Here is a 40,405-nt window from a genome sequence, read left to right as displayed (position 1 = left end):
CGCAGTCCGGTCAATTGCTTCGCCAACATCCTGTGTGGGCTGATTGCCTATTGCCACCAGCCGAAGAAGCCTGCTCTGAGATTAGATTGGGCTTTGTCTCCTGCGGCTTAACCATAACTGAGGTTATGAAAAAGTTCTTTTACTTTGCTAAGTACACCAGCCTGTCCCTTCTAGTTCTAATGAGTTGCAGCAAAATAGTTTGTGATTGCACGGGCTCACTGTGTAATGCAGCTTGATGGGCTCAAGTGACAAAGGCGAGTCCAGGGTTACTCTTCTACGCTGAAGAAGTGGACGCAGCCACCGTAGTCGCCCGCGATCGCGGTTTTCCCATCGGCTGAGAGGGTGGCGCATAGGAAGGGGCGATCGCCCACAAAGGTGGTGATAAGGGTTCTGGTATGCAGATCCCACAGTTTGAGGGTGTTGTCATAGGAGGCTGAGAGGGCGCGAGAGAAATCAGCGTTTACGGACACCGAGAGCACATGATCTTGATGCCCCTCAAAGGTGTGAAGCAACTGCCCTCGTTCAAGGTCCCACAATTTCAGAGTACAGTCACTAGATGCTGAGATAGCTTGAGTAAAGTCAGCGGAGGTTGCGATAGACAACATGTATTTCGTATCCCATGTCTTCTCCCGCATAACTTCCATCCTCTGTACGACGGCTCCGGTCTGTAAATCCCAGACCTTGATCTCATCCTCAGCCGCTGAAAGCAAACGATGGCCATCTGTGGAGAGTACAAGTGCCGCATTAGAGGTCCGTGTTTGCCGTTCGAGGGTTTGGAGCCGTTGACCGGACCGCAAATTCCAGACTGAGATGGGTCCTTCAGTAGTTGCAACAACCGCAATGGCCTGAGCAAAATCGGCGGTCACCGCGATCGGACTACCGTCCTCTAAGCGGACAGAATACCGTTCGTTATAGGGCAAAGTGCTGTCACCCTGACTGTGAAGAACGGCTTCCTGGGAGGTTTGCACCACTGCTTCGGCCTGAATATCCCAGACATGGAGGAGGCGTCCATAATGGATTGAGACAGCTTGAGAGAAATCATCCGACACAGCCACCGACACAGCTGAGTCCAAAATTCTGCCTCTGAGAGTTTGGATGGCTTGTCGAGTTTGTACATCCCAGAGCTTGAGGGTACGATCCTGGGAGACAGAAATGGCTCGCGTGCCATCGGCAGAGAGGGCTAGCTGCGTCACCTGACTGCGATGCGGTCGCGGTGGCGGAACCACCTCCCCCCTTTGTAAGTCCCATACCTTAAGTTTTCCTGAACCAACAGCGATAGCTCGAGTGAAGTCAGCAGACACCGCCACAGACCACACGGCTTCCCTCATTGCCGACTTGGAGAAGTCGGAGAGATAGCGGACTTCCATCGTCTTCAACACCGTTCCAGTCTGCACATCCCACAGCCTGAGAGTATTGTCTTTCCCAGCAGAAAGGGCTCGGGTAAAATCAGCGGAGGCTACCACGGCGTTCACCCCCCCACTGTGCCCTTCTAGAGTTTGAATGACTGTGCCCGATTGCAGATCCCACACCTTAAGAAGCTTTTCATAAGCTGTAATGGCTTGAGTAAAGTCTGTTGATACTGCAACCGCTCGAATAATTCCCCTTCCGTTTCTCAGAGTCTGAATGGCCTGACCAGCCTCCAAGTCCCAAATGATGATCATGCCATTGCTCGAGGAAATGGCTCGCGTAAAATCAGCAGAGACAGCGACAGAATCGACCTTGGCATTTTGGCCGACCAGCGTGTGCAGCAATTCTCCGGTTTGCAAGTCCCATACCTTGAGCGTTTCGTCATGGGAACCAGAAATGGCTCGTTTGCCATCCGCAGAGAGGGCTATGGCAGAAACCCGCTCTTGATGCCCCTTGAGGGTGTGTAGGACTGCTCCCTGTTGCAGATCCCACACAGTGACATCGTAAAAGTTATTACCTCCAGTAACAGCTTGCGTAAAATCAGCCGAGACATCCAGGGCAAAAACGTCCACCCTAGTGGCTAGCGTCTGCACCAGTTGCCGAGCGCCCAAGTCCCACACCTTGAGGCTGTACTCGGATACCGTCTCGGAGCCGTAGGTACCGTCTTGGCGGCGGCGGTCGATTGCGTTGCAAATCGCCCAGCGCAAGTCAGGAGAAACTTTGACGACCCGGACACTCCCACACTCAAGGGTATCGAGCAAGGCTCCATCGGGAGCAATTAGGTTGGCTTGAAGTGGGCGCAACCAGGGACGGGGTGCATGCTGTTGGGCTTGCGCCAGGAGCGCCTGAACCTCCGGTTGGGGTTGTGCCAGCAGATGCCCCAGCAAACGGCTTGCCAGCAGATGCGGGTTATCAACCAGCACAGGTGCCGAGATCTCCAGGGCATGCTTCATCAGCTTGAGCGGCAGATCCAGCGGCAATAATTCATAGTCGCGAAGCAGACAATCAACGCTGGTTGCCTCAAGCTTGGCTTGCAGCCAGCGGAAGTCAAGTAGCAGACTCCTCAGCTCTGAATCAGAAGATGGCGGTTGCAAATTGTTGGACGGTTCGCTCATGGTTTCTCCATGCTTCCACCGTTATTCATAACAGAGAAACCGAGATAGCACTCGATCGCCAACCGTACTCATCAGCTGTACTAGTCCACGCAACGGTTGCGATCGCTTCACGCCAACATTCCAGCAAGCTTAACAGCCCAAACGACCAAATCGCCCAGTTTGCCGTGTAAAGCAGACCGGGCGATCGCAAAGACTTTCTTAAAGTTCCGCTCGAAACGGAATTTATGCAAAATGTTTGATTATTTTTTAGTACACTAGTACTATTAACAGTACTCTTGTATCTATCTTTTTATAGGTTTGTTGGTCTCTCGTCAATCCGTTCCCATCCCATCCTCCCCCAGGAGTTGTCTATGAAAGAAACCCCAACTCAGCTCGAACTCAAGGAAATTCAGGCACGGCTACAGGCGATCGCATCTCGCAACACTCCCGCTCGGCCCAGTGCCAACGCCAGCATGGTCGAAATGTTTCCCAACACGGCCACCGTTCCTGCATCTCGCGTCACGACTCCTCAAGCGTCGTCTCCTTCTCTCCAAATTCACCAATTTCAAAGTCATCGTGTTGCCGCAGGTGGCTACGGCACCGTTGCGCCATCTCCTCGAACGGCGATCGCCACATCTCCAACCACTTCGTCGCGCTATGCCGTCATCAATCCACCGAGTCCCAACTCATCCAGCCCTGCCCCGCAACCCCAGGCCGCACAAGCGATCGCCAACGAGTTGCTGCAACAGCTAGAGGCCAAAGCTCAGCACATTAACCACCTGTCTGCCGAGCAAGAAGCCACCATGCTAGAGCTTAAGGCGATCGCCCAACGGCTAGAGCGCGACTTGCAACATGCCGATCTGCGGGATAATCCGCTGGGCCAGCGAGATCTATCAACCATCTGCGAGTACGAAACCTCTCAAGTGCTGCATGTCGAGCCCGATGCAGCAGGCGGTTGGGTTGTGACCACGCGAGATGTCGATCTGTTCAAACTAGAGCGCGAAGCCGAAATGATGGCTTCGACCTTGCGCCGTCGAGCTTCGTCGCGCCACAGCTACGACTGGACTCATGCCGTGGTGAGCGTGCAACACTGGCTCAAGCAGTTGACCGCATTGATTCCTCAGCGGCGGCCTGCTTCCTTGCGGGGCAATCGCCCAACCGTGCGGGCCGCCGCAAAAGCCGTTACCGCCCAGCCGCCGATGTCGCTTCCGGTGGCAGCAGCCTGGGTTGTGGGTGCCACGATCGCCCGGGTGGTGATTGATGGATTGTTGGCCTCGTTTCCGGTGCTATGGGTTCCAGCGGTCATGTTGGTGGTGACTCCAGCGGCGATCGCAGCCTATCGCACCACCGTCGCGCCTGAAACCAGCATGATTTGGGGCTATCGCCTGTTCATGATCATGGTTGGCCTACTGTTGGGAGGTCGGTTCTAGCGTGTCTCGTGCTCATCGCAACACAGCCCGCCAAGAGGAGCGGTTTATGAAACAACGTACGGTTGAGCATCCGCCGCTCAATCCCTTCCTGATTGGCGGGTTGATGCTTGCATTTGTTGCACTCATGTTCGATTTTCGCAGTAGCGCACCTCTCCTCAGTGGCAGTGTCCACGAGGCTTGTCAGGGTGCCGTTAACGAAGAGGTTCGGCTTTCTCGCGAGCAGTTGGCGCAGTTTTTAACCGTGCCCGAGCGTGACAGCCGAGAGCGGGTTTCCCAAATTGTGGGTGAACCCTACTGTCAACTTCAAAGCCTACAGGTTCGGGCGGGGGTTGCTGCCGAGCGGCAGGTTTATCCGCTGGCTTTTGACCCGCAGACTCGACTAGTCATTCTCTACGAAGGAAACGAGTATGCGGGTTATCGGTTTAGCTATCAATAAGATGCGGTGCAGGTCGTTGCTAATGGCCGGAGTGCTGCTGCTCGTGGCCGGATGCAACTCTGGCAACTCTGCGCAGGTGCGCCAGGTTCCCATTCAGCAAAATTGGGAGCTACAACCTGGAGTAGCCGTTGGAGAGCACCGCATTGCTGGCGGATTGGGCGATATTTCGATTGAGATGTCGGGCGATCGCGTCTATGCTCCATTCGACGGACAGTTAGAAGCCAACGATGTGGATGGGTGCTATGTGTTTTCCAGCCCTGAGGTGCCTGCCTATCTTTTTCGGCTGTGTGGCCTGCGATCGCCCAAGCTGGGTCGAGTGAAACGGGGCACCCACATTGGCTCTGCCGACTTTTTGCAATTTGCGGCGCTGCGGCGTCAGCCCGATGGCAACTGGACCATGGTTGAACCAGCCAACGAAGTGTTGCAACGAGTGCTCAGTCCCCAAGATATTCGGGTGGGCGGCGGCGAGGGCTAAGTAACTTTTGATTCCCTTCAGGTTGCAAATTCGCTTTTTTCTTCATCTTTCATCCCTATCTCCTCATCCATGAAACACCCTTACTGGCTGCTCGTTGGCTCAGTGGCGATCGCGCTGGGCAGTGCATCTGCGGCACAGGCTGATGATATTTCTCTCGAATTTGACCTGATGGCGGCCTCCTCCTCGGCTTCTGTAGAAGAGGCGATCGCCGAGGAAGCCGTCGATTTAGAAACCGTGGTTCGCCCCTTAGCCATTCCCAGCAAAGCGGCCAATGCCCCCGTCCAGCCCGAGGCCCACCGCAAACTCAAAGACCTGCCCCCACCACCGCCACTGCCGCAAGGGGTTGTTTTTGCAGCCGTTTCCACTCCCGAACCCCCGCCCCAATTCGTCCCCGAACCCCTTGTGGATTTGGGCCTTGCTCCCACCGTCGAAGCCGCGGAGCAGCCCGCTGACAAGCCCGATCGCGCCGCCCGCCCCATCGAACTCTCGTTTGCCTTGGACGAGTTGGAAATCACAGCAGCCCCCATGCCGCCTAAGCCGGTTGTAGCCGCTCAGGGGGGAATGGCGATCGCCAGCCTCGACACCTTATTTGAAGGCGCATCGGATTCATTAGTCGCGCGGACAGTGGGCAGCGCCGAGGGCACCCGCACCCCCGAGGGCTTGCGCACCAAAGCCTACTACGGCCATACCGATCCGGGCAATGGCGTGTGGAATTTGGGCAGCTTTTCCTATCAGCATGGGGCCGCCACCCCCGAAGAAGCCGACAGCAAACAGCTAGCACGCCTCCAGCGACAGGCCGCTACCCTCCAGCAAAAGGCCAATGCCTACGGATTAACCCTCACGCTCGAAGAAACGCTGAACGGCATTGACTTGGCGAACCAAGCGCCTCTGGCCGCGCTCGACCGAGGCGGATATATCGACTGGCTAGTTCAGGCAAAAGAACTGGGCATGACGGGCGATGAGGCCATCTTGTGGTCTCGCACTCGCTCCTTTATTGACCCCGATAGCCAGCAGTGGAACGCCCCGGGCCTGGGAAACAACATCCACAGCATTTCACACGACCAGGAACGACGCATGGGCATGATTACCAAAGCGCTGCAATCCTACCAGGAAACCGCGATCGCCACGGCACCTCCCCAATCCACGGCGCCGGTCACAGCAGCGATCGTTCCTGGCCTCGATACGGATGGCTCTGCGTCTGCTTCCCCAAGCGCAGGAGACGTAGCCATGGCGCAATCCACCCCGACCAACGCTACGCAGTCTAATTCAGGAGCGATCGCCAACCTTCAGCAAACCGTTGAGGACATTGGCCTGGAGCGCTTGTTTGGTCTGGATTTGTAGGCCCAGATTCCCTACACATTCCTCTAACCGTTATCGCCAATAACGACGTGCCGTAAAAAAGACACCCAAGATCACGCCCATCAGCGAGGCGCTGTCCGTTAATGGCAGCGCCACTACGGGGAACAGTTGCCGAATCAGCAGCATCACCAAAATGCAGCCCACCAGTGCCCACAACACCCCAACAGTAATGTAGATATCGCGCCGCACCCGCTCCAGCAACAATACGGCGATCGCTCCCAGTCCCGCCCCAATAGCCACCACCATTAACATGCCCAACGGCGGCGCAAACAGCAGTTGTATCGCTTGGCGCACCACCGGAGACGCTGCGATCGCCACCCACAGCCCAATTTCCAAAATTCCAGTAGCCAGCACCGCCAATCCTGCAATTTGCAGCAAGGGCAACCAGGGTAAACGCTTGAGGCGATCGAGAGGATTCATGAGCCAAGTTGAGTAAGGGTTTGCAGCACCGCAAAACGGCTGAGCGAGTCGTTCAATTCTAGTAGCCCGTCCGGAATAGATTTGAATGGTCTCTCAAATCTACAACAATTACTTTTCAGGTATGTTAATGGGTTGCATCCTGCAAAACAGTAGAGCTCTTGCATGAATCATTGCGCGACGGTGCTGCGCAATGATTCATCCTTCCAAAAGCAATTCGTGCAGGAGGTCTAGTCTTGATAAACGACTGGTGGATGAGGACTAAACCGACCAAAAGCCCGTAAATTCCCATGGTTTTGGGGCTACAGCACAAGACTATAAAGCAGCGATCGCACCACTTCGGCGAGGGTCTCCCGCTCCGGTCAGGGTACCATCCGTCGCTTCAAACACCGCATGCACTCCGCCAAAAAACATATTCTGCTGTTCCCACTGCACCACCTGCTGATCAAACGGAAAGGCAGTGCGATCGCCCAACGATTCCAAAGCAAACCCTGGCTCCAAGTTCAGCACGTCATTCTCCCAATGAATGCGGGGACTGTGCACAGCATCGGCCACCGGCATGTGAAAATCCACCACATTAGAGATCACCTGCAAAATCGCGGTGCGAATGCGGTTTGAGCCACCGGATCCCAGCACAATCTCCGGTTGTCCATCTCTCAACACAATCGTTGGCGCCATCATCGAGGAAATGCGCACATTGGGTTGCCAGCAGTGAAAGCCCGCTGGGTGCAAATCTGCTTCGCCCAGCATATTGTTCAGCATCACCCCCGTATCGGGAATGGTATAGCCCGAGCCTTCACCGTTGGACGTAGTGACGCTGGCCGCGTTACCCTCGCCATCGATCACGCTCAGGTGAGTGGTGCTCCCCCACTTATTCACCGCGCCCAATAGCGGTTGGGCATAGTGGCGCTGGTGCTGCTCCGACAAAAATCGCTTTGCAACATCTGGCTCATATAATCGCGCATCGTAGCCATCGGCGCGGGCCAGGTTGGTTTGGCGCATCGCTTCGGCCAGCAGCGTGATGTGGGCTACCGAACCAAACCCAAATTTTGCCAACTCCACAGTAGACAGCAGCCCCAGCGCAAAGGCAATAAGCGCTCCTCCCGAACTAGGCGGCGGATTCGTCAGCAGCGTATTGCCCCGATAGTCCGTCATCAGGGGCGATCGCTCCACCACCTGGTACTGGCTCAAATCCGCCTGAGTCAAATAGCCACCGCGATCGCGACAGTCCCGCACCATCTGCTGCGCCAAATCTCCCTGGTAAAACGCATCGGCCCCTTCCTCTACCAGCAGCGTTAGCGTGTCGGCCATGGCTGGAGCATGCCACACCTCACCTGGCTGCAACAGTTGGCCCAGCGGCGCACAAACCGCTCGGGCTTCCGGGCAACTCGTCAAAATTGGTGCCAAAATTTTGAGGCAATAGGCGGGAAAGGAACCCATTTCCACCCCCGTTTTGGCATAGTGAATGGCAGGCTCGGCGATCGCCGCAAAGGGAAGCCGTCCCAAGCGATTGTGCACATGAAACAGCCCCTTCACCACGCCAGGAACCGCCACCGACCCCAGCCCAATGTGAAACTCCTGGGTCACAGTGCCAAAATTCACCTCAACGGGGTAAAACTCAACCTCATTGGGCGATCGCGTTTGGCGCGGCGTTTGGGTAAAAAAGTCAAATAAAACATTTTGGTTTTGCGCCGTATGAGCCAGCAAAAACCCACCCCCGCCCAGCGAGGTTAACGTTGGCTCGGCCACACAGGCTGCCAACACCGCCGCCACCGCCGCATCAAATGCATTGCCTCCCTGGCGCAGTATCTCGATTCCAGCTTCAGCGGTTTTGGGATGCCCTGCCGCGATCGCACCTTGAACCTTTGCAGCCATAACCCCAGCATTCACACAAAAGGACTAGCTCTCAACGTTAATATGCTTTGGCCCCTTGAGCGCAATCTCTTCCGGCTTTTTAAGCAGAAGGGAATTTCCGCTCTGCTGTTTCCGCCTAAACCGGCTCAAACCGGCCCAGTCGAAAGACATAACCTCTCTAGAAGCAGGGCGATCGCCTCTTTTCCCGGCAAATTCCCCCCTTAGCCATCGACTGATTAAGTAGGTTTATATACCTATCGCCAAACAGCCGTAAACTTTTATAACAAAATGTTTGTGTATGTTGATACACTATTCTTTGGAAAAGGGTTCATCTGTTGTGTTGAATACACCAGATAACCCTTGAAAGACCCTTGCGCCCTGGGAACGCGCAGAGCGGGTTTCTTCCAAACTTAGAGAGAACAACGTTTTCAGTATTTAACAAGCTGGCGTGGGAGCCAGCTTTTTTATTGCTCAGGTGTAGCTCATTTTTTGTAGAAGTAAACGTCAGGTATGGAGCCACCAAAGCCCTCTTGATTGGCCTCGCGCCACAGCCATAAAAAAGCCTTTGGCGCGAGGCCAAAGGCTTTCAGGGTGCATCTACTAAATTAGTTATGCAAATTTAGTAGATGCTATCCGGAAAATTTGTTCAAGTTTGTGGGCGCTCAGCCCATGTCCAGCCCACTGCCTACTGCCCAAACCCTTTTTTTGAAAACGTGCATCGCTGAGAAGCGAAACTGTCCGACGATTCATGCTTAAGGACTCATACCTGCACTATATGATGAGAAGAATTGAGCGGTGCCAGCCAAATTTTAGGCCCCTGTTTTAACGTGTGAAGAGTACGGGTTAATTTATGGCGAATGTTCCTCAATTTGTTTTAGCGTCGGCATCGCCTGCACGCCTTCGGCTTTTGAGATCGGCTGGTATCAACCCAGTGGTGTGCCCCAGCCAGTTTGATGAGTCCCAAATCAAAACAACAAATCCCGTTGATTTGGTACAAATGTTGGCTCAAGGTAAGGCAGAGGCCGTTGCGGGGCAATTTCCCCAGTCGTTAGTCTTGGGTTGTGATTCAGTATTGGCGCTGGCAGGCGAAATTCACGGCAAACCCAGCAGCCCCACAGAGGCGATCGCCCGTTGGCAGCAAATGCGGGGTCGAGTTGGCGCACTCTACACCGGCCATGCCCTCATCGATACCACCCACCCAAAAACCCTCGTTCGCAGCCGCATGACCGAAGTGTACTTTGCCGATGTGAGCGATCATGAAATTGAAGCCTACGTTGCGAGTGGCGAGCCGCTCAACTGCGCGGGCTGTTTTGCCCTAGAGGGTAAAGGCGGTTTGCTCATTGAACAGTTAGTTGGATGTCACAGCAACGTCATTGGGCTGAGCATGCCACTGCTGCGTCAAATGGTGGCCGAGCTAGGTTATGACATTACCCAGTATTGGCAATAGTAGCGTCCGGCACACCCGATAGCTGGTTTACGTCAATTCATAGGTCGAACCCAATCGATTCCCTTGCATCAGGCATGTCTAGTTCTCGCCCCTCCTCACACACTTTTGGAGGCATCTGGCAACACCCCCCAGAGTTCACGAAAAATACCGAGGTAAAACCCCTCTAAAGTTAAGGAAAATCATGACGTAACTCGGCGTAGATAAAGATTCTGCTAAACATGCATTACCTTAGTAAGTAGTGCTACCGTCCCATCCACCTGAACCTGGTTTAATTGATGTAATCCGTTTCAGGTTTCATTCAAATCCAATCGCCGAGGTTTCCGCTTAGGGTTGGGTGCTGCATCTCGCAAATTTGCCAACGTTTGGAGTGACACTCCTTGCTGTTTATGGAACTCTCCACTGAGCCGCTATTCGCATCCAAACAAGCGTCCCAAGCGTCGCCATCCCTCAACGAAATGTGTCGTTCGGGGAACTTGTTTCGCGATCGCTACAAAATTATGAAAGCCCTAGGCCGGGGTGGCTTTGGTGTCACTTTTTTGGCACGCGACGCCCAGCTTCCGGGCAATCCAGTCTGCGTCATCAAGCAACTCTGCCCCAAGGTCAGTAATCCCACCACGTTCGAGCGCGCTTGCGAACGTTTTGAGCGAGAAGCCAAAACTCTCAGCCAGTTGGGAAGCCACGCCCAAATTCCGCGCTTGCTTGACTACTTTCAGCAAGAGGGCGAGTTTTACCTTGTTCAGGAATATGTACACGGCTGTACTCTAGCGAAAGAAGTTCGGCAAAATGGCCCTGCTTCGGAATACAAAGTCAAGCAGTTTCTTGTCGAAATCTTGCCCGTACTGGAGTTCATTCACAGCCAGCAAGTCATTCACCGCGATATCAAGCCACCCAACATCATTCGCTGTCAGGATGATGGCCGCTTGGTGCTCATCGACTTTGGTGCAGTCAAAGAGCGCATCGCCGAATTGGAAAACACCACTCAAAAAGGTCATACGACTCAATTTGTAGGCACGATTGGCTTTGCACCGCCCGAGCAGTTGGCTCTACGCCCTACCTATGCCAGTGATTTGTATGCGATCGGGGTCACCTGCCTGTTTATGTTGACGGGTCGTCCTCCCATGGAGTTTGAATACGATCCCATTACTGGCGAGCTGTGCTGGGAAAATGATGTGGCCGTCTCCGATCACTTTGGCAAGATTTTAAGCAAGTTGCTCAAGGTTTCGGTTCGAGAGCGCTATCAATCGGTCGGCGAAGTCATGCGGGCACTTGAACTAGAGCCCTATTTAGACAATCTGGCCGATTGTATGAACAAGCCGCGTCGTCCGCTTGTCGTACCCGAACCAATTGCAACCTTAGAACCCCCTGTACCAATTGGGCGATCGCCCTTTAGCAAAACCGCTGATCAAATTCGCGGCTGGCGCAAGCGCTTACAACAACGCCAAGATCGACAGCAATGGAACGGTGAACTCATGAGTTCCGGGTACCTATAATTCCTCAACTCCAGCCCAACTCCAAAGCACGTCACATGCAACCTACCTGCTGCAGTTTTAGTAGGGCTCCTCATAAATGGCTTTTTGCTGCATGAATCGTTATGCGGCTCTGCAGCATAACGATTCATGCAGACAGTCTTCGTGAATTGGCACTCATGCCAATCTATCGCTGTCGCGCAGTTAGAAACAATTTTGAGGACGACAAGGTCGTCCTCAAAATTGTCCTAATCGAAAATGTGTCATCAAAAACAGGCTGCTCTAGGAGTTGCGCACCATGCAATTCCCAGAACAGCCCTTAACCAAAACTGACGTTAAGCCGAATAAGCAGTTGAATCAAACTGAGCTGGATAGGCTACACACCCATACGCTCAATCTTGGGGGCTTGCGATTCCGAAACCGTCGCATTCCAAAATCCTTTCGCGTAGATTTTGGGATTGGACAAGGCCACCTGGCGGTACGACTCACGAACCTCTGCATTTACAGCAACAGTCTTCACATCGTACATCTGCGTTGCCAGCTTAGGATAAAACCCAAACGCCACAATCAGCGCTAAGAAACAGACTGCAATAAACACCTCACGCGGATTGGCATCTTTAAATTCCGCATCGGCGGGCAGCACACAGTTCGTTCCAAAACAGGCAGCCTCTTCAGTTCCCAACTCTTTGAGAGCAGCATCCTCCAAATCGCAGGAGGGCACCACATCACACATCAGCTCAGAGCCACATCCGTAGAAGACCTGCCGCAGCATCGATAGCAAATAAATTGGCGTCAAGATCAGCCCTACAGCAGACAAAAAGATGGTTACTGTGCGGAATGTAGAGCTGTAAATGTCGCTTGTCGTCATCCCAACAAATACGGCAATCTCGCTGGCAAATCCACTCATACCAGGCAGAGCCAATGAAGCCATAGCTGCCACAGTAAACAGAGCAAACACCTTGGGCATTGCCTGACCAATGCCACCCATTTTGGTCATCATCATGGTATGGGTGCGATCGTAAGTCACCCCTGCCAAAAAGAAGAGAACCGACGCAATCAACCCGTGGGAAAGCATTTGTAGCATGGCCCCACTGATACCCAAGTCACTAAACGAGGCAATGCCCAACAGAACAAAGCCCATGTGCGAAATGGAGGAATAGGCAAGGCGCCGCTTCATATTGGTTTGGGCAAAGGAATTGAGCGCGCCATAAACAATGTTGACAACACCCAATATGGCTAACACAGGGGCAAAGTAAACATGAGCCTGGGGCAACAGTTCTAAGTTAAAGCGGATAAGCCCATAGCCACCCATCTTTAACAACACGCCCGCCAAAATCATTGATACCGGAGAGGATGCCTCACCGTGGGCATCGGGCAGCCACGTGTGCAGTGGAAAGACTGCCAGCTTGACCCCAAATGCGACCAGCAAACCAACGTAGAGCAACAATTCCAGCGTGAGAGGGAAATGCTTGAGCTGAAGTTCTGCAATATCGAAGGTGGTGAAGTCACCATAAAAGGCCATGGCTAGAGCCGCCACCAAAATAAAGATGGAAGCTGCTGCTGTGTACAGCAAAAACTTCGTCGCTGCATAGCTGCGGTTTTGCCCACCCCAAATGCAAACGAGCAAATAAACCGGAACAAGCTCAATCTCCCACATGATGAAGAACAGCAGCAGATCTTGCGCGACAAACACGCCAACCTGAGCCGCATACAGCACCAAGAGTAACGCGTAAAAAAGGCGGGGCCTGCGATCAACCTGCCATGCCGAAAAGATAGATAACGTTGTCACCAACCCAGCTAGTAACACGAGCGGTGCTGATATTCCATCGACCGATACTGCCCAACTCAAACCAAGTTGGGGCATCCAGGCGAACTTTTCCACGATTTGAAAGGTTGCACTGCTGGGATCGTAATGTTGCCAAAAGGTGTAGCACATCAAAACAAAATCCGCGATCCCTACACCTAGGGCATACCAGCGCACGACCTTGCCATCCTTTCCAGGCAGCAAGGGAATGAGCATGGAAGCGATGAGCGGCAGCAGGATGATCGTGGTGAGCCAAGGAAATCGATCCATCATGTGAGTGAGAATAAATACTTATTCGTTGATACAGACATTTTACTAAAGTCTGTAAAGCAGAGTTAACATTTTTTCTGGCTCATCCATAGACAAAAATAAATGCGATCGCACTTTCACATAGATCAATAACGGGATTTTGCTCAGCGTTGAGCGACCTCATCGGCCTACAACCGTTGTGGCAGAAAAGGCGTATGACTTAACGGGCTGGCGCTCTATCCAGATCGAGCAAACTATCAATATCCGCATGGTCTCATTTGCACACCATCATTTGGGTGCTGTTCCAGACCTGTAGCGATACAAGAGGCTGACAAGGACAGGACTTACGCATTGTGTTGTGTGGGGGGTACGACGCACCCCACACACAACATCAACACACTACATTTGGTGGGCTTGCTAAGCCCTGAAGGAGTGTGAAAAGCGAGGACTGATGCAAGCAATGGTCTACGCTTTATCGTGCGCTACTGATCTAAGACCATGAGAATTTTGTCCACAATTCGTACATCATGAAGAGGCGAAATGACGTTCGTCACTGTGGTTGAGCAGTTTTAAGTTCGCTTGTAGATTTTGAATCCTCAGTAGGCAGCCCACGCTAAGCAGGCATCAACCGTACTGGTTTGCCGTTACACCACGTTTGCGATCGCCAGCACGTGATAAGGTTCGTCTTGATCCAACAAACAGAGGTTGATGTCAGGTTTGAGCTTCATCTTTTTAGATTAGATGATAGAACGAGGAAAGATTGAAGCATTTTCCCAACAGCAGGTCTACTTCGAATCAGATTCGGACTTGAGGGCTTGATCCAACACAGTTCGTGCTTGTTCTGCCTGCGATCGCGCCTCCCGATACCGCAAATTTGCCTGAGCAAACGACTTCAACACCTTAAACCCTTCCTTAAGATTTGTGATTTCCTCCTCACTTACCTCATCATCAGTAAATAACAAATCCATCTGCTCCCGAATCTTCATTGCATCCGCGCGCGAAGCCTGCACCTTGAGCTTGAGATTTGCTAAATTGCTCAACACTTGCACCGCTTGCGTAATCACATCTTCATCGTCGTGATTCATCGGAGCTGGCTCCTTCACTTCAATAAACTGCTGAGGACTAAACCCTTCAGAAAGGTCAGTTGGCAATTCACCAGACTCCATCAGCTCAATGAGCTGATCCATTGCCTTATCGCGGGCCTTGGCAGAGTCTTTTCCGGGCACCGTGAGAATCACTTCAGGGCTTTGAGCTAGCGTGTATTGAACCATAAGTTTATAAATAGTAATCTTGTACTAATTTTACTGCATTTGAAAGCCACGGATCGGCTAGCTGTTGAAACTCACTTATATCAAATCCCGATCAAATTCTGATCGCCAGTCAAATATTCAATCTGCGTTACCTTTAAACCGATACCCCCTGTAACCCGATCAACCGATGGCTGCTGATACCCCCAGCACTTCACCTTCATCCAACCGCTCTCACTTTGCTCACTTGCAAACACCCCATAGTGGATACCACTGGACGGGCTCTTCAGATCGCTTTTTTGAAGGCTGGTACACTCGTCTCACCCTACCCGCCTGCAAAGACTCATTTGCCTTCATGTACTCCATTGAAGACCCCATTGGCGGCCAGCCCCACAGTGGTGGATGCGCCCAAGTCCTCGGCCCAAACGATGCTTATTTTTGCCGCACTCTGCCAAATGTGCAGCAATTTTGGGCATGGCCCAATGCATTGGGTGTGGGACACTGGCGCAAGCACCGCTCCCCAGCACCAAAGCCTCAGTTTTTGCAGGGCGATCGCTTCTTTACCCATGTTCACGAGGGCTATCAGCTCACAGCCACCCACCATCAGGGGCAGTTGTACAACCCTAGGGCCAATGAGTGGATCCGCTGGCAATACACCATTCAACCCATTTATGGATGGGGATCTACCAACCAAGCTCAGCAATCCACTGCAGGCTGGCTTTCGCAATTTCCAATTTTTGAACCGGGCTGGCAAATTTTGATGGCGCACGGGTACGCCACAGGCTGGATCGACTGGTTGGGCAAGTGTTACGAATTTGTAGATGCACCAGTCTATTCCGAAAAAAATTGGGGAAGTTCATTTCCCGGCAAATGGTTTTGGATTCAGTGCAACAGCTTTGAGTCACAGCCTGATCTAACACTCACAGCTGTTGGCAGCCTGCGCCATCTCCTCGGCTTGCAAGAAACTGTTGGCATGGTTGGAGTTCATCACCAGCAACAGTTCTACGAATTTGTGCCATGGAATGCCCAAATTCGCTGGACAGTCCACCCCTGGGGTATTTGGAAGATGACCGCAGACAATGGACAGTACGTAGTAACCCTGAACGGTATCGCTCCACCACATTCCGCCACAACCGTGCGGGTTCCAAGCGAAAACGGCATGGTGTTCAACTGTCGGGATACCACCCATGGCGAACTCACGCTACAGCTTTACCAAAAACAAGCCAACCAACTGCATCTTATCTGCGAAGCCCATAGCCAAGCGGCAGGGCTAGAAACAGGAGGTGAACCATGGCACGAGATTTGGGAGCGCGCGTGATGCAACAGCTCGCCGAAATGAGAGTGTTATGATGGATGTCATTTGGGGCTGTAGCTCAGCAGGATAGAGCAACCGCCTCCTAAGCGGTAGGTCGCGCGTTCGAATCGCGCCAGTCCCGTATAGCCCAAAAGCATTGATACCAAAGGTTTTGAGCAATTCAGAGTAATTGCTGTCAAGTTCTGGAATAGCGTAGATTCGTCAGGTTTTGTCGGCAATGTAGGCATAAATTTAGGCATAATTTGCCCAATACCCAGAGTGAAGATCGTTCTGGGTATTGGTAATAGATAGTAACTGGCAAAACTGGCTAATGTGGCTAACTTTGAAAAGTAAAAGCTTTGTCCCATAAGGGTTTCGACTCTTTAGCCAGTGCCTAAAGCTGCCTAAGCAATCCTCTGATCTGCCTAACAAACTGGCTAACCTATGCCTTCTTCTCGAACAGAATGGACGCTCGAAGCGGTTAACCAACGGCTGAAAGATGGCCGTGTGCGTGTGCAGCTGCAACAGGTGGGCAACAGGCTGCTCATGCGGGCTACCCTGCCACCCAAACCTGGCAGCGATCGCCCAAAACCTTATCAACAAAGAATCTTTCTTGGACTGCCAGCCAACCCCGATGGATTCCGTCGAGCCGAAGCTGAGGCACGGTTGCTAGGCTCCCGACTGGTTATGGGGCAATTTGATTGGGCCGCATACCTGCCTGCTGGGAAAACCCTTGACGGCAAGCCAACCGCTCAATGGATAAGAGAATTCAAAGCACACTACCTCGAAACCCATACACTGAGGCCTGCAACGTGGCAAAACCAATGGGCAAAGGTATACAACCGTCTGCCACAGGAACAGCCACTCAACAAAGATGAGGTGCTGCGGCAGGTTCATGCTACGGAACGCAATACGCGGAACCGCCAAGCAACCTGCCAGAAGCTACAGAAGCTCGCTCAATTTGCCGGAATAGAAGTTGATTTACTTCAGTACCAGGGCAACTATGGGGCATCCAAAGTAAAAGCTCGGAACGTGCCGTCGGATGAAATGATCGCGGCCACGTGGCAACAAATCCCAAACTCAGCATGGCGTTGGGTCTATGGAGTGATGGCGGCTTTTGGGTTGCGTGATCACGAAGTCTTTTTTTGTCACTGGACTGATGAAGGGTTACAGGTAACGCAAGGCAAAACAGGCCCAAGGCTTGTGTTTCAGCCGCTTTATCCTGAATGGGTGGAAGCATGGGAATTGCGATCGCCAGTTTTGCCCAAAGTCCAGAACCTTCATGAACTATACGAAGCTGGCAAGCTTGGCGATAAAGTTGCGCGTCAGTTTCGGCGTTATCAGGTGCCGTTCACCCCATACGATCTACGGCATGCCTATGGAATTCGGGCCTCTGTCACGTTTGAGTTACCCGTCACGACTGCTGCCGCGTTGATGGGGCACACGCCGCAGATTCATCTGCAACGATACCATCGGCACATTGGCCTAAAGACAAATCAGGATGCGGCCAAAAGGGTGATGGAGCGAAGCGATCGCCCAAGGCCACCAGCCTAAATCCCGCGTCGATTCTCTGGATTTTCTGCCAGTCTTCGTTTGGCCGCCGCGACATCAACAGTCCAACGGGCTTTTCTGGCACCTGGCTTGCGCCGATCAAACACTTCCTTGCCCTGCCGTAGCAACCCAGCCTGAATATCTTTGTAAAGCGCGTCGTAGCTGGGGTAACCCAAAACCTCCCATGCGGTGGTGGCGTCCTGCCAGCCGTCGTCACTCGGCTGAAGACCTGGGGCGATCATTTCGATCAAAACTTCCCGTACAATTTCACGGACGCGCTCTTCGTTCATCGTTTGCGGGTTTTCCTAGAGGTTTCAGGTTGGTTGAGCAGGCTGGTCAATATCCAAACCTTTGCTCCGTTATCGATTTGAATTAGGGTGTGCTTTGGCATCTCCCATGCGGGCGGGAGTACCGTTGCAGCGTTATCTGCTGGCGTAACGACGCGATCGCCCGGTGCGAACGTCACGGGCTTGCCCTGCCGTTAAGCGAAAGTTCCGGCGCTAATGGCTTTAGCTCCGATAGGGCAAACCAGCCGAAAATTGTATCGCCGTCTACTTGAGCGCGATCGCCATCGATTAGCCGAATTTGTCCCGTTCGGCCTTTTGAGTCGGATACCAACTCGCCAACTTGCAAAAGTTCGGCGGTGGCTTGGGGCGGTGGTTCTGGCTCGGGTACTGGTTCCGGCTCAGACGCCTTTGGTTTGCCGATTGGCTCAAACTTCAGCCCTTTGATTCCCTTGCGGTTACCGCCCAGGTTGACCAGCTCGATCTGCGGGAAAAGTATTGAAAAACGGCTAAATACCTGGTTTGCGCCCTTTACCCAGTCGTCACCCCTGCGGATCGGCTCTGCCCAAGCGTTGCGATCGTTCTGCCAAGTCAAAACCTCGGTTGATCGGTACCAACTTTCGAGACGCGCCCAAAGCTCGCCAATCGGGATAATTGAGTCGCGATCGAGCTTCAGGCCAGTCTCTAGCGCAAACTCAAACAGGTGGCTATTGCGGAGTTGTATTTCTTCGAGGGCGCGATCGCAGGGGCTGTAGTCGATGCCGTCAACCATGAGCGCTTGGAGCGCTTCAACCAATTTATTTAACAACGCAGGTAATACGTTTGTCCTTAAGAAATCAGGATCGTATTTGAACCTGGAATCGGCTTCGATTTCACCTTTGCTAGGATCGGCACCGATTTTATAAAGCTTTCGATAGCTCAGAACCGCGTAGCGGCTTTTGATCGCTTCCAAGCCAGCCTTCAGGTTAGGCAAATCGTTGACGTTGAAGATTAGGACCGCCTTCGGTATAAATTCTTCCTGATCCTTCCTTTTAAATTCGCAGTAGAGCGGATCGCCCGTAATCGCCCGTTTCAAGCTTGGCGATTTGTCCAGATTGATTCTCGCTTGATTTTCAGAAGACCAACTTACTCGGGCGGTTCTTAACGCAGTAAGTGGAAATTTCCGACCAGAATCGTACTGGTCAAAATCTTCGAAGGCCAAAGAAGCAAAACCAGCACCGCCAAAAATCTGACTAAAGGCTTCGCGGTGGGCGTCTTTGCCGTTGCTGCCGACCCCCTTAGCCACGATCGCCCGAACCAAGCGACCGTGCCGACGCCTGACAAGTTTGGGAAGGATTGACGCCGCTATTGTCTTGAGTAAAATTTGTTGTTCGGGTGGATCGAGCGCTGCCAGCAAGCGATCGCAATCTTCCGTTGGAGCGTTTGGATCGTAGGCTGTTCCAGGAGGGCTAAGGAAAAAATGCTGTTTTGGATCGTGCGGCTCCAGCGTACGGATTATGCGATCGCCTTCCTCTTGCAGGACTAGAATCCCGTTCGTGCAGTTGACTTGACCTGACGGATTTACTAAGTCGGGCGAAATAGCAAACCGCTGCTTGACCCAGTCAAGTGCGTTCCTGACCTCTTTGGCAGTCGCGTAGCTTGTCTTAACTGTTTTTTTGCCTTGCCGATCGACCGTTTCGACTGTTTTTTCGTTTGCCAATTCGGCAATTCGTCGAAGCTCGACTTCGTCAGGGCTGGCGACGAAGTGCGTTTCGGCCCAGCTATAAAGTTTTCCCGAAACGCAGATCCAAGCAGTTTCCTGGTAAAGCTCGCGCTCGGCAATTTGAGCGAAAGTCGGAATAGCGTCGTCAGAAGTTTGATTGGCAATTGGGGCAGTGGTTGGCTCAGCGAGGGCGATCGCGTCTCCAGTTTGCCAAATTGCAAAATTCTCGATTGCTTGGCCAGATCGCGACCAGCCTTTGGTTTTTGCCTTTTTCCTGGCCGATTGCCCACCCTGTGCCGAGCAGTAGGCAACCGCACGGTCGAAACGGCAGCGCTGGCCAGCTCCGCAAATCGGGCAAGGGCTAGCTGGGTTGGCAAGCGGCGTTAGATTTAATCTTTGCTCGGAGGCGATCGCCATCACACCACCTCCTGAGCTGCTTGAGCGATCGCATCAGCGTAAGCTTCTAAAGCTGCCTGGGCTGCGTCGATCGCAACTTCTAGAACCGGAACTGCTCCGACGATCACAATTGAAATTTTGTGGTGAGTGCGATCGCCCTCGACCTCGACCCGAGCGGCTAGGGGATCTTCTAGATCCAAGATAGGGTAACTAATCCAGTGATCAGCAGAGCGGCTTGTTGCCGCAGTTGGCTCGGCCAACCTTGCAATTTTTGAGTTTCGCACGTTACTATTGACCTTAGGTTTTTTGATTCGGGGCAGAGCTTTCGGGCTTTGCCCCGTTTGATTTTCAGGTTACGGCTATCTAAAATTAAAAGATCGCCAGCCGTACTAAACCCTAAAACGCCTTCTAGCGAAGGGTTTCGGCGATCGACTTTTTCCAGGGTTCGGGCAACGCCACAACTTGGGTGCTACGGTTTTGGCCAGACTGAACCCGAAGCTGGCCTTGACCGTCGAAACTGCAAACGCCGTACCCTTCTCCGGTGGTGGCCTTTGCCCAGGCTTTGCCTGCATCGCAATAGGGCCAAAAGTTTTTCTTACGCCAGATATCAGAACGCTCCGCTAGCGCGATCGCCACCTGGTGCAGCAGCCAGGTTGCAGGCATCCACTGCGGGTCGAAGGGGTTTTCGTAACGAGCTAGCGATACCCAAGGCTGAAGTCGAAAACGACGAATTCCTTCCTTTTTGCGGCGATCGCCTTGCAGTTCTTCGACTGGCGTGAGGGCTGCGATCGTATCGGCTGTCGCCAGTTCCCGGACGATCTCGCGATACCAATCGGCAGCGTTAGGGAAGGCGATCAACGCACCTGCTGCCGATTGGTCAGCGTGGCACTGAATCGTCAGTTCCCGAACTGCTGCAAGAAATTCCCCGTACGGTCGGTAGGCCCGCATTAACTTAGGTCGCAGCGGAAAGCGGTGCTTCGAGTCCCAGGTCAATCGAACCAACCAATGCAGCCCCAGCTGCCAAGCCCGAGCCGTCAGCAGGACTAAAGCGAACTCACCTTCCGATAAGCCACCCCCCGGCTGTGGTGCAAGCGTTTCGATAATTTCGATCAAGGAAGAGTCCCAGGGAATCGGAACCCTCTCGACTGGATAAACTGTTAGTTTCGAAGGCATTTTTGGCTGTTCCAGAAAAGGTTTTTTTGTGAAGATAATCCAGATATAAAATTGCAGTTTCGAATCTGTCAAGATCAAAGCAATAAAATCATTGTCTTTTCAGAAAAGTCCTTAAAACCTTTTTCCACAAAGGCTTTGACGTTTTATATCAAAATATAAATATCAGGATATAAGGTGTTTTTGGAAGTTGCTGACTTTTCGAATAATTCCAGAACTCATCAAGCGGAAACATCCTGTTTTTTGGCAATGTTCCAGAACCTTTTCAACCTCTTGGCAATAAGGCTTTTGCGAGTTCTGGAAACAATAAAAAAGCGAAGCAAAACATTACCAAATGCGATCGCACTTGGTTTTGAGGCTTTAGCTAAAGGCAAACTTTATGCCCTGGCGGATAACAGTTGGCTCACCAGGTTCGTGAGGGTCGCGACCGTTTGGGCCTGCTGCTCGGCTAAGCGCATGTGACCTTCGAGTGAGCGATTCTGTTGTTCCAACGTAGTGGCGATGCGATCTAGCTTGGCATCCAACGCAGCAGAGCGTTGCTCAGCCTGACGGATGTGCATCGTGATCTGCTCGCTCAACGCTGCGAGCTGTTGCGCAGTAGCTTCCAATAGTTCGGCAATGCGTTCCAAGCGTTCATCAGTGCTGGGTTGATTCGTCATGGCGATCGCTTCCTCCCTTTTCTGCGGCCTTCTGAACCATGTACTCAAGATCGAAAATGCTGAACTCAGGATCTATTTCCCGGATCGATGCCAACGTTTGGGCAATAAACTGCTGTACCGCCTCACGCTTTCGCCGTTGCAGTTCTGCCTCTAATTTCTCAAACTGCTGCCGCAGTTCGGTGTTGCTCACGTTTTGAAATCCCATAGTGGTGATCGCCTTTAGTTACTTGGATTGTCTGGCGGTAGCTCCCCACTAGCTTCTGCCCTGGCAATTTCCTCGGCCAAGACAGCCTCAATCAAATTACTGACACTGCGAAAGCGCAAATCAGCAAGCTTCTCTAGCTTGCGTTTCATTTCATTACTGCAATAAGCCACAATACGGGCCTTTTCGGTTGCCACGCTTTCAATCGAATCCATGTGTCCACCTCTCAGGTTATACGATGGGGCCATTTTTACCCCTTAGTGGTTTTACCGTGACACAACTAAAACAATACAGTAGCAAAATAGTGTTGCAAAAGTGTGCACACTGTGGCTAGTATAAGGCACAAAAGCAGAAACAGATCGGAAACATTGCAGGAACTCATTTTTTGTTTGAGCGTTTCATTCGATCGCCCAAAACCCTTGTTTCTTCGTGTTTCGCTGAAACGGAATTTGTTTCAATCCAGTACTGATGAGGTTTCCATGATTTCGCTCACCAAGTTTTCGAAGGACAACAATCTTGCAAAGGCTACGGTTTATCGACGCTGCCAGGAATTGGGCATTGATACCAGCGCTGGCCTTAGTGATGAGGCGATCGCCACACTTACCCACGAATTCGATCTAATGCCTGTATCGCCCACATCGCCTGTAACCGTCGAGGTGGGTAACCATGCTCTCACCCTGGCAGCTCCACAGCTTCCCCAGCAGTACAGCCTTGAAACGTTACGCGCTGGCGAGGTGGTGAGCTTTGATGATCCGTTGGCAATTGCTCAGCAGTTCTTGACCGCTGCTGATGGGCTGCAAACTGCTATGCAACAGGACATTGAAGCGCGGCAAGCACGGTTACAGCAGACCCAGCAGGCCAAAGATGCGATCGCCAACAAACGACGGGAATTAGAACTAGAAGCCCGTTTGTATCAGATGCAAACCCAACAAATCGATGCATCCACTACGGCTGAAACCCAAAAGCTACAGGAAGAGTTGGCAGCGTTGCAGCGGTTGGGAAAGCCCTCGGAGCCCTCGCCCTCACAGCCGCAATCCTGATCGCCCTATCCCTTACCTTTTGGAGCTCCCTGAATGATTTACCTGAAAGCCCGTATCGAGACCACGCACCCAGCCAAGCGAGACCCCAAAGCGCCCCACGGTTGGGCAACTGATACGGGCATGTTCTATCGCCCTGATTGGGGCGATCGCCTATTTGAAATCGACGGCGAATGGTTCATCAGTGTCGGCCAGCTTTTCCCAGTGGAACCCACCCAATAAGCCTCAGATCCCCTTTTGTAAACCCTTCAAAACCCTTAACCCATGCTGATTCCTAACGATATTCAAAATGCTTTGGCCACCCACGGACTGTCGCTCTCGTTTGATGGTGAATTCTTCGATTTGTGGAACGAAACCACAGACGAGCACGTTTCCACCCACTTCACCCTCGAAGCAGCTTTACGCAAGGCCGAAAAGCTTACCCAGCAACCCTTGCTGTCCCAGGTTTGATTCTGTGAAGAGGCGATCGCCTCTTCATCCACCACTCACCACAGCTGAGGAATCCTCATGAGAAAACGACCCACACGCGCTAAGCACAAGAAATACACCCGCTATGACGCGCTTTACGATGCTCACCTCGTGTCCATGTTTGGCTTTGCAGCGATGCCCCTGTTGTTTGGTGAAAACCTCTCAGAAGCTGCATTTCTGGCCATTGTGCTTATTAACCTGCCGATCATCTGGTGGGCGGTGCGCGACAGCTTTATCAAGGCTCAATCCCGTCGAATTGCCCACCGATAAGACAGAGCGATCGCCCGATCCGCGAAAACTTGGCGATCGCCCCTGTTCCCCTGATCTGACAAAACAGGAGACCTCTAAATGTTCCCAAATCCTCGATTGATTAGCTCATTACTGGGCACCGTTCTAACTTTCGGCTCTGTTGGCGTGACCGCTGTGCAACTCCAACAGCAGCAGGCTAAGGACGCCGAACCCATCGCCGTAAGCGATCGCACCACACAGCAAGCCAACCTCACCATAAGCACCATTCCCGGCAACGTGTGGGTGAAAGTTAATGATTACACCTATACCGAGCGCATTCCTCCTCAAATCGACCTCTCAGGCTGGGCTGAAGGCTTCCCAGTGCAAGCCGTCGTGCGCGATGCACAAGGCCGTTGTATTGGCCGTATTACTAACGAATCAGGGCAGTTGGCCTTTATCTTTGTCGAGGCTGATCCGCCCATGTGCGGCGGTGCTGTGCCTGGTCCACGTCAGCAAGTCGCATCGGAGGCATTGGGCTAATGTCTGAATCACTGAAACTGTATCGACGTAAGGCCAAAGCCCGTGCTGCCAAAGGTTCAGCCGCATCCAGCGACAGCACTACACCCACAGCTGCAGCCCAATCGCGCGGTGATAGCTATCTCGATCGCCAGGAAAAGCTGCACGGCTCTGTAGCCAAAGGTGCTAGCGCTGTACACCTCGCCTTGGGTACTGCCCTAAGTTGGCTGAAAACGTTCTTTCAGCGCTCCATGCTCAGCATCATTGCCATGCTGGTGTTGCTTATCGGCATGGCCTTAGCTGCAGAGGTCTACTGCGTTGCCGCTGGTGTATTGCCAGCGCCCATCATCCCCAAACCCGGTGTGGGCTTCAGTGCATCTAAAGAAGTAGCTCAAGTGCTGCTCACCAGTTCCACTGCCTGGGATTGGGCCTTCATGGTGGGAGTTTCCATCTTTGCCGTGTTCGTTCAAATCCTGCAATGGGGCAGCGTTCGGTACATCGTTGCCCACGCTCGAATTGCCAAGAATGGCGGATTATCCCCACTCAACGGCTTCGAGCTGGTTGTTTTTGGGCTGTTCATGATTCCGCTCTGGTACATGGATTTATCCATCGTCAGCAGTGCCTATCTCGTCGAGGGCTTCAGCATTTCGGGCTTGTTCATCTTTTTGTGGGCAGCAGTCCCGGCTGAAATTGCCAACGCGATCGCCAACCTACAACGCTCACTACCTGAAGAGGAATAACACCATGGCATACGCAACTTGGAAAGACGAAATCGAAGCATTTGAGGCTGATTGCCAGCGCTTGCGGAAATCGCGCCGCGAATCATTCCCGGTAAAGGTTCTAGGCGTTGCGCCTACCTTGGGGCTGCTGTTTATTGGCACCATGCCCCCGCTGATGGTGGCGATCGCCCTGGCAGGGATGGCCATCTCTGGAATTAGCCTGCTGCTGGAAATGGACGCGCAACGCGAGGCATACGGCGGCAACCTCGCCTTAGACCTCAACCCAAACTCAGACTATGACAACTTAGCTGGAGCATTCAGAACGCGATCGCCTCGATGGGAAGCCCTCGCCTATCTGTACAGCCAGCTTGACCCAATCCACTTGAAAGACCGCTTAGGGCACCTCGACGACAGCACGGCAAAGCGCACCCTCGATCGCATGATTCGGCGCGTTAGAGAAGGATTAAACGAGATTCGAGAAATCCCAAGCCACCGCGCCAACTATGCCGAGTTGATCTTTGCCATCACTGCCGAATTCCGAGCGGAAGTCACCCACATTTTGGATAAGGCCATGTTTAAAGCGGGTGTGGTGAGTGCCGAAGATGTAGAGCTAGACGAAGACGAAAGCAACGTTTTTGAGGAGGGTGTTGAAGCGTTGGAACCCTTATTCCAACAAGATTCCAACAGTCCAACAGCTTCCCCAGAATTGCCCCTATTTGATTGGGCAGAACTGCGCGATCGCCCCAACATGTTCCCTCACTTGCTGCTGTTGGGTAAGACCGGAGCGGGCAAGTCTACCCTAGCCGAGATGCTGTTGCCGTTGGTCGGTGGCGAGCTGCTGCTGATTACTCCACATCATCGCCCCGGCGAGTTCCCTGGTGTGCGCGTGGTGGGTGCTGGCCGCAACTATGGCGCGATCGCTCAAGCCCTCGACGGGTTGCACCAGCAAATGCAACAGCGCTACCAGCGCTATGCCGCAGGCGACGAAAGCTACCCCATGCTGAATGTGGTGATTGATGAGTACCCGGCGATCGCTGCCAACTGTGACGATGCCAGCACCAACGTTAAGGCATTGGCGCGTGAGGCCCGTAAGGTCAAAATGCGGCTCATCATTTTGAGTCAGGGTGGCGAGGTCAAAGCGCTGGGCATTGCGGGTGAGGGCAGCTTGCGTGAGTGCTTCACCTATCTGAGAGGCCGAGGCTTTGTCGAAGACCATGCGCGACGCCTCAAGAATGATGCTCTAGTGCGCTGGGTTGGTCAGCAACCTTACCCCTGGATGGTGGAAGATATGGCCGCAGATACCAGCGTCCTGAAAGTGTTGGAACCCTTGTTGGACAACGCGCCCAACTTCGAAGCCGCAGCACCAGCGCCAGCGTCAGGGCTGCCACCCGCATGGGAGATTGCGACAGAGCCAAACTACTCACCGGATGCCCTGCGGTTGCTGCAATGGCTACAGCGGCAACCAGGTGTGGTTGAGATGCGAGCACTCCAGCAGGCTAAGCCGTTGGGTAAGGTCGTTTCCCACAGCCAAGACGTATTGCAGCCCATCCTTGCCGAGCTGCTCACCCATGAGGCGATCGCGGTCAACATGGAAGCCAAAACGATTTGGGCTGCATAGTGTTGGACTGTTGGGCATGTTGGACTGAGATCAGATGAGAGAGAAAACGGGGCGATTTACCCCGTTTTTTTGTGCCCAACGTTCAACAGTCCAACAAGCGCGATCGCTGTGATGTAATGGTGAACGGTGAATGAATGCTGTTAAACACAGCTAAGCCAGGGCAAAATACCCCGGCTTTTTCTTGCCCAATAGTTCAACAAATGAAAGCGATTGATTATTCTTCCATGCAAGTCATTAGACGTTGCGTTGCTCCAGTCGCAGCAGTTGGAGTACATCTCAAACCATCACAGCACCGATAGGTAACAATCTGGATTGGCTCCCACTCGATACAGGGAGGGTGTAGTCGCGGCCCCATTCTCCTCCCAGATTCATCCCAACGTCTACAAGTGCCTCCCTCTAGTGTAAAGCTGCCACATGTTTCACCTTTTGTTAAGCATTTTTCTTTGACGAGATTTACTTGTTCTGTCGAAAGATTGTTAATGCCAGCAAGCATTGATTGGCAGGAAGCCTCGGTCAATGAAGCTGCGGAAGAACTGAGCAAAACCCCTGAGAGTATGGAAGACGTAACAACAAACACTGATGTTAAGTTCTTCATTTCTGGCTCCAAGTTAGAGAGTAGTGCGTCCTAGATTCAGCTCAGATACTATGTGATAACTCTCTGGCAACTCAAAATAATCAACATTGTCTTTAATTTCCTAGCTGCAAGGCCCTCAAACATGGCTTGCTAATTGTCCCGAAGTGCGATCGCGAAGTTACATTTCGCTGAGGAGATACGGTATTGTGGTGCAGCACCTCAGGGGCTGTGGGGGCAAAAAGCCCCTGAGGTGCTTTTTCCATGTGAAAAGCATCAAAATGCGCAGAACCAACCTTCTATCGGTAAAGGGCGGCCCTGCGCAAATATTGTGATTGAGATTTATAGCAAGGGTCTTTATGAGCGTGACCCCATTGAACAAAATCTAAATTCCCACCAACCGTTAAGATTTGCTTCAGATTTAATTTTTTCTTTAGATTTTCTCGAGCCTTGCCCTGCACCAAAGTTATGCACTTTTCTGCATAGAGATAGGCGATCGACTCCAGCTTACTCGCATGCAATTGTGCCACTAATGAGAGTAACGACCTCATCTACTGCAAAGATTGACAACAATCTACGGATTAAATCCCATGTGACAGAAAAGTTGATTTCACAATGTAGTCACACCTCTAAATTAGGTTTTGCGCTATGCCCTCCCGCCAAACCTCCAATCATCAGCCTAAATCTCAGCAGTCTACTCATCAGTTTTATACGGCTCTAGCTTCTCGTCCGTTCGCTCAATCAGCACCACAAGAACCTCTTCTACAACCCCAAACAGCTTTGCAGGGAAGCAATCCGTTAACTCACATTTCAATTGTCGATCCTGACCCAAGCCCTCAGCTACCGATTCAGCCAAAGCTGACTATCGGTGCCGTAGGAGACAAGTATGAGCAGGAGGCCGATCGCGTAGCTCACCAAGTAGTGCAACGAATTAACGCACCTCAAACCCCAAACGAACAACCGATTCAACGACAGGAGAAGATTGAGGAAGACAATCTTCAGATGAAACCTTTGCTTCAATGTAGAGGGAACCTGGGAGGCATTGCAGCACCTTTAGAATTGGAATCTTCAATTCAGCGTTTAAGAGGCCAAGGTCAACCACTCTCAGATCAAATTCGAGAGCCTATGGAGCAGGCATTTGGTGGTGTTGATTTTAGGGGTGACCCACAGCGACAGCTCCGGCAACTCCGCAGGGCACAATTCCAGATGAGAAAAAGCCCGCGATCGCTGAGTATGTCGCCACTATGGCCAAGCTCCTGAGCTTTTGCCGACAGCAGGCACAGCAGTCCATGCCGGATGCCGATTCGGCAGCAATTCAAGCTGCAACCGCTGCATTGTTTATCGCAGCGCAACGCAAATTCAATCTTTAGTTTTGCTGCTGGTGGGCCTTTCCCATCAGCAAATATTTTCTGTTGTGGCACCAGATGGGAAACATAAGGATTGGTACCACAACAACACGATCCAACTGGAGCGGAAATGAAAAGCTACGGGGAAATTCAAGGTGAGGTAGAACGGCTCAAAGTTGAGGTGGCGACGATTCAGGCAGAACTGAAAACATGCAACGGGGAAAAGTATCGAGGATGCTGGCTAGACCAAACGAGCGATCGCACTGGCCAGCGCATATACACGCGGTTGCGTTGGTTCAAAAACAGTTCCACCAAACTCAAAGGTTGCCGCACCCTTAAGCCTTCTGAAGTTGGCGAGGCAAAGAGGGCGATCGCTCTGTGGACAAAGCTGGAGCAGATCCAACAACAGCAACGCCAAGCCGAAACCGACCTGGCGCATGCTGTGGAACTTATTCAGAAGTTGGGCCTGGAGGTGCAGAGGTGACTACCCACGGGCGCAGGGCGATGTGCAAAGATAGTGTTGCTGTTCGGCTCCCTTGCCCCGCTGAATTGCAACGCGCATGGATTTGGCCTTGTCGAGGGCTGACAGTTTTTCGGGCATCGAAGCACCGCCCATTTCAAGCGCTTCAGCGCGGAATTGGAGATAGTCCGCGAACCTTTCGGGTGAAAGGTTGCCCGGTGTGGCGGCAACGGTAGCAGCAGCCAGAATGGTTAACCCACGATCGGCCAAGCTCGTGGTGAGCCGTTCAATTTCGTTGGCTACTGCCTGTTGCCCCCCTGCGTGCTGAAGGCTGGGCAGGATTTCCCTGAAGCACGCAAGCTTTAAAGATTGTCGCTCTGCCGCGCTTTCGGCGATCGCAGCGTTGGCTTTTTCTTCGTCGCTCGATGCGGCGACAATTTCAATGACTTTGCTGTCACCGATCGCCCTCAGAACACCAGCGACGACAGTTTCTTGAAGCTTCTGAAATTCGTGTTGTTGCAAATTCATGGCCGGATTTTCCTCAATTTTTGGTAGAGAAAGCAAAAGCGAGCGCCCCTCCCAGTAGGAACGCTCGCTTGAGCTTGAGTTTTGTTGGCTTGACGAGAAGCGCCGTTTAGAGCAGCAACTCCTACCTCTAAGTTTATTCGTTTTTTAATGCGATCGCATTTTTCATGTTCACCTCAGCATTAATTTAAGGATTCATTTCTGGTTCCACTTCCGGTTCCACTTCCGGTTCCACTTCCGGCTCTGATTCCGGCTCCGGTGGTGCAGTCTCAAACCGAGTCCATGCTGCCATTGAATTCACAGTTCCGCCGCGGCTCGTATGCTCCAAAAATTGCTGTCGGCTTTGATAGGGTTGTCCGTTCCGCAAGGTGCGGATTTGCTGGGGAGTCGTGAGCCCAAATTGCTGCTTCAGGGCTTCGTCGTCGAGTGTTGCGATCGCCTGGTTGATTCGTTGCAACGTTTGCGCTTCATTTTGCGGAGACTGGATATTGAGTGCACCTGAGTTGCGAAGCCGCAGGCCACATGAGCCAAAGTTGCGCAACCTCTCACCCGCTTGGTTACCTGGCTTCAGCACCTCGTCAAACGTTTGGGAAGCGATCGCATCGACAACTGCTTCAAACTCCGGCTGTACCGTTGCGGCCTGGGCAATCATGAACTCTGGCAGGTCACCAGTTCGCCCACTGAGCAATGCATCGGCAAATCTGCGCGCATTGCTCGTGCTGCCTACCCCAGGCTCAGCCGCAGCCAACGTTGAGGCGACAGCAGACCGCAGCTGCGGCAACACTTCGGGACTATTGAGCAGTTCAGAGGGGAATAAACCTGCGATCGCACCTTGAGTGAATGCCGCTGGAGAAAGGCGTGCGATTGCATCCGTATCGGTCAACTTCCCCTGTTCAATCAACCCTGTCAACTGCTGATTGCCCTCAGCACCCACACATGGAGCGAGCACCAGTTCTGCAACGCGGCGTTGGCCCTGCTGCTGTCGCTCTAGTTGGGTCTGGGTGGCGCGATCATCCCCCAATGGGGTTGCCGTTAGTGGTTTGCCCAACGAATGCTCTGAATCTTTGCCACCGGGCAACCGTAACGTGATGCTGCACTTACCGGAGCGAAACCCCTTTTTCCCAGGATGAGGGAATTCCAACGTGTGGCTAATTTTGGTGCAGTACACCGGAGCCATTCGAGAGCTGCCCTGCACAAACATCAGCGCTGGTGGCTGCTTCTCTCCGTCGCCAATTTCTTGGGCAACTGAAATATTTTCGAGAAGATGGAACACATCTTCGGTGATGCTGGCAAAGTGCAGGTTGAGTTGAATTTCACGAGGTGAAAGCGAGTCAAACGCAATACCCTTACGGATGCCCTTCGACTGTTGATCGGGCCAGTCGGCTGTTTGGTCTTGCTGTACTTCGTTAACGGCTAAACCCAGATCCAATGATCGCCCCTGGTAAGGCCCACTCAGGATGATGATCTCGCAAGGCGTGTAGTCGGGTTGGCTTCTAGGGTCTTTATGCTGCCGTCGAAGGGGCGATCGCTCTTGAGCCGTTGTCACGTTTTGGGCACGGGGCTGTGGTGCGCGTGCTGGTGCTGCGGCCTGGGCAGCTGCCACGGGTGAAGCAGTCGGCTGAGCTGCCGGGGGCGGTGGTGGCGTCGTCGGTTGAATGGGTGTGGTCGTCATGCTGAAAAATTATGGAAAAAGGCGATCGCCCCAAATCAGGCGAGGAATGCCCAGCGATCGCCCAAACTACATGGAAAAGTAGCTCCTCTATACTAATTCAAGCGTTCTTGTTTTGCTCCTTTTTGTGCCTTAAAGCCACCGGGTGGCGGAGCTTTTGAAGCTTGCGGTTGGTGCTTGCCTTTTGCTGTGCCATGATGAATCTATGAGTTTGGTATCAGTTATCAATGGCTGAGCAGAATAAAGCACCTGAATCAGAGTCAGCGGGTATCATTGATGCCTTTGTTAATAAATTGCTTGCTTCCGCTTTGCATGAAGAAGGCGATCTTCATGGTGAGCCTGGTGTTAATAGAATTCGCAGTACTGATGCTGAAGACAATTTGATTTTCAGTGAGGCCGCTCAAACTGTAACGATCAGTAGTTTTGGTGGCGGCCCTATTTCTGTGATTAGGTTTTCTAGCAAAAACTTTTTGACTGAGCAAGATATGATTGGCATTGCTAAAAAACTTTCTGTGCATCCGCTAGTAGTCGAAGATAACGAGAGATTAACTGATGAGGCTATCGTCAGTGCATTGAATGAGCTAGACAACACTGATGCAGAAATCAGGGTCATTCAAGCTAAATCTGATTTGGCAAGAGATGAAACTCGCGAAACCCTTGCGGAGATCGGGAGGCTTGTGGCAGAGCTATGACTTGGATAAATAACCTCGCAGAATTTGTGAAGCGGCTACTTCAGCTAGAAAACCGAGTCGAAAAAAATTCCCAGCAAATCGAAGAGTTACGCCAAGACCTGAAAAAGCTAACAGATTATGTAGCTAGATTGGGCAATGCCGTACAGCATGACCGCCAAGAAAGGGCGCATGACCAAGAGTTAAACGCAACTGAGCGAGAAAACCTGGTTTTGCGTCTAAGAATCGAGTTAATGGAGATGGAAAAGCGTATAGGTCAGTATCAATCAAGTGTAAACTCTCCCAAGCTCCTATCCACCGAAAACAGCCAGGCCATCTCAAGCAATCAGGACACAAATCGAGACTTGTCCTAGATAGGTAACCGAGGGAGCGCTCAGCATAGAAATATTACCCTAAGCCATGCACCAGTCAGGTCTCACGCCACACGAACACATTGCCAGAATCACATTGCTCAGTGAGGCAGTCGAAACCGAGCTAGCAGAACTATGGGCAAAGTGTGAGGGATGCGATCGCATTCTCAGCAGCAGTGCTCTGGCCCCGGTGGTGACCTTCGATGGCTCTACATTGCGGATCAGCAGCCGAGCGATCGCGCTTGAGACAAATTTGAGACAGGTAGAGGCGGCTTGACTGGTTGCACGGGAGTGCGACTAATCAAAACACTGAAGGCCACGCTACACAAAGCTTTCGCCCCATTTTTCGCACTAGTCCAACAGTCCAAAAATCACAACGCAAAATCAAGGGTTTTCAGAACTGGCACAAGGGCAAAAAAGTCCAAGTTTAGTCCAAGGTGAATGTGACAGTTGGCGATCGAATTTCGTGAGATTGTGGTGTATTAGGTTGAGACTATTAATTGATTAACCTATTAGACCTTAAAGGTATTAAGAAATTAACTGTTACTCGCTTTATCTGTTTATCCCTGTAAGCTATGGGCGATGAGTGGACGGAGCCATGCTCACCGTTGCAATATTCACCTTAAAGGCGGAACCGGAAAAAGTACCGCTGCAATCAACCTAGGGGCGGCACTGGCGGGTAAGCGTCGGGTGTTGCTAATCGACCTCGACGGACAACGCACCCTATCTTTTGGCCTGGGCCTCGACGGGGCAGAACCAACGGCGTTGGATTGGCTCAACAACGAGACGATCGCCCCAGTTCAAACAGCAGTGAAAAACCTTGACCTGATTCCAGGTGATATCGGCATGTTTCGGCTCACTGCCAATGTCGATATATTTGCACCATCCCTTAAACGTATTAGATCTTTAGAATATGACCTAGTGTTGATGGACTGCCCTCCCTCGCTGGGAGTGGCATCGGTGCAAGCAATTCTGAATAGCGATCGCGTGTTGATGCCGACGCTATGTGAGCCTGCATCATTGAAAGGGCTTAGCGATGCCCTTAGCCTGATCCGTGGCGAGAACGACCGGATACCCGTTGATGTGTTGCGGTGCCGATATAGGCGGCAGCTGGTGTTGACGAGGGAGGCTGATGATCTACTCGTCGAGGGTGCCACCGATTTAGGTTACTCCCTGCTGTATGCCACGATTCCCGAAAATATCAGCGTGAGTGAGGCGATCGCCCAACAGCAGCCCGTATCGGAGTACGCGCCCAACTCAACAGGGGCGCGTGCATACAAAAGCTTAGCTAAGGAAGTTGCTAAATCTTGGGGCTGTCATGAGCAATAAAAACCGAATAGGAGGAATGAAGCTGGGAACCTTTGGTGTAACAGATGCACAGCAGCAGAGCACCACAGCAGCCCAGACAACACCCGCTAACATCGAACAAGATGAAATCACAAAGCCTGAAGCAACGTCTTCAGATGGCGATCGCACTATCGCACCCAGCAAGCCCAAAACGACTCGACGGGCTAAGCCTCCACAGTCAGACAAACTTGTAACCGTGAATATCAAGATTCAGAAATCACAGCAACAATGGCTATCCGATACAGCTCAACAGGTTAGGGATAACAATGATGAGCCGGTGCCACCAGCAGAGCGGGTCTATCCTCAGCATCTCATTGGAGTGGCGATCGCCCTGCTTCAATCAGCAGATGTTGACTGGGAAAAAGTCAAGAATGCTGATGAGCTGAAAGCAGTTTTAGGGATAAAGCACTAAACAGTTAAAGGTCTAAGACCTTTAACTGTTTAGTGCTTTATTTAAGGAAATCATAGAGTAGGGATGCATAGAATTCACGTCATATAAGCACAAACGAAGCTCCCTCCTTACGCAACATTTCGAAAGTGCGAACATAAGGAATGTTGAAGGCATTGCACACGACTGGAATTTTAACTTTTCGCTGTGTCGTTGAAGGAATTTCGTGAGAGACCACAGTGTGGTTGTGGGCCTTCGCATAAGCAATCAGAAATGAATCGGCAACACATAAAAACTCCCGCTTGGCACTATCAAAAAAATCTTCGTTTTGCACCCACAAGCTCACCTCCGACATCGCTGTAATGGCTGGTTGGTCGAATGGGAGAAAAAATGCATCTCCCTGCTTCCTTGCCCACCTTGAAAGCTCGTCACCGCCAGACATCAACTCATTCTGCACCTGCTGAACGCTAAAGACATGCCCTATCTGATTTTGCTGCTCTAGCCAGTCCCAAAAACCTGGACACAAATCGAAGCCGTAATAGTCATTTTTGGCTTGGATGAAGATGTTGGTGTCGAGAATATAGGCCATTAGGATATTAGATAGAAATTGCAAGTTCCTTGGCTAACTTTTGGAATGTCTCAACCTTGGATAGCTTGAGAAGTCTGAGGGCATCTCGATAGGGAGTGCGCCCTTCTAAAGTGCTCTCTACCAAAGCCGTAAGGAATTGGTTGCTGTAGCGAGAGCCTTGAGTATTGTAAAAGTCCCCTCCACCTATTCTTTCCGCTGCAACAGCTTGGAAGCGCTCCTGCTCTTCCTGGTACCGATTTTGAAAGGTTTCTCGGGAAATTAAGGCTCTGTCATTCAAACGACGCAAAACCACGAGTGTACTCACCTTAAACCGCTGAGTCAGAGGTTTAAGCCAATCCTCCTGTGAGATGGCTTCATTCCATGTGGCGCTCAATTCGTCGGCTGGGACAAGCAACTCAGCAGCAACCTGATTACAGAACCGCTCAGCCTCATCGTGGTCGGCATAAGTCTTATCTAGGTTGGAGATCCCAGATACTCCTATCCAAATGTGCACCAGTTCATGAGCCAGCGTAAACATCTGAGCTCCCTTAGAATCTCCACTGTTGATAAAGAGCAGGGGAGCGTACTCATCGACGAGGGCAAATCCTCGGAACTCATCTACAGAGAGTTTCCGGTGGTTATTATTGCCGACGACGCTGTTCCGCAACACCAGCACTCCACTATCCTCAATTTGCTGAATTTGCAGATTGAGAGCATCTTCCCAGGTGCGAGCATCGCGGCTGACATCAAAACCGATAACTTGGCGAATGCGATCAGCAGCAATTTCGACAGGCACATCCGTAGTTAAGCTGCCCACAAAAGCCAAAGGTTCCTGACCTCTCAGGAGCAGCTCGTCGCGAAACCAGCTCTGAATTTGCTCCGCCTGGTCAAGAGTTCCCAACAGGTCGGGGCTGGGTCGGCGAACAGCCTCACCACCAACCGTGCGGAAGTCAGGGATAGATAGAGTCTCTTGAGGTGGCTCTGGTAGGTAAAGGTAACCGAAAGGCGTATAGGTCACATCGGCTAGCTTTTGGGCTTGTTTGAAAGTAATTTCTCCGCTTTCCTCCCATGTTGTGACTTTATCGGATTTGACATTCATCTTCTTAGCCAGCATATCCACACTCAATCCAGCGCGTTCTCGCGCCCAGCGAAGGAGTGTTGGTTGCAGGCTAATCTTCATAGTTTTGGGAGAGTAGAGTTGCTTTTACAGCGTTAGGCCAATGATGAACTCAAGTAAACTTATGTTTATTGTCGCCTGAATGTCCCTTCGACGTATACTTTTCGCCTCATGACAATCCCTCGCTGTTGGGCATATCGCAGAGGAAACTACTAGATTTCAACACGTCTCAGGTTTTGTATAGCTGCTATTGGAGCCGGATAACTAGCGCAGCCCCTGCTCTTATCCTCTCCACATTGCTTCACACCTGTTAGGAGGGGAGGGGTAACCAGTAGATATTGCACTTAAAAACGAAGGGTCAGAGATGTAGCGATCTGACCCTTCGTGTATTAAAGCTAGCTGCTCTACCAATTGAGCTACAGCCCCCTGAGTGGAGCTGACGGGGCTCGAACCCGTAACCGGCTAGGTGCCTGTTGGGAGGCGAGGTTTGTGCGTCGCATTCCCTATAGTGCTTTTGTACCACAGATACGTAAAGCTTGCAACTAGTACTAACTTTCAATTTGGAAATGCGAATAATCAAAGAACGGGCAAAATCGGCTGCAAACCGGGCAGCTCTGAGATTTCACATCTGCTGAATATCCTGCCTCGATCTGTCTACCAACCATGCCAAAACAAGGATGGTGCGATCGCTGCTCACCCCTTCTTCCCAAATCTCAGCAGGATCAACCGTGGGCCATCAAGTTTCAGCTTTTGGCCCTTCAGCAAGCCCTCGCAATAGGCCCGCTGTGCCTCAGCCTCATCAGGACATACCAAAACCAGGCCTTCATCCGTAAAGTATGTGTCTACCGCTTTGAAGCGTGGAGCGGGTTCGTTATCAGGGTTCATTGGTCGATTGCGATCGCTCAACAAACTTAGCTTAGCGGTTCTGGAACTTTGCAAAAAGTAGGTAAACCATTTTGCCCAGCAGTTGAGTATTACCGAGTTTTTTGGCTGTTCCAGAACTCTACAAAAACTCAATAAGGAATTTCGTCCTCCTCGTCCACTAGGGAGGGAAGGTTGGGTTGGCGGACTTCATACCCAAATCGATCAACCGTCAACAACGCTGCATTCAAATCGTCTTGCAGTTGCGCGGCCTGACGAGCCAGAGCACAACCCTTTTGCACGATCGCGGCCACATCTTTGACAGTTTCGGAATCGCTCTTGATTTCCAGGAGGGTGCTCGCCTTTTCCAGCAACGCAATACTCAGGAGCCACTGGCGATCGCGTAAATCAATCCGCCGCGCTTCCCAAAGCTCGTCTTGCTCCCGCCAAACGAAACGGTCCCACAATGCCGCGCGATCGCGCCACTGCCACTCTTTTGCGGCCTGATGCCACGCCCCAGGAATCCTTTTGGCACTGCTTTTTCCCGCTTCTTCCCGCTCACTGTTGTACAGCCAAAGGATAGAACGGCTTGCGCCACGCATACGGAAACGAGTGAACCTCTCGAACCAAATCGAGGGCTCATTAGGGCGTTGGTGCCAAGGCGCTAATTTCTCCAACTGCGTTGCCGTGAAATTTTGGCTAAGGACTGTTGCTCTTTTTCGATCTGCTTCAGCGTCAACGGTTGAATCGAAACCTTGCCACTCGTTGTAGCTTCAACCATGAGTGGGCGAAACGCCTCAGGCATATCAGCATACTGAAATGTTCTCCGGCGATCGCCTGACCTCCAGTACAGCTCAGATGCTTCAATGATGCTGCGCTTCCGAGCGATCGCGTTGTCAACTGCTATTTGAAAACTAACGGTCTCAAGCTCCATTCCCATAATTCCCCGTTGGAACAACTGAACTACTGATTTTGCTCTAACTTAGCCCAGATCATCGCTAATGTTCCAATTTTTGCCCTTACCGGAACAACAAAGTGGTGTGGCTGTTAGGCAGTTAGCCAATTTGTTAGGCAGTTTTAGCCACAAGAGAAACTGCCTAACAAGCTAAAAACCTTGTATCTCAAGAATTCCAGGAATTTAGTTAGCCACATTAGCCAGTTTTTGATATTTATTGAAATGGAAAAAACTAAACGAAGAAGTAAATAGGCATATTTTTAGGCTAGTTATTAAGCTATCCAGCTTAATCCCTTGTATATCGATACTTATAAGGGTTTGTTCTTCTTTTCGAATCGCGCCAGTCCCGTAGGTAGCATCAAGGTTCCAGACGGAATTGGGGATATTCCCGATGTCTCTAACTATCTCGAAGGATACCTAAATTCTCCCTAGTGTTAGGGAAGATTTAGGGAGAAATACGATTGTGGTCAGGAAGGCATATCGCTTGAGGCGATGAATGAGCGGCTGCGATGGGCAAAGCTTGAGGCGACGGTGCAGCACAAGAGAAATCGCCTGTACTTGCAGGCAACGCTCCACCCTAAGCCGAACTCTATTCATACGGCAAACGAAGCCGGATACTCGAAACCGGAAGCAAACGGGTGAAAAGCTCCAGAGGTTAGCCGATTTTGCCGTGTTGAAGGTTGACCTGATGCAGTGCTCGGGCACCTCCCATCGACAAATGCTCAGCCGAGGGATGTGTCATCTAATACTTTGATCTATGAATTCAGCAAAATATCGCCGATCCTTTGTTTCCAGAAACGAATGCGATTTTCCCGCGTTGCTGGCTGCCCCAACAATGCACGCCACTTACCATTGTTAGCACCACTGGGATGAGGAAACTCTAGATGATTGATGCTCAAGTTGAGAGATTTGAGGGTTCCACTTGCAACGTTTCCCCATGTGATAACAACAGAGGGCTTAAAAATCTCTAATTCGGCTCTTAAAACATTTGCGAATCTCGGGTAGTCTTTTCTACTCAGAGGAATTGCTTTATCTTTATCAGCTTCACTAACCCAGACTTTAAAAATATCGGTAAGGTAAACCCTATAGCCTTCATCCAACAAAACCTTGATCAAATCGAAGTAAAGCCTCGTATTACGTAGTTTTTCTCGGCACATCTTTAAGTGCATCGCATAGGGTGTTGCAATCTCGATATCTTCTACCCTCGTTTCAGTGTTTCTCAAGGGATCTTGACCTAAAATAGCAATTGTCTTTTTGTTGGAATTGTTATCGTTCTTTTCAAGCAAGCTGGGGATATCAACTCCGACCACAAACGCGTCACGATAACGTTTCTGAAAATCAATATCGCTAGAACAAAATGCGTCTCTGGAGAGCTTGATTGCAGGAGGAAAGCCTTCGATTTCAAACTCCTGCCTCATGGTTTCGTACATTTCCATATACCGTATTTTAGGAATATCAAGCACTTCCGACATTGCCTGATGAAGCAAATCAAATTCTTCATTTTGAAATCCTGAAAAGAGGTATTCTGTCATATAAAAAAATATCTTCTTATTATTTTCTATGCATTAAATATACTTTGCCTAGCTAACCACTCTTCATCTATTCATAAGCTAGGGTTTGTCAAGGCACCCGACCTGGGAAATCGAAGCTTAGCGCTTGGTTTAGTTAGCCCCGTCCTTACGAAAATGATGCTGATTGCCCAGACCATAATCAGACCTATGAATTTCTTTCTTCTCATGGATCATTTCCTGAATGCTTCTGGATGTAGTAGACCTACTGCATGAATCATTGTGCGCCAAGACCCGCGCAATGATTCATGTTCAAACAGCGATTTGTACAGGAGGTCTAGTGAGTTGAAGGACATCCGACGCACAAGAATTTTGGATATCCCAAAAGTTCAATCGAAGGATCTCGTCTGCAGAACTCTGCCTATCATCCACTCAAGATAACTCGTGAATTTCAACAGATATAAGACTTACGCACTTCATCCGAAAAACCATCATTCCACTGCGTAAGTCCTGAGATAGTTTAAGTAGCTAGGTGGAGTTGGCTCAGCTTTCACTGCTTGGCGGCCCTTGCAGGGGATTCGCAGCTTGTAGTTTAGAACCCAGCAATTTTTTCATGGATTTCTACAGGAAGGCGACGACCACCGCTATCTTGCAAGACGCGAATTTTGTCGTTTTGTTCGCGAATGCGGCGAGAGAGCAAACGAATAATGTTGACGGCAATGCCTGGAGTTTCCTCAATTGCCTCGTAGAGTTGCTGTTGGGTGAGCACCAAGCATTCGCACGATTCGATGGTGGTGACTGAGGCTGATCGCGGTTCTGCATCAAAGACCGACATTTCGCCAAAGCACGCACCTTGCTCTAGGCGGGCTAGCTCGCGATCGCCCACATGTACCCGCGCTGTGCCCTGCACCAAAATATAGAGCGATCGCCCCTCTTGTCCCTGGGTAAAGATCGTATGCTTGGCCGGAAACTCTAGCTCATCCATAATGGACGCCAGCCGTACCAAAAAGTCGTCCCGCAATTCCTTGAAAATGGGGACGCCACGAACAAACAGCAATCGATCAACACTCGTTAGCATGAACTCGCATCGTATAGGTTTGATGCACTCTGTGTGGGGAAATAGGCTACAAATCGAAGCCAATTCGGCCAATTGCGCAAATTTCCTGGCACGCTCTTTATAAGAATGCCCATGCAAAGGATTCTAGTGATCTTTTGGCAAAACTGAACAGTTTTAAACGTCAGGATTCAATAGACCTCTGACATGACTGGTTGCACGACGACAGAGCTGCGCAACCAGTCATGCTGAAAACCGTCATTCGTACAGGAGGTTGCTTGTGGGCGAACCCATCAACGTCGGGTTTGGATAAGCCGAAGCACAGAAGCGAAACTGACGTTGTCTTAGAGCTGATTTATGAATGAAATCTTAAGCTCCTAATCTTCGAAGCATCAGCCGCAGTAAGGAGCCATAAATCATCGCTTCACTGACCTCTGAATACACCTCATAATCCTTGCTCAACCGCCT

45 protein-coding genes, 1 tRNA gene and 1 pseudogene are annotated in these 40,405 nt (G+C 51.4%); 26 read left to right on the top strand and 21 right to left on the bottom strand.

The window, feature by feature from the left end; all coding sequences use genetic code 11:
• Nucleotides 1–111 (top strand): annotated as a pseudogene (locus tag ACQ4M4_RS26005) (IS982 family transposase); the annotation flags it as partial.
• Between the two features lie 155 nt (nt 112–266).
• Here ACQ4M4_RS26005 and ACQ4M4_RS26000 read toward each other — a convergent pair.
• Nucleotides 267–2,522, bottom strand: coding sequence for a WD40 repeat domain-containing protein (locus ACQ4M4_RS26000; protein ID WP_430687390.1), 2,256 nt, complete (start codon nt 2,520–2,522; stop codon nt 267–269).
• 350 nt (nt 2,523–2,872) lie between these two features.
• Between ACQ4M4_RS26000 and ACQ4M4_RS25995 the strand changes: the two genes are divergently transcribed.
• From ACQ4M4_RS25995 to ACQ4M4_RS25980, 4 genes are all read left to right on the top strand, one after another.
• Complete coding sequence (locus ACQ4M4_RS25995) at nt 2,873–3,931, top strand: hypothetical protein (protein WP_430687389.1); 1,059 nt, start codon at nt 2,873–2,875, stop codon at nt 3,929–3,931.
• Nucleotides 3,932–3,977: 46 nt separating this feature from the next.
• On the top strand, nt 3,978–4,367 hold the full coding sequence (locus ACQ4M4_RS25990; protein ID WP_430687388.1) for a hypothetical protein: 390 nt from the start codon (nt 3,978–3,980) through the stop codon (nt 4,365–4,367).
• A gap of 22 nt (nt 4,368–4,389) precedes the next feature.
• Nucleotides 4,390–4,842 carry a hypothetical protein gene (locus ACQ4M4_RS25985; protein ID WP_430687387.1) on the top strand — a complete coding sequence of 151 codons (453 nt, stop codon included), beginning with the start codon at nt 4,390–4,392 and terminating at the stop codon, nt 4,840–4,842.
• Between the two features lie 69 nt (nt 4,843–4,911).
• Nucleotides 4,912–6,183, top strand: a complete 1,272-nt coding sequence (locus ACQ4M4_RS25980) for a hypothetical protein (RefSeq protein WP_430687386.1) — start codon at nt 4,912–4,914, stop codon at nt 6,181–6,183.
• A gap of 30 nt (nt 6,184–6,213) precedes the next feature.
• Here the strand turns inward: ACQ4M4_RS25980 and ACQ4M4_RS25975 are convergent, their stop codons facing one another.
• Nucleotides 6,214–6,621: a hypothetical protein gene (locus tag ACQ4M4_RS25975; protein ID WP_430687385.1), complete on the bottom strand. Its 408-nt coding sequence runs from the start codon at nt 6,619–6,621 to the stop codon at nt 6,214–6,216.
• Nucleotides 6,622–6,933: 312 nt separating this feature from the next.
• A complete protein-coding gene (gene ggt / locus ACQ4M4_RS25970; protein WP_430687384.1) occupies nt 6,934–8,493 on the bottom strand; it encodes a gamma-glutamyltransferase in 1,560 nt (519 codons plus the stop codon).
• Between the two features lie 829 nt (nt 8,494–9,322).
• Here ggt and ACQ4M4_RS25965 point away from each other — a divergent pair.
• Together ACQ4M4_RS25965 and ACQ4M4_RS25960 are read left to right on the top strand one after the other, a co-directional pair.
• Nucleotides 9,323–9,919 carry a Maf family protein gene (locus tag ACQ4M4_RS25965; RefSeq protein WP_430687383.1) on the top strand — a complete coding sequence of 199 codons (597 nt, stop codon included), beginning with the start codon at nt 9,323–9,325 and terminating at the stop codon, nt 9,917–9,919.
• Between the two features lie 386 nt (nt 9,920–10,305).
• Nucleotides 10,306–11,409: a protein kinase domain-containing protein gene (locus ACQ4M4_RS25960; RefSeq protein ID WP_430687391.1), complete on the top strand. Its 1,104-nt coding sequence runs from the start codon at nt 10,306–10,308 to the stop codon at nt 11,407–11,409.
• A gap of 352 nt (nt 11,410–11,761) precedes the next feature.
• Here ACQ4M4_RS25960 and ACQ4M4_RS25955 read toward each other — a convergent pair whose 3' ends face one another.
• Together ACQ4M4_RS25955 and ACQ4M4_RS25950 are read right to left on the bottom strand one after the other, a co-directional pair.
• On the bottom strand, nt 11,762–13,462 hold the full coding sequence (locus ACQ4M4_RS25955; RefSeq protein WP_430687382.1) for an NAD(P)H-quinone oxidoreductase subunit 4: 1,701 nt from the start codon (nt 13,460–13,462) through the stop codon (nt 11,762–11,764).
• 761 nt (nt 13,463–14,223) lie between these two features.
• Nucleotides 14,224–14,709, bottom strand: a complete 486-nt coding sequence (locus ACQ4M4_RS25950; RefSeq protein ID WP_430687381.1) for a hypothetical protein — start codon at nt 14,707–14,709, stop codon at nt 14,224–14,226.
• A 166-nt stretch (nt 14,710–14,875) separates the two neighbouring features.
• Here ACQ4M4_RS25950 and ACQ4M4_RS25945 point away from each other — a divergent pair, with 166 nt between their 5' ends.
• From ACQ4M4_RS25945 to ACQ4M4_RS25935, 3 genes are all read left to right on the top strand, one after another.
• Nucleotides 14,876–16,003 carry a tocopherol cyclase family protein gene (locus tag ACQ4M4_RS25945; RefSeq protein ID WP_430687380.1) on the top strand — a complete coding sequence of 376 codons (1,128 nt, stop codon included), beginning with the start codon at nt 14,876–14,878 and terminating at the stop codon, nt 16,001–16,003.
• Between the two features lie 44 nt (nt 16,004–16,047).
• A tRNA-Arg gene (locus ACQ4M4_RS25940) sits at nt 16,048–16,121 on the top strand.
• Nucleotides 16,122–16,423: 302 nt separating this feature from the next.
• Nucleotides 16,424–17,533: a hypothetical protein gene (locus ACQ4M4_RS25935; RefSeq protein WP_430687379.1), complete on the top strand. Its 1,110-nt coding sequence runs from the start codon at nt 16,424–16,426 to the stop codon at nt 17,531–17,533.
• Here ACQ4M4_RS25935 and ACQ4M4_RS25930 read toward each other — a convergent pair.
• The 8 genes from ACQ4M4_RS25930 to ACQ4M4_RS25895 form a co-directional block, all read right to left on the bottom strand.
• Complete coding sequence (locus tag ACQ4M4_RS25930) at nt 17,530–17,820, bottom strand: hypothetical protein (protein ID WP_430687378.1); 291 nt, start codon at nt 17,818–17,820, stop codon at nt 17,530–17,532. The two genes, ACQ4M4_RS25935 and ACQ4M4_RS25930, sit on opposite strands and share 4 nt — an antisense overlap.
• Complete coding sequence (locus ACQ4M4_RS25925) at nt 17,817–17,996, bottom strand: hypothetical protein (RefSeq protein ID WP_430687377.1); 180 nt, start codon at nt 17,994–17,996, stop codon at nt 17,817–17,819. The genes ACQ4M4_RS25930 and ACQ4M4_RS25925 overlap by 4 nt, the downstream gene beginning before the upstream one ends.
• On the bottom strand, nt 17,993–19,933 hold the full coding sequence (locus tag ACQ4M4_RS25920) for a hypothetical protein (protein ID WP_430687376.1): 1,941 nt from the start codon (nt 19,931–19,933) through the stop codon (nt 17,993–17,995). Before ACQ4M4_RS25920 ends, ACQ4M4_RS25925 begins: the two co-directional genes overlap by 4 nt.
• Nucleotides 19,933–20,196 carry a hypothetical protein gene (locus ACQ4M4_RS25915; RefSeq protein WP_430687375.1) on the bottom strand — a complete coding sequence of 88 codons (264 nt, stop codon included), beginning with the start codon at nt 20,194–20,196 and terminating at the stop codon, nt 19,933–19,935. The genes ACQ4M4_RS25920 and ACQ4M4_RS25915 overlap by 1 nt, the downstream gene beginning before the upstream one ends.
• Before the next feature lie 124 nt (nt 20,197–20,320).
• On the bottom strand, nt 20,321–21,085 hold the full coding sequence (locus ACQ4M4_RS25910; protein WP_430687374.1) for a hypothetical protein: 765 nt from the start codon (nt 21,083–21,085) through the stop codon (nt 20,321–20,323).
• A gap of 374 nt (nt 21,086–21,459) precedes the next feature.
• Complete coding sequence (locus ACQ4M4_RS25905) at nt 21,460–21,741, bottom strand: hypothetical protein (RefSeq protein ID WP_430687373.1); 282 nt, start codon at nt 21,739–21,741, stop codon at nt 21,460–21,462.
• Nucleotides 21,719–21,946 (bottom strand): hypothetical protein, encoded by a 228-nt coding sequence (locus ACQ4M4_RS25900; RefSeq protein ID WP_430687372.1) that lies wholly within the window; start codon nt 21,944–21,946, stop codon nt 21,719–21,721. Before ACQ4M4_RS25900 ends, ACQ4M4_RS25905 begins: the two co-directional genes overlap by 23 nt.
• A gap of 14 nt (nt 21,947–21,960) precedes the next feature.
• Entirely contained in the window at nt 21,961–22,158 is a 198-nt protein-coding gene (locus ACQ4M4_RS25895; protein ID WP_430687371.1) for a ribbon-helix-helix protein, CopG family, read from the bottom strand.
• 264 nt (nt 22,159–22,422) lie between these two features.
• Here ACQ4M4_RS25895 and ACQ4M4_RS25890 point away from each other — a divergent pair, with 264 nt between their 5' ends.
• From ACQ4M4_RS25890 to ACQ4M4_RS25845, 10 genes are all read left to right on the top strand, one after another.
• Nucleotides 22,423–22,983 (top strand): hypothetical protein, encoded by a 561-nt coding sequence (locus ACQ4M4_RS25890; protein ID WP_430687370.1) that lies wholly within the window; start codon nt 22,423–22,425, stop codon nt 22,981–22,983.
• Between the two features lie 33 nt (nt 22,984–23,016).
• Nucleotides 23,017–23,202, top strand: a complete 186-nt coding sequence (locus ACQ4M4_RS25885) for a hypothetical protein (RefSeq protein WP_430687369.1) — start codon at nt 23,017–23,019, stop codon at nt 23,200–23,202.
• Nucleotides 23,203–23,244: 42 nt separating this feature from the next.
• Complete coding sequence (locus ACQ4M4_RS25880) at nt 23,245–23,430, top strand: hypothetical protein (protein WP_430687368.1); 186 nt, start codon at nt 23,245–23,247, stop codon at nt 23,428–23,430.
• A 57-nt stretch (nt 23,431–23,487) separates the two neighbouring features.
• A complete protein-coding gene (locus tag ACQ4M4_RS25875; protein ID WP_430687367.1) occupies nt 23,488–23,718 on the top strand; it encodes a hypothetical protein in 231 nt (76 codons plus the stop codon).
• A 78-nt stretch (nt 23,719–23,796) separates the two neighbouring features.
• A complete protein-coding gene (locus ACQ4M4_RS25870) occupies nt 23,797–24,216 on the top strand; it encodes a hypothetical protein (RefSeq protein WP_430687366.1) in 420 nt (139 codons plus the stop codon).
• Nucleotides 24,216–24,932, top strand: a complete 717-nt coding sequence (locus tag ACQ4M4_RS25865; RefSeq protein WP_430687365.1) for a hypothetical protein — start codon at nt 24,216–24,218, stop codon at nt 24,930–24,932. The genes ACQ4M4_RS25870 and ACQ4M4_RS25865 overlap by 1 nt, the downstream gene beginning before the upstream one ends.
• A gap of 4 nt (nt 24,933–24,936) precedes the next feature.
• Nucleotides 24,937–26,529, top strand: coding sequence for a hypothetical protein (locus tag ACQ4M4_RS25860; RefSeq protein WP_430687364.1), 1,593 nt, complete (start codon nt 24,937–24,939; stop codon nt 26,527–26,529).
• Between the two features lie 1,219 nt (nt 26,530–27,748).
• Nucleotides 27,749–28,360 carry a hypothetical protein gene (locus tag ACQ4M4_RS25855; RefSeq protein WP_430687363.1) on the top strand — a complete coding sequence of 204 codons (612 nt, stop codon included), beginning with the start codon at nt 27,749–27,751 and terminating at the stop codon, nt 28,358–28,360.
• The gene (locus ACQ4M4_RS25850; protein WP_430687362.1) at nt 28,345–28,470 is read left to right on the top strand and encodes a hypothetical protein; all 126 of its coding nucleotides are present in this window, start codon (nt 28,345–28,347) and stop codon (nt 28,468–28,470) included. The genes ACQ4M4_RS25855 and ACQ4M4_RS25850 overlap by 16 nt, the downstream gene beginning before the upstream one ends.
• Nucleotides 28,471–28,576: 106 nt before the next feature.
• A complete protein-coding gene (locus ACQ4M4_RS25845) occupies nt 28,577–28,930 on the top strand; it encodes a hypothetical protein (RefSeq protein WP_430687361.1) in 354 nt (117 codons plus the stop codon).
• Here ACQ4M4_RS25845 and ACQ4M4_RS25840 read toward each other — a convergent pair whose 3' ends face one another.
• The gene (locus tag ACQ4M4_RS25840) at nt 28,931–29,434 is read right to left on the bottom strand and encodes a hypothetical protein (protein WP_430687360.1); all 504 of its coding nucleotides are present in this window, start codon (nt 29,432–29,434) and stop codon (nt 28,931–28,933) included.
• Between the two features lie 184 nt (nt 29,435–29,618).
• A complete protein-coding gene (locus tag ACQ4M4_RS25835; protein ID WP_430687359.1) occupies nt 29,619–31,103 on the bottom strand; it encodes a hypothetical protein in 1,485 nt (494 codons plus the stop codon).
• Nucleotides 31,104–31,327: 224 nt separating this feature from the next.
• Between ACQ4M4_RS25835 and ACQ4M4_RS25830 the strand changes: the two genes are divergently transcribed.
• The 5 genes from ACQ4M4_RS25830 to ACQ4M4_RS25810 all read left to right on the top strand — a co-directional run bounded on the left by ACQ4M4_RS25830 (nt 31,328) and on the right by ACQ4M4_RS25810 (nt 33,898).
• The gene (locus tag ACQ4M4_RS25830; RefSeq protein WP_430687358.1) at nt 31,328–31,792 is read left to right on the top strand and encodes a hypothetical protein; all 465 of its coding nucleotides are present in this window, start codon (nt 31,328–31,330) and stop codon (nt 31,790–31,792) included.
• Nucleotides 31,789–32,142 carry a hypothetical protein gene (locus ACQ4M4_RS25825; RefSeq protein WP_430687357.1) on the top strand — a complete coding sequence of 118 codons (354 nt, stop codon included), beginning with the start codon at nt 31,789–31,791 and terminating at the stop codon, nt 32,140–32,142. Before ACQ4M4_RS25830 ends, ACQ4M4_RS25825 begins: the two co-directional genes overlap by 4 nt.
• Nucleotides 32,143–32,188: 46 nt before the next feature.
• Nucleotides 32,189–32,416, top strand: a complete 228-nt coding sequence (locus tag ACQ4M4_RS25820) for a hypothetical protein (protein ID WP_430687356.1) — start codon at nt 32,189–32,191, stop codon at nt 32,414–32,416.
• A 305-nt stretch (nt 32,417–32,721) separates the two neighbouring features.
• Complete coding sequence (locus ACQ4M4_RS25815; protein ID WP_430687355.1) at nt 32,722–33,468, top strand: ParA family protein; 747 nt, start codon at nt 32,722–32,724, stop codon at nt 33,466–33,468.
• Nucleotides 33,458–33,898: a hypothetical protein gene (locus ACQ4M4_RS25810; protein ID WP_430687354.1), complete on the top strand. Its 441-nt coding sequence runs from the start codon at nt 33,458–33,460 to the stop codon at nt 33,896–33,898. Before ACQ4M4_RS25815 ends, ACQ4M4_RS25810 begins: the two co-directional genes overlap by 11 nt.
• 79 nt (nt 33,899–33,977) lie before the next feature.
• Here the strand turns inward: ACQ4M4_RS25810 and ACQ4M4_RS25805 are convergent, their stop codons facing one another.
• The 4 genes from ACQ4M4_RS25805 to ACQ4M4_RS25790 all read right to left on the bottom strand — a co-directional run bounded on the left by ACQ4M4_RS25805 (nt 33,978) and on the right by ACQ4M4_RS25790 (nt 37,360).
• Entirely contained in the window at nt 33,978–34,463 is a 486-nt protein-coding gene (locus tag ACQ4M4_RS25805) for a DUF4411 family protein (RefSeq protein WP_430687353.1), read from the bottom strand.
• A 7-nt stretch (nt 34,464–34,470) separates the two neighbouring features.
• Nucleotides 34,471–35,622: an ImmA/IrrE family metallo-endopeptidase gene (locus ACQ4M4_RS25800; RefSeq protein ID WP_430687352.1), complete on the bottom strand. Its 1,152-nt coding sequence runs from the start codon at nt 35,620–35,622 to the stop codon at nt 34,471–34,473.
• 950 nt (nt 35,623–36,572) lie between these two features.
• Nucleotides 36,573–37,022, bottom strand: a complete 450-nt coding sequence (locus ACQ4M4_RS25795; RefSeq protein WP_430687351.1) for a hypothetical protein — start codon at nt 37,020–37,022, stop codon at nt 36,573–36,575.
• A 62-nt stretch (nt 37,023–37,084) separates the two neighbouring features.
• The gene (locus tag ACQ4M4_RS25790; RefSeq protein WP_430687350.1) at nt 37,085–37,360 is read right to left on the bottom strand and encodes a hypothetical protein; all 276 of its coding nucleotides are present in this window, start codon (nt 37,358–37,360) and stop codon (nt 37,085–37,087) included.
• A gap of 507 nt (nt 37,361–37,867) precedes the next feature.
• Here ACQ4M4_RS25790 and ACQ4M4_RS25785 point away from each other — a divergent pair.
• The gene (locus tag ACQ4M4_RS25785; RefSeq protein WP_430687349.1) at nt 37,868–38,017 is read left to right on the top strand and encodes a hypothetical protein; all 150 of its coding nucleotides are present in this window, start codon (nt 37,868–37,870) and stop codon (nt 38,015–38,017) included.
• A gap of 113 nt (nt 38,018–38,130) precedes the next feature.
• Here the strand turns inward: ACQ4M4_RS25785 and ACQ4M4_RS25780 are convergent, their stop codons facing one another.
• A complete protein-coding gene (locus ACQ4M4_RS25780; RefSeq protein WP_430687348.1) occupies nt 38,131–38,907 on the bottom strand; it encodes a hypothetical protein in 777 nt (258 codons plus the stop codon).
• 568 nt (nt 38,908–39,475) lie between these two features.
• On the bottom strand, nt 39,476–39,961 hold the full coding sequence (locus ACQ4M4_RS25775; protein WP_430687347.1) for a Crp/Fnr family transcriptional regulator: 486 nt from the start codon (nt 39,959–39,961) through the stop codon (nt 39,476–39,478).
• Nucleotides 39,962–40,405 lie beyond the last annotated feature (444 nt).

This window comes from Leptolyngbya sp. AN02str, from assembly GCF_050565595.1.
In the GTDB taxonomy this organism is placed as follows: Bacteria; Cyanobacteriota; Cyanobacteriia; order Elainellales; family Elainellaceae; genus Kaiparowitsia.
Note: the sequence above shows the minus strand (reverse complement) of the source record. Positions and strands in the feature narration are given on the sequence as shown.

Excerpts from the sequence above, each read along its gene's own strand:
- ACQ4M4_RS26000 (WP_430687390.1), bottom strand. The coding sequence starts at position 2,522 with ATGAGCGAACCGTCCAACAATTTGCAACCGCCATCTTCTGATTCAGAG.
- ACQ4M4_RS25995 (WP_430687389.1), top strand. The coding sequence starts at position 2,873 with ATGAAAGAAACCCCAACTCAGCTCGAACTCAAGGAAATTCAGGCACGG.
- ACQ4M4_RS25990 (WP_430687388.1), top strand. The coding sequence starts at position 3,978 with ATGAAACAACGTACGGTTGAGCATCCGCCGCTCAATCCCTTCCTGATT.
- ACQ4M4_RS25985 (WP_430687387.1), top strand. The coding sequence starts at position 4,390 with ATGGCCGGAGTGCTGCTGCTCGTGGCCGGATGCAACTCTGGCAACTCT.
- ACQ4M4_RS25980 (WP_430687386.1), top strand. The coding sequence starts at position 4,912 with ATGAAACACCCTTACTGGCTGCTCGTTGGCTCAGTGGCGATCGCGCTG.
- ACQ4M4_RS25975 (WP_430687385.1), bottom strand. The coding sequence starts at position 6,621 with ATGAATCCTCTCGATCGCCTCAAGCGTTTACCCTGGTTGCCCTTGCTG.
- ggt (WP_430687384.1), bottom strand. The coding sequence starts at position 8,493 with ATGGCTGCAAAGGTTCAAGGTGCGATCGCGGCAGGGCATCCCAAAACC.
- ACQ4M4_RS25965 (WP_430687383.1), top strand. The coding sequence starts at position 9,323 with ATGGCGAATGTTCCTCAATTTGTTTTAGCGTCGGCATCGCCTGCACGC.
- ACQ4M4_RS25960 (WP_430687391.1), top strand. The coding sequence starts at position 10,306 with ATGGAACTCTCCACTGAGCCGCTATTCGCATCCAAACAAGCGTCCCAA.
- ACQ4M4_RS25955 (WP_430687382.1), bottom strand. The coding sequence starts at position 13,462 with ATGATGGATCGATTTCCTTGGCTCACCACGATCATCCTGCTGCCGCTC.
- ACQ4M4_RS25950 (WP_430687381.1), bottom strand. The coding sequence starts at position 14,709 with ATGGTTCAATACACGCTAGCTCAAAGCCCTGAAGTGATTCTCACGGTG.
- ACQ4M4_RS25945 (WP_430687380.1), top strand. The coding sequence starts at position 14,876 with ATGGCTGCTGATACCCCCAGCACTTCACCTTCATCCAACCGCTCTCAC.
- ACQ4M4_RS25935 (WP_430687379.1), top strand. The coding sequence starts at position 16,424 with ATGCCTTCTTCTCGAACAGAATGGACGCTCGAAGCGGTTAACCAACGG.
- ACQ4M4_RS25930 (WP_430687378.1), bottom strand. The coding sequence starts at position 17,820 with ATGAACGAAGAGCGCGTCCGTGAAATTGTACGGGAAGTTTTGATCGAA.
- ACQ4M4_RS25920 (WP_430687376.1), bottom strand. The coding sequence starts at position 19,933 with ATGGCGATCGCCTCCGAGCAAAGATTAAATCTAACGCCGCTTGCCAAC.
- ACQ4M4_RS25910 (WP_430687374.1), bottom strand. The coding sequence starts at position 21,085 with ATGCCTTCGAAACTAACAGTTTATCCAGTCGAGAGGGTTCCGATTCCC.
- ACQ4M4_RS25905 (WP_430687373.1), bottom strand. The coding sequence starts at position 21,741 with ATGACGAATCAACCCAGCACTGATGAACGCTTGGAACGCATTGCCGAA.
- ACQ4M4_RS25900 (WP_430687372.1), bottom strand. The coding sequence starts at position 21,946 with ATGGGATTTCAAAACGTGAGCAACACCGAACTGCGGCAGCAGTTTGAG.
- ACQ4M4_RS25895 (WP_430687371.1), bottom strand. The coding sequence starts at position 22,158 with ATGGATTCGATTGAAAGCGTGGCAACCGAAAAGGCCCGTATTGTGGCT.
- ACQ4M4_RS25890 (WP_430687370.1), top strand. The coding sequence starts at position 22,423 with ATGATTTCGCTCACCAAGTTTTCGAAGGACAACAATCTTGCAAAGGCT.
- ACQ4M4_RS25885 (WP_430687369.1), top strand. The coding sequence starts at position 23,017 with ATGATTTACCTGAAAGCCCGTATCGAGACCACGCACCCAGCCAAGCGA.
- ACQ4M4_RS25880 (WP_430687368.1), top strand. The coding sequence starts at position 23,245 with ATGCTGATTCCTAACGATATTCAAAATGCTTTGGCCACCCACGGACTG.
- ACQ4M4_RS25875 (WP_430687367.1), top strand. The coding sequence starts at position 23,488 with ATGAGAAAACGACCCACACGCGCTAAGCACAAGAAATACACCCGCTAT.
- ACQ4M4_RS25870 (WP_430687366.1), top strand. The coding sequence starts at position 23,797 with ATGTTCCCAAATCCTCGATTGATTAGCTCATTACTGGGCACCGTTCTA.
- ACQ4M4_RS25865 (WP_430687365.1), top strand. The coding sequence starts at position 24,216 with ATGTCTGAATCACTGAAACTGTATCGACGTAAGGCCAAAGCCCGTGCT.
- ACQ4M4_RS25860 (WP_430687364.1), top strand. The coding sequence starts at position 24,937 with ATGGCATACGCAACTTGGAAAGACGAAATCGAAGCATTTGAGGCTGAT.
- ACQ4M4_RS25855 (WP_430687363.1), top strand. The coding sequence starts at position 27,749 with ATGCCCTCCCGCCAAACCTCCAATCATCAGCCTAAATCTCAGCAGTCT.
- ACQ4M4_RS25850 (WP_430687362.1), top strand. The coding sequence starts at position 28,345 with ATGGCCAAGCTCCTGAGCTTTTGCCGACAGCAGGCACAGCAGTCCATG.
- ACQ4M4_RS25845 (WP_430687361.1), top strand. The coding sequence starts at position 28,577 with ATGAAAAGCTACGGGGAAATTCAAGGTGAGGTAGAACGGCTCAAAGTT.
- ACQ4M4_RS25840 (WP_430687360.1), bottom strand. The coding sequence starts at position 29,434 with ATGAATTTGCAACAACACGAATTTCAGAAGCTTCAAGAAACTGTCGTC.
- ACQ4M4_RS25835 (WP_430687359.1), bottom strand. The coding sequence starts at position 31,103 with ATGACGACCACACCCATTCAACCGACGACGCCACCACCGCCCCCGGCA.
- ACQ4M4_RS25830 (WP_430687358.1), top strand. The coding sequence starts at position 31,328 with ATGGCTGAGCAGAATAAAGCACCTGAATCAGAGTCAGCGGGTATCATT.
- ACQ4M4_RS25825 (WP_430687357.1), top strand. The coding sequence starts at position 31,789 with ATGACTTGGATAAATAACCTCGCAGAATTTGTGAAGCGGCTACTTCAG.
- ACQ4M4_RS25820 (WP_430687356.1), top strand. The coding sequence starts at position 32,189 with ATGCACCAGTCAGGTCTCACGCCACACGAACACATTGCCAGAATCACA.
- ACQ4M4_RS25815 (WP_430687355.1), top strand. The coding sequence starts at position 32,722 with ATGAGTGGACGGAGCCATGCTCACCGTTGCAATATTCACCTTAAAGGC.
- ACQ4M4_RS25810 (WP_430687354.1), top strand. The coding sequence starts at position 33,458 with ATGAGCAATAAAAACCGAATAGGAGGAATGAAGCTGGGAACCTTTGGT.
- ACQ4M4_RS25805 (WP_430687353.1), bottom strand. The coding sequence starts at position 34,463 with ATGGCCTATATTCTCGACACCAACATCTTCATCCAAGCCAAAAATGAC.
- ACQ4M4_RS25800 (WP_430687352.1), bottom strand. The coding sequence starts at position 35,622 with ATGAAGATTAGCCTGCAACCAACACTCCTTCGCTGGGCGCGAGAACGC.
- ACQ4M4_RS25795 (WP_430687351.1), bottom strand. The coding sequence starts at position 37,022 with ATGCGTGGCGCAAGCCGTTCTATCCTTTGGCTGTACAACAGTGAGCGG.
- ACQ4M4_RS25790 (WP_430687350.1), bottom strand. The coding sequence starts at position 37,360 with ATGGGAATGGAGCTTGAGACCGTTAGTTTTCAAATAGCAGTTGACAAC.
- ACQ4M4_RS25785 (WP_430687349.1), top strand. The coding sequence starts at position 37,868 with ATGAATGAGCGGCTGCGATGGGCAAAGCTTGAGGCGACGGTGCAGCAC.
- ACQ4M4_RS25780 (WP_430687348.1), bottom strand. The coding sequence starts at position 38,907 with ATGACAGAATACCTCTTTTCAGGATTTCAAAATGAAGAATTTGATTTG.
- ACQ4M4_RS25775 (WP_430687347.1), bottom strand. The coding sequence starts at position 39,961 with ATGCTAACGAGTGTTGATCGATTGCTGTTTGTTCGTGGCGTCCCCATT.